Origin of the sequence: Roseovarius lutimaris (genome assembly GCF_900115165.1) — a bacterium.
Classification (GTDB): domain Bacteria; phylum Pseudomonadota; class Alphaproteobacteria; order Rhodobacterales; family Rhodobacteraceae; genus Roseovarius; species Roseovarius lutimaris.
Genome location: NZ_FOVP01000014.1, coordinates 1 through 57,352, shown reverse-complemented (window position 1 = coordinate 57,352; position 57,352 = coordinate 1). Strand labels below are relative to the sequence as shown.

Here is a 57,352-nt window from a genome sequence, read left to right as displayed (position 1 = left end):
CCGGCGCCTCGGCCAATACGGTGGCCAATACGGTCACCCAGGTGATCGAGCAGCAGATGACCGGCCTTGATGGCTTGCGCTATTTCTCATCAAGTTCCACCTCTTCGGGCAGCGCAGAGATCGTGCTGACCTTCGAGACCGGCACAGACGCCGATATCGCGCAGGTTCAGGTGCAAAACAAGCTTGGTCAGGCGACGCCGCTTTTGCCCGAGATTGTTCAGCGTCAGGGCATCACGGTCGAGAAATCCTCGGCCGGCTTTCTTATGGTGATTGGCCTTATTTCAACCGATAATTCCCGCGAACAGGTGGATTTGTCCGACTACCTTGTGTCCAACATTGTTGACGATCTTAGCCGTATTCAGGGCGTCGGCTCGGTCAATGTGTTCGGCGGGCAATATGCCATGCGGATCTGGCTTGACCCGTCCAAGCTTGCGGCGTTTGAGTTGACGCCGTCGGATGTGGTCACCGCCGTTTCGGCACAGAACGCCCAGATTTCAGCCGGCTCGTTCGGCACACGCCCAACGATTGAGGGGCAACAGCTTAACGCGACAATCACCGCGCAATCCCTTCTCAGCACGCCGCAGGATTTCCGCCAAATCGTCCTGCGCGCGGAAACCGATGGCGGGTTGGTGTTGCTTGACGATGTGGCGCGGGTTGAAATTGGCGCGGAAAACTATGCCACCGCGGCGCGGTTCAACAAGGACCCGGCCGCCGGGATGGCGATCACGCTGGCGCCGGGGTCAAACGCGCTTGATACCGCGCAAGAGATCAAATCGCGCATGGCCGAATTTTCCCGCTTCTTTCCCGAGGGCATCAAATACGTCATTCCCTATGACACCACGCCCTTTGTGACGATTTCAATCGAAGAGGTGGTGAAAACCCTGTTCGAGGCGATCGGCCTTGTGTTTCTGGTGATGTTCCTTTTCCTGCAAAACCTGCGCGCGACGCTTATCCCGACACTGGCGGTGCCGGTGGTCTTGCTCGGTACTTTCGGCGTGCTGGCGGCGGCGGGTTTTACCATCAACACGCTGACCATGCTGGCGATGGTGCTGGCGATTGGTCTGTTGGTGGATGACGCCATCGTCGTGGTCGAAAACGTCGAACGCATCATGGAGGAAGAAGGCCTTTCCCCGCGCGAGGCCACCCATAAATCCATGGGCCAGATCAGCGGTGCGTTGATCGGGATCGCGCTTGTCCTGTCGGCGGTGTTCGTACCGATGGCGTTCTTTCCCGGCTCGACTGGGGTAATTTATCAACAGTTTTCGATCACCATCGTTTCGGCCATGGCTCTGTCGGTACTGGTTGCTCTGACGCTGACGCCAGCGCTTTGCGCGTCCTTGCTCAAGCCCAAGGATCATGCGCCCAAACGCGGGCCGTTTGCCTGGTTCAACACCGGGTTTTCGACGCTGACCAATGGCTATACCGGCACGGTGCGCTGGTCTGTGCGCCGCCCGGTGCGGGTGTTCGTTATCTACCTCGCGATGACGATTGGCATGGTGTTTCTGTTCTTGCGCACGCCGACCGGGTTCTTGCCCGAAGAGGATCAGGGCATTCTCTTTACCCTGATCCAGACCCCTACAGGCGCCACCGCAGAGCGCACCCTTGAGGTCGTCAAACAGGTCGAAGACTATTACCTGACCGAAGAAACCGAGGTGGTGAATTCGCTCTTTGGGGTGGTCGGCTTCAGTTTTGCCGGCCGGGGCCAGAACATGGGCCTTGGCTTTGTGCAGCTCAAGGATTGGGATGAACGCACCGAACCCGGCCAGAGCGTGCAGGCGCTTGCCGGGCGGGCCTTTGGCGCCTTTAGCCAGATCAGCGATGCGATGGTTTTTCCGGTGGTGCCGCCCTCGGTGATCGAGCTTGGCAATGTCTCGGGCTTTGACTTTTACCTTCAGGCGCGTGGCGGTCAGAGCCACGACGACCTTTTGAACGCGCGCAATCAGCTTCTTGGGATGGCGGCGCAAAGCCCGATGATTGCCTCGGCGCGGCCCAACGGGCTTGAGGATGCGGCGCAGTTCAACCTTGATATCGACTGGCGTGAAGCCGGGGCAATGGGCCTTACCCCGACCGATGTGGGCGAGTTGCTGCGCATTGCCTGGGCCGGAAGCTATGTGAACGATTTCATTGATCAGGGCCGGATCAAGCGGGTTTACGTGCAAGGCGACGCCGAGGCGCGCGCGGTGCCCACCGATATCGACAAATGGCGGGTGCGCAATGCCAGCGGCGGCCTTGTGCCTTTCTCGAACTTTTCCGCGGGCCGCTGGGATTACGGCGCGCAGGGGCTTTACCGCTATAACGGTATCCCGTCGATGCAAATTCAGGGCTCGCCCGCGCCCGGCACCTCGACCGGCGATGCGATGGCCGAGATGGAGCGGTTGGTCGCCGAGCTTGGACCGGGCTATGACATTGCCTGGACCGGGTTGTCGCTCGAAGAGCGCGAATCGGGAAGCCAGGCACCGCTGCTTTATGCGCTCTCGCTGGCGGCGGTGTTCCTGTCGCTGGCCGCCCTTTACGAAAGCTGGTCGGTGCCCTTCGCGGTGATGCTGGCAATGCCGATCGGGGTGCTTGGCGCGCTTGCCGCCGCCTGGCTTGGCGGGTTTGACAACGGTGTTTTCTTTCAGGTCGGCCTGTTGACGGTGATCGGCCTTACCGGCAAGAACGCGATCCTGATCGTCGAATTTGCCCGTGATCGTTATGAACAGGGCGAGCGGGTGATCGACGCGGTGGTCGAGGCCGCCCGCCAGCGGTTCCGCCCGATCATCATGACCTCGATGGCCTTCTCGCTTGGGGTTCTGCCGCTGGTGCTTAGCTCTGGTGCGGGGTCGGGCGGGCGCAACGCCATTGGCTCGGGCGTGCTTGGCGGCACGATTTCGGCGACGGTGCTTGGGGTTGTGTTTGTGCCACTGTTCTTCATGATCGTGACCCGCCTTGTGCGGCGCGGCACGCGGCCAGACTAAAGCCCGCGTGCGAAGGGGGGCGGTATGATAATTTGAAATGTATCCTTTCAGATTTTATGAGTAAGCTGGCCCAACCCAAACAAACCGCGTTGTGCGCCTCATGTCCCGTCAATCCGCGTCCAAAGACCTAAGCCTAAAATCGCTCGAGCTGTTTCAGATCTGCGCCAGGAACGGATCGCTTCAGGCCGCGTCGCGGGAAAGCGGCCTCTCGGTCAGCACGGTTTCGCATCATCTGCGCAATCTGGAGGACAATCTGGGGGTCGAGCTGTTCAACCATGCCCGCAGGCCAATGGTGCTGACCCCCAAGGGCAGGGCCTTTCTGCGAAATATCGACGATGCGCTTTTTTCAATCCGCAAGGCCAGGGCCGAAGCCTCGGCCGGGAACCTGGCCGAGGCCAGCTATCTCAGGCTGGGCACGATCGAGGATTTCGACAGCGATATCATCCCCGAGCTGGCGGTCTATCTGTCCAGAACCATGCCGACCTGCGATTTCATGTATCAAACCGATTCCAGCCACGAGATTATCGAAATGCTGCGCAACCGGCAGCTTGATCTGGGGATCACGACAGAGCCGACCGAACGGCTCCGTGATCTTCAGGACCGGCCCTTGCTGCGCGATCCGTTCGTCGTGGTGCTTCCTGTGGCCAGCGAACACTCTCTGTCGGATGTGGTCGAGGGCCGCGCGAAACTGCCGTTCCTGCGGTTTTCGGGAAACCTGATGATCGCGCGCCAGATTGAATCGCAACTGCGCCGCATCGGCGTGTCTTCACCGCATAGATTTGAATGCAGCAACAATCAGACCCTGATGGCGATGGTGGCCGCCGGGGCCGGTTGGACCATCACCACCCCCTTGCTGTTTGCGCGCGCCAAACGGTTTCAGCCAAAGCTGCGGATGCACCGGTTTCCCGGCAAGACCTTTTCGCGCACTCTGGCGATTGTCTCGACGCCGGATTGTTCCAGATCGGTGATCGAGCTGGTCGACAGCAAGGTGCGCCGCCTGATCAGCGACCACGCCATCGCGCCGTTCCATCAAAGTACCCCCTGGCTCGTGGATAGCTTCAAGCTGCTGACATGACCGGGGGTCGCCGCTCGGCACGGCGCATCTGTGCCATAGGACTTCCTTCCATGCTTGGAAAAGATCGCACCAGCGGAAGGCGGGACCGAGCGCACAGGCTTTGCGCGGGACAGACAATTGTCGATGTCTAGCCCCCTATGTAAATCGTCAACATCCAGATCCCCATTCCCAGCATCACAAGGTTTTCTGTCAGCGAGATGAACCCAAGCGGAACGTTCGATCCACCACCGACACAGGCGCAGGTCAATTCGCGTTTGTCGATATAAACAGCCTTGATGACACTGACCGCGCCGATGGCGCCGATGAAGATGCCGACAGGGGCCACAAGCCAGATCAGCGCCGAGCCAGTGCCAATCAGGGCCATCATGCCGACGCCCGCGTACAGCTCGGCAAAGGGATAGGCGTAGCCATAGGGCACGTAGCGCTGCGCAAGCAGGTCATAACCGAGAAAGCCGTTCACGAAGCCCTCCACATCCTGTAATTTCTGTATTGCAAGCGCCACCATCGACGTGGCGAAAAACCATTTCAGCCAGGTCAGGACCGGAAACCCCTCATAGAGGTTCAGGACAATCGCGAGCGCCATCAGTGCAGTGCTGGTGAAAATCGCGATGACGGGCGTGTAGGTTGTATCGTCCTCGCCGAGCACCCGATAACCGAAATGCTTCTTTAGATCAGTGTGGCCACCAATCCGTTCACCGTCGATAAAGGCTTGAGGGGTTGTTTCAACGCCGTGTGACTTTTTAAAGGCTTCCACCTCATCGTCGGTTGTCAGCAGGTTATCATCAACCTCATAGCCCTTGCGCTGCAATATGGACAGCGACTTCAGGCCGAAAGGGCAAAGGTGTCCGGGCATCGCCATGCGATATAGGGCCGCTGTTTTTTCGGAACCCTTGCTCTTTTCGCGGGCGGTATCCGGGTCGTCGATCGGGCCAATTGCCGTCATTTTCCAAGTCTCCAGTAGCCTCGTTTGTGTTATTCGAACGAAGGCGTCCGTTCGGTTCCTGCGGGCGCGTCGCCGTTCGCTTCGATATCCGCGATGTACCGCTTCATTTCCGCGATCTCACCGCGCTGTGCCTCAATGATTGCATCCGCGAGTTCACGAACGCGCGGGTCGGAAATGTTTGCCCGTTCGCTTGTCAGGACGGCAATGGAATGGTGCGGGATCATCGCCTTCATCCACGCTACGTCTCCGACCGTGTCCTGTGATCGGACGAGGTAAATCCCGGCGGCAAAGGCGATAGCGGCACCGGTGAAAACAGCGATGTTGGTCTTTCGCTTTGAATACATGCCCAGCATGAAGGCGAGCATGATGATCGCCATCATCCCGCCCATGTAGAGCGCCATCCACATCCGCGTTTGCGAGAAGAAGACGTGATCCAGCGCGTAAGTGTTCAGATACATCAGGCCGTACATTGCGACCGTCGAGGTGCCGATCATGGCCAAGAAGCGGCCGTAGCCATTTCCTTTGCTGTCGTGATGCGCACCTTGGGGCGTCGTTGATGTGTCGCCTTGGTGTGCCATTGTCGATCTCCTTGTTGAAATCGTCCTGTTAACACAACCAGAAAGTCGGCCTTTGGTTCCTGAAAACGCGGTGCCGCCCCATGAGGGCCAACACGGAAAAACCGCTGGATCGTCTGCTCTGGCCCGGGCGGCAGGGGCCAGGTTCGGCGCGCTGACCGGTTGCTTGCGGGTGGCCTGAAGTCAGGATATTTGAGTGCGATATCGGATAGTGCAATGCCCTGGGCTGACCTGTTTCAGCTGTGTCATGTTGAAGTTGACCCTGTCCTGTGCATTTATGACGGCCTGAAGAGCCGACCTTTGTGAATTGCGCTGCATCCGGTAAAACAGGCATGCCCCGGCCGTTAACCGCGCCACGGCGAAAGGGGCTTTTCGGGTGCATACCCGATCCCGGTCAGTTAGGTCGCGGAAAAGGTCGGTTTGGCCGGGTGTCTGCCCTCATAGAATATTGAACTGCGCGCGTATTTGCCTGTCTTGCTCTGGTGTCAGGTAAGCGGGCCGGTGATCGCGCAGGATGGTCCTGGCCCGGTCACGGGCTCTGCTCCAGGCATCCTGCGCGCCGTTCTCGGCCCAGGTGCGCGGCGCGTCGCGATCCGCGAGCGAGGGATAGAAATAATCCCGCTCCATCGCGGCGTGCGTCTGCTGATTGCCCAGAAAATGCCCCGCTCCAAGCACCGCCTCGCAGACCGCGTCAAAGCCAAGGTTCTCTTCGGTCACTTCGATGCCGCGCAACGCACGATAGGTGTTCGAGTGCATTTCATCGTCCAGCACGAACCCCTCGAAGCTGGCGCCGAGCAGCGAGGCGGTCATGCCAGAGCTTTCATAGATCAGGTTGCCCCCGGCGAGGGCTGCGGCCAGCGAGGTGATGCCCTTTTCCATGCCGTATTGCGCGTCGACCGCCTTGGCATCGCTCATCGAGCAGGCCACGCCCGACGGCAGCCCCAGCCAGTTCGACAGTTGCGCCGAGGCCGCATTCAGCAAGGCGGTTTCGCCGCTTCCCCCCGAAAAAGAGCCGGTGCGCAGATCGACCACCAACGGCCAGTTGGAAAACACCATCGGAAAGCCGGGCTGGATCGCATGTACCATAACGAGGCTGGCGAGCGTTTCGGCCAGCGATTGGGCCAGAAACCCGGCCAGCGTCGCCGGAGCGGTGGCCCCGGCCTGTGCGGCGGTGATGCAGGACATCGGAATGTTGTGGTCGATGCAGGCGTAAACCACGTCAACCGCATCCTCGCCATAGCGCATCGGCGATATGACCGGGCTGATATGGGCCTTGAGGAAGGGGCGCCTTGAAAATTCACCCGGTCCCCCGGCGGCAATGTCCAGCATCCTGACGATGGGCGCCACATGCCCGGCCAGGGTAAAGGAGGTGGCGATCGGCTTGGTCGTGTTCTTCAGCAGGGCATAGACCGTGTTCACATCGAGATCGAAATTGTCCGGAACATCTGTGGCAACGCAGCAACGGGTGAACCAGCTGACATTGGCGAGCGTGTCCTGAAGCCGGGTGAAATCGTGCAGATCCGCCAGCGTCGAGGGCCGATAAAGGCCGCTTTCCATGTCCAGCGTTTGCACCGCCGCGCCGCCGGTGCCGAAATAAACCCGGTTGCCGCCGACCTCGATAGAGCGGTCCGGGTCGCGGCCATGCAGAACGAAGGTCTTGGCCGCCTGATCGACGGCGGCCTGCACCAGAGCGGGCGGAAACAACATCCGCCCGGCCCCGTTGTCCAGCGCACCGGCGGCAAGCAGGTCGGCGTGCAGACGGGGCGGCACCTCTGCCATGCCCAGCCTTTCCAGAAGATCGAGCGCCGTGCCGTGGATCCTTTGGATCTCGGCCTCGGTCAGCGGTTTATAGCTGCCGCCGATCTGTCCGGGCGGGCAGGGATCAAGCATCGGCCCGGCCGCGCGCAGCGCCATGCGCCCTTTTCGTCCGGTTCGTCTTATGCGCGTCGCCGTCATGTGGACCCCCGCCATTTTCCATTGGATTGAACCCGGATTGCGCGGCCAAAGGCAAAGCTTTCCGAGTTGATTTCAAAATATCGAAAATAGACTGCGATATTTTGCTGGATAGTGGAATCAGTTTTGCGTCGGCACCACCTTGCGCGTCTACTTTCGAAAACTTGTAACGGAGGCGCTCGCCATGAAATCGCGAACCAGGGTTGTTGTCATCGGCGGCGGTATTGCCGGTTGCTCGACTCTTTATCATCTCACGCAGGAAGGCTGGAGCGATGTCGTTCTGATCGAGCGGGACGAGCTGACCTCGGGCACCACCTGGCATTCTGCCGCTCAGGTGACGAATTTCGGCGCCAACCAGACGATGGTGGGCCTCAAAAGCCACTCGATCGCCCTCTACAAAAAGCTGCGCGATGACCCGGACTATCCGGTGGGATATCATCACGGCGATGGCGGCATCCGGCTTGCCAATACCGAGGCGCAGATGCAGGGCTATCGGCATTTTGCCTCGATGGCGCGCGGCATGGGCGTGACCTATGAGGTGATCGACGCCGAAGAATGCGCGCGCCGCCATCCGCTGATCTCGACCGAAAACCTCCTCGGTGGTCTCTGGGATGGCGAGGACGGCGATATCGACCCCGCGCAACTGTGTCAGGCGCTTGCCTTTCATGCGCGCAAGGCAGGGGCCGAAGTCTATCGCCAGACCACCGTCACCGGCTTGACGCAAAAGGCCGACGACACCTGGACCGTCGAGACGGACAAGGGCAGTATCGACGCCGATATCGTCGTCAATGCCTGCGGCTACCGTGTGAATGAGGTGGGCGCGATGATGGGGGTCCATCATCCCGTCGCATCCATGGAGCACCAGTATTTCGTAACCGAAGACATTCCGGCCATCACAGAGGCCGGTCACCGGATGCCGCTGCTGCGCTGTCCGATCTCCGACTACTATTCGCGCCAGGAAAAAAACGGCCTGCTGGTGGGCTTTTACGAACAGGATTGCAGGACCTGGGGGATGGACGGGATCAGCCCGAGTTTCTCCAACGATCTGTGCCCCGACGATCTGGACCGCGTGATGGATGTGCTGGAAGGCGCGTTCGAGCGGATGCCGGTGCTGGCCGAGGTCGGCATCAAGCGGGTTGTCAACGGTCCGATCACCTATACCATCGACGGCGCGCCTTTGGTTGGCCCGATCCCCGGCAAGCGCAACGCCTATTGCATCATCGGGCTGCGCGCGGGCCTTGGCGAGGGCGGCGGGCATGGCTGGCTCTTGGCGCAACAGATCGTGCAGGGCGAGGCCTGCTATGACACCTGGGTGATTGATCCGCGTCGCTTTACCGGCCACACCAATGTCGAGTTGACAGCACTCAAGGCGATTGAAGATTACCAGAACGAATTCCGTTTCCATTTCCCGCACGAGCATCGCCCGGCGGGCCGACCGGCCAAGACCACGCCGCTGACGCCGATCCTTGCCGCCGAAGGGGCGGAGTTTACCGTGGTGAACGGATGGGAGCGTGTGGATTACATCAAGCCTGATCCCGATTTTCACCCGACGCTGAGCTTTGATTTCGACGAGGCCTTTGATGTCGTCGCCGCCGAGGTGAAAAACGTGCAAGAGAATGTCGGCCTCTGCGAGGTCAACGGCTTTAACCGGTTCGAGATCACCGGCGCTGATCGGCATGCATTCCTCGATCGGATGTTCTGCGGTGCCGTGACAAAACGCGCGGGCCGCGTCGGGCTGGGCTATCTGCTAAACCATCACGGTATGGTCAAGGGCGAGGCGACGGTGGCCAACCTGCCCGCCAGCGACCGGGGGCCGGCGCGCGTCTGGTATGGCTCGGCGGCGGCGAGCGAATTTCATGATATGGATTGGTTGTCGGCGCATCTGCACGACGGCGAAGACGTCACGATCCGCAGCCTGACCAATGACCAGACGATCCTTGTGCTGGCTGGGCCCAAGGCGCGCGACGTGCTCTCGGCCTGTTCGCGCGGCGATTGGTCGCGTGAGGCCTTTCCCTGGCTCAGTGCGCGCGAATGTTTCATCGGCTTTGCCCCGGCAACCGTGCTTGGGGTCAGCTTCTCGGGCGAGCTGGCCTATGAGATTCACGTTCCCAATGCCTCGCTCTATGCCGCCTATCTGGCGTTGCGCAAGGCCGGTGAGGCGCATGGGCTAAAGCTGTTCGGGGCGCGCGCGGTTGACTCGATGCGGCTGGAAAAAGGCTTTTTGCACTGGAAGGCCGACCTTCTGACCGAATTCGACCCGTTCGAGACCGCGCTTGACCGCTTTGTGAAACCCGAGAAGGCGGATTTCATCGGCAAAGACGCGCTGCTGAAGCGTCAGGCCGAGGGCCCGCGCAAAAAGCTGGTGACGCTGAAGGTCGACGCGAGCCATGCTCCGGCCCATGGCGGTGCCTCACTGATGCAGGGCGACAGGGTGGTTGGCACCATAACCTCGGGCGATTGGGGGCATCGGGTCGGGCTTAACCTTGCTTATGCTTTTGTCGATCCAAAGTTCGCCGCGCCGGGCAGCACCATGCAGCTTGACCTCTACGGCGATCTTGTTGGTGCCGAGGTCATCGCGCCCTCGCCCTATGATCCCGATCATGGCCTGATGCGCGGGTGAACAACCTGCCAAAGCGTCACGGCAAAGCCATGATCTAGCGAAGGGCAAAGGCCAGAAGGACGAGGCAAAGGAGGATAGTCAAAACCCGGATCGCGAGAGAAACCCGCTGCCGCAAACCCATATGTCTGAACGGGTTAGTCATAATCGAAGCGCTCGGAGAGGATGCGATGTGACGGCGTGCCCTGCTTTATCAGGTGGTCTTCGGCGATATCCATCATGATCGCGGGGCCGCACATCACAAAGACCCAGTCCTTAAATTCATCCGCCGAGAAAAGGCGATCAATGAGAGCGGCATCTATGAAACCTGTTTCGCCTTGCCAGGTTTGCGTAGGTTCAGACAGCACATGGGTGACGTCCTCTGCGGCCAATTCCTCGCGATAGGCAATCTGCTCAGCGGTTCGATTGCCATAGATCACCCTGACTTTGCGCGGATCGCCCGTCAGGCGCATTTGCCGCAGAATGCCAAGCAGCGGCGCAAGGCCCACGCCACCCGCGATCAGAGCAACGCCCGGTTCGTTGCGATTATCGACAGACAGGCTGCCATAGGGGCCATCGAGATATGCCAGCGTTCCGGGCTTTATCTGGCCAATGGTGCGTGTGAAGTCGCCAAGTTCCTTGATCATGAAAGATACTGCCGGTCCGGCCGCCGGGGCCGAGCAAATAGAGAATGGGTTTTCCTTGATCGAAAACGCACTGTGGCCGACATTCAGCCAGACAAATTGCCCGGCCTTGTAATCAAGGCCCGGATGGCCCTCGGGCGTCACGGTCACTTGCCATTGCCGGGGTGTCAGCTGGGTCACAGAGGTAACTCGCCAGGCGCGCGTTCTGCCAAAAAGCGGCACAAGCAGGTAAACATAAAGCAGCGATCCAACCGCAAGACCGGTCATCGCCCCCCAAAGCCAGGTCATCGCGGGCTGTGATCCATAGCGCCCCGCATAGACGGTGTGATGCAACAAAAGCAGCGCGATCAAGAGCGCGCCGACACCATGTATCAGGCGCCAGGTCTCGTATTTATAATCCAGTTGCCTGCGCCCGATTGCCAGCAGAACAAGACTTGCAAGAAGCAATAGAGCGGCAATCCCGGTCGCAAGATCGGAAAAGTCAGTGGTGAGCGTCAGTTGGCGCGAGGGGTCCCAGGGGCGCTGACCACCGGACGGGGTGCCCTGGTAGAGAAACGGGTGCAGCAGAGCAAAACCCAATGCCACGCTTGCCATGACTTGATGAAACCGCATGGTCACATCCATGCCGACGCCCCGTGAAATACTCTTGAAGCGACCCGACAGGACAAATTCCATCAGGATCATCGAAAAGGCGAGAATGCCAAGACCCGAGGCAAGCTCCTGCCGGAATGGGCGTGGCGGCCCACCGATACCCCACGACAGGGCCAACGGCAGGGTGGCCGCCGTGAGATAACCCAAGATCAGAATGAGAGGTTTCATAGGCTATTTCTGATCCATCTTTTCTACCGATGCACTGCCGTGTTCCCTTGGGCGCTGTGACAAACTATAGTGGAATACGAGGCAGTAAACAGGAGAAAGCGATGCGCAGAGCCGTCATTGTCATGCTGGTGTCAGTTGTCATGGGGGCGGGGTTTGGCCCCCAACCTGCTACGGCTGCCTCGCTCGGACGCTACGAGGTTTTCGGCGTCGAAGGCGACGACATGTTGAAAATGCGAGGCGGGCCCGGGACCGGTTTCAGTGTGATTGTTGGCCTTCCGAATGGAACCGTCTTGCGGGTTCACAGCTGCGAGCAGACCGGTGGCACCCGCTGGTGTCGCGTCTCTCTGGATCGGGCGCGCGGGCTTAAAGGATATGTTTCCTGGGCATACCTGCGCAAGCTGTGACCTTGGGGTGACCCCGGCCCGAGATCATCTGAATGGGCCGCTGTTGACATGTATCAACACCGCCAACGTTGAAATCGCGCATCCTGTTCCAGAATGGGAAAAAGGATTGTAAAAAATGCTCAATGTCTCGAAACCATCACCCGACCGTATAGATATCGAGTTTTCAGGAGCGCTTGATGCAGACGCCATGCGCGCGGCGCTGGATCACCTGATCAAGAAATCAGAAGGCATCACCCACGGCAAGATGCTCTACAGGATTTTGGATTTCGAGATGCCGACGATGGGGGCGATCGCCGTTGAACTCCAGCATATGCCGAAACTGTTCAGCTTGATCGGCAGGTTCGACAAATGCGCGGTGCTGTCGGATACCGCATGGATCCGAACCGCCGCAGAGATCGAAGGGGCGATTATCCCCTCATTCGAGATCAAGAGCTTTGCGCTTGCAGATGCCAGGGATGCAGAAGCCTGGCTTGCCGACGATACCGAGGAAGACGACGGAAATTTCCCTGTCTGAAACGCTCGCTGCAAAGTCACAGGCCTACGCCCCCTGACTGAAGCCTGGCATTGGACAGGATCGCGCCCGGCCACAAGAAAAGACATCACCCAATTGCCACCCAAAAGCTTCAATTTATGAAGTAAGTATCGCATAAATAAGCTTATCCCGCTCTCTTTTTGTTGGGTCTTTCATGTGCTTCGATATATTTTATGAGCATAATCAATCAATTGATATGTCGCTGGTTGACCTTCCCGAAATAACAAACAACTTTTTCAATTGAAGGGAGTAGGTTGTGATGGGAGCATTGGCAGAAGTGAAATGAATCAAGACCGATCCATCCGGCGCAGACATTCTGAAAATCGGCGGCACATATCAAAGGCTTTTTGGCAAGTCCAAGTGGGAGCTGTCCGTTTAAGAGGCTATCGCCCTCGTAGAACGGGATGAATGGCGCTTTTTCATCGACGTCGATGATCAGGAAATCTTGCTCGAAGTTCTTGAAGAGCCCGATGGGACCAAGAAATTCAACTCTGACGGACCCCTTCAGACCCTCATGTGAGCAATGCAAGCCCCCTGCCGCTCCGGAAGGGAGCGCCTCTTGCAAAGGGCCATCCGCGCAACGCTCAGAACCTAAAGCCGATGCAGACAATGAAAACGCAAAACCGATGCAGACGATGATCGTCAGGATGCGTGCCTGACACCGGATCTGTCAAAACGACCGCGACGGGATGCGGCCAATGTTTGGGTTGCGCCCTCGTCTGCCAATGAAAGGACAGAAGAATGACCAACAAAAACCCTGACAAGGGTTACGTCGCAATCCTTGGCTGGAGCCTGAATGCCATTGACGCAGTCGATCGGTTCGACCGTCGCTATGTGGTCGTGTCTCCGCCTTGGGCGGAAGACTACTGCAAGCAGAACAACATTCCGTTCGTGCCCTGGGATTTTGACCGGTTGAACGAACGATCTCACGAGTTGGCGCACCGGCTGGAAGAAATGGGTGTCGATGTCGCCATCCCGATCTTTGAAGAAACCGTGGAATGGGCCGGTGCGATCAATGCGGTGCTTCTCAAGAACCCGCGCCTGCTTGGACAGGCGATGCTGTTCCGTGATAAATCGCTGATGAAGCGGCGCGCGCGCTTGGCGATCGTCAGGTGACGAAGCGACTTTTGCTGCAATATATTTCGGATCATATCGGGCTGACCGACGTTCTGGGGGTGCTGGTCACCGAGATCTGGCGCCTTCTGGAGCAGCGCTCGGTGCAGGTGATTGTGGCCAAGGACATGATCGCCCAGATCGCCATCGCCCTCAACGAAAAGGGCACCGAGCCGGGCAGCGAACGTCTCGGCGCGGAACGTCTGGTCAGTGCGCTGTTCGGCCCGACCGCCGCTTCGCTCGATGATCCGGGCATCGAGGTATATCTCGACCGGATCGTCCATTTCGACGAGGCTGCTCTGTCACGCGAGGCGATGGGTTTTGCCCGCGCCATGCACGATACAGGGCTGGTCTCGGATTATCATGTCGCCTTCCTGATCCGGGCGGTGGACTATAAGGATCGCCCACTGGTGCCCGAGGCGCTTGGGCTTGGATCGACGGGCCTTGATTGCTGGCGGCATTATCGCCGACTGATCGAAAACCTGATCCGCGCCGCGGTGACGCCCGCGACGCCGCAGGCCGTCTATGGGCTGGCGATGCTGCTTGAACGTGGCGTGCTGCACCATGCTCCGATGGTGCCGGTACTTGACCGCCAGATACACCAAAAGGTGCAGGGCCGCGCGCGCGAGCGTCTTGCGCTTGGATTTGGCGATGCGGTGCCGCCCGAGACCCATCTGCTTGCAGGGGTGTTGCAGGTCATCGGCCAGCCGCTTGGCGTTGGCCAGGGCGCCAATCCGACCTGTCAATCGGCGCGTGCCATCGCGATGTGGGCCTTGATCGAGCCCGACTATCTGTTGCACCTTGTCTCGCAGGCGTCCGAGTTCGATACTGTCCTGATGCAGTTCGACGGCAACCCGATCAACGCCGCCGAACAGCCTGCGGGCCTTGCCGGTTTTGGCCCGATCGACGCTGATCCGGTCTCTGTGTTGCTGGTGTCGCACCTCGACCGGGTCTATGCCGAAATGGGGCGGCTTTGCGCCGGGCGCGAGGGGGATCCGCATCGCTGGATCAACCCCCAGTTTCATGGCTGGTGGGTATTGCGCGACTGCGCGGTTGCCGTTGATGTGGCGACCGGCAATCTCGCAGATTACGACATCTTTCTTCGCCGCTTCTTTGCCACATACCATCCGCACCACAACGGTGATATCCCGGTGAGCCATCCACAGCCCGCCGGGATTGCGGTGACCGATCCGAACCAGCAGTTTGTCGGCTGGCACGCGATCGCGATCCTGCGCGTTGCGGAAGATCAGAACGGCAGGATGCGCGTGTATTTCTACAATCCAAACAATGACAGCGGTCAGGACTGGGGCGGCGGCGTCGTGGTCTCAACCAGCGGAAATGGCGAGCGCTATGGGGAAAGTTCGTTGGAATTCGAGAAATTCCTGTCACGGGTCTATCTCTTTCACGACAATCCCCTGCGCGGCCTTGACGCCCCCGAAGACATTCTCAACGCTGCGATCGCACCGGTTTACGAGCTTGCGACCGAGAGTTGGGCGTCAGACAGACTCCCGGATGGCGTCGCATCCCGGTTTGATCCTGAATAACGACGGCAAGAGATTGAGAGTAGTGTCGCGCGCCCAAGGGGGCAGGGTTGCAATGTCTGCGTGAAGTATGAGTGACGCCTCTGCCGCCAGGACCAGAGTGTGGGTCAGGTAAGTGCGGCGCAGGGCTTCGGCGGGAAAACGTCAAATCAAGCAGGGGTTTACCAAGAGAGGTCGCCAATGCCATTTTCGGATCGCCCTATAGCGGCCAGACCACGAGTATGGTTGGAACAGCAACGCAGACAACGATGGCCTCAAGTGGCAGGCCCATACGCCAGTAGTCGCCAAAACGATACCCGCCGGGGCCCAGTATGAGGGTGTTGTTCTTATGTCCGATAGGGGTAAGGAAGGCGCAGGATGCGGCCACCGCGACCGTCATGAGGTAGGTGTCGGGGTTTGTTCCGGTCGCCGATGCGATCGACATCGAGATCGGGGCCGCGATCAGCGTCGTTGCCACATTGTTCAGAAAATCCGACAGCGTCATCGTCACCACCATCAGCGCGACCAGCGACACCCATGCCGGATAGCCCTCGCTCAGGCTGACAATCTGGTTGGCGATCAGATCTGCGCCGCCGAAATGCTCAAACGCCTCGGCCAGAGGAATCAGGCTGGCAAGAAGAACGATGACTTTCCACTCCACCGAGGTATAAACCTCGCGCGCACCGACAAGGCCCAGCACGACATAGGCGATCACGGCACCGCTAAGCGCCACCGACAGAGGAATGACCTCGAACACCGCCAGGGCGACCGCAACCATGAACACGCCAATCGACAGTCCCGCCTTGCTGCGCTGGATAACTTCGGTTTGGCGACCTTCAAGCGATAGCACACCAAGCCATTCCGTGGCGGCTGCAACGCGGTCTGGCGGCCCAAGCAGCAGCAGGACATCGCCGGCCCGGATCGGAAGAAGGCGCACGCGATCCTGAAAGCTTTTTCCACCGCGCGCTACCCCGAGGAGCGTTACCGAGTGACGCTGCAAGAGGTTCAGGCTGCGCGCCGTTAGCCCGGCTATCCGCGCGCCGTCGGGCACGATGGCCTCCGAGAGGGTCAGGCCCGGCGCCACGACGCCGCCTTCGTGTTTTTCAGACCCGGCAAAATCAAGCCCTGCCTGGCCCATGAAGGCCTCGATCGCTTTGGGATCGCCTTCGACGACCAGAAAATCCCCGGCCCGCAACTCTTCGCGATGCGCCAGACCGCGGATTCGCTTGCCGCGGCGGATAAGACCAAGAATATGGACATCGGCATCGTTTGCCTTTGGGTAAAGATCGCCGACCACCATGCCGTCTTTGACGGCTTGCTCTGCGATGCGGAGTTCGGCCACATAGCGGCCTTTGCTGATCTCTCTTTCGGTGTCCAGCAACGAGGTTCGCGATGGCAATAACCGCCAGCCGACAAGCGAAACAAAGGCAATTCCGGCGATGGCCACGGCAATCCCGACAGGGGCAAAGTCAAACATCCTGAACGGCTCGCCCAAGGCGCCCTGGCGATATTCCGAGATCACGATGTTCGGCGGCGTCCCGATCAGCGTGATCATACCGCCAAGAATTGTCGCAAAAGAGAGCGGCATCAGGGTTTGCCCGGCGGCGCGCTTGGCTTTCTTGGCGGCCTCAAGATCAAGTGGCATCAAAAGCGCCAATGCGGCGACGTTGTTGATAATCGCCGACAAACCGGCCGCCAGAGCCGCGACAGCGGCAATATGCAGCGGAAGCGGGCGCTCGGGGTCGATGAGTCTGTCGGCAATAAGCTCGACGGCGCCGGAGGACGACAGCCCGCGACTGACAATCAGAACCAATGCAATGATGGCCACAGCCGAATGTCCGAACCCCGAAAAGACATCCTCGGTTGGCACAAGCCCAAGCGTGGCGGCGATGATCAAGGCGCCGAAGGCGACAAGGTCGTAGCGAATGCGGCCCCAGACAAGAAGCGCGAACACAGTCCCCAGCAGGACAAAAATTTGCGTCAATTCAGTCTGCATAGCAAAACCTTAGCGGGGTTTCGTGAAAGTGGAAATGCCGAGTTTCGCCATCAGAACACCCCCATGGCGAGACCGGCCGCCAGCGCCTGACCGATCTCGCGGCATTGCGCAAGCTCTTGCTCGGGGATGGTCTTGGGGGAAAGGATCGCTTCGGGGGTCTGGGCGTGGGTGCAGAGGATCAATGGCTCCTGAACCGCGCGCAGCCGCCAGCCCTGTGCGATGCGGGCAGTCTGGCGCGCGGCGCTTTCACCGTCGGACCCGGCGCAGATCATCTGAGCATAGGCGCGCCCCTCGATCCGGCCCAGAACCGGATAATAGCAGCGATCAAAGAAATCTTTCATGATCCCGGAGAGCGCGGCCAGGTTTTCCGGCGCGCAGAAGAGATACCCATCGGCGGCCAGAAGGTCATCCGGTCCGGCTTGATCGGCGGGTTTGAGGGATGTCCCGGCCTCATTGCGGGCGCCCTCAAAGGCGGCTTGCGCCATCTGCTGGCTGCCGCCGGTGCGCGAGTGATAGACAATGAGAAGCTGCGCCATGCGACGACGGTAGCGGCAGAACAGGCGGCTGACCATAGGCATTGACGCACCGGAGCGGCCAATACCTCAAAACGGCGCATTTCGTTTCAGGACCCGTTGGGCCGACGTTTCATCGCATCTGCCAGAGCGGCCCCCAATGTCCCCTGGCTCTTGGCTTCGGGCGGCCGCGCGGTTGCGGGTTTTGCCGCACGGGGCGATTTCGGCTTTTCCGCCTCGCGTCGACGCGGCGGCGGGCTGGCGTCGCTGTCCTTGCGCATGCTCAGGCCGATGCGTTTGCGCGGCACGTCGATTTCGGTGACCCGTACACGCACCACATCGCCGGCTTTCACCACCTCATGGGGGTCTTTGACAAAGCGATCCGCAAGCTGGCTGACATGCACCAACCCGTCCTGATGCACACCGATATCGACAAAGGCCCCGAAGGCCGCAACGTTGGTGACAGTGCCCTCGAGCGACATGCCGGGCCTGAGGTCGGTGATGCTGTCGATGCCCTCTGCAAAGGTGGCGGTCTTGAAGGTCGGGCGCGGGTCGCGGCCCGGCTTTTCAAGCTCGCTCAGGATGTCGCGCACGGTGGGCAAGCCAAAGCTGTCGTCGACAAATTGCTCTGCGCGCAGGCCTGCAAGCGCGCTGCTATCGCCCATGATCGCGCGGATATCGCGCCCACAGGCCTGCACGATCTTGCGCGCCACGCCATAGGCCTCGGGGTGAACCGAGGAGGCATCGAGCGGCTCTGTTCCTTCGGTGATCCGCAAGAACCCCGCGCATTGCTCAAACGCCTTTGGCCCAAGACCCGGCACCTTGAGCAGGGCCTTGCGACTGGCAAACGGACCATTGGCATCGCGGTGCGCCACAACGGCCTGCGCCAGCGACGGCCCAAGACCCGCGATATGCGCCAGGAGCGGTGCCGAGGCCATGTTGAGGTTAACCCCAACCGCGTTCACCGCATCCTCGACCACGGCGGCAAGCGATTGCGCCAGACGCCGCTGATCCACGTCATGCTGATACTGGCCGACACCGATGGCTTGCGGTTCGATTTTCACCAATTCGGCCAGCGGATCCTGCAAGCGCCGGGCAATCGACACCGCCCCGCGAAGCGACACGTCGACATCGGGAAACTCCTGCGAGGCCAGTTCGGACGCGGAATAGACCGAGGCCCCGGCCTCTGACACGATCACCGGGGTGGGGCGCGGGCTGCCTGCGGGCAGGCGCTTGATCACATCGGCCACCAATCGTTCGGATTCGCGGCTCGCCGTGCCATTGCCGATGGCGATCAGGGCGATGCCGTGTTTGGCGATCATCCCGGTCAGGGTGTGTTCTGCGCCGCGCACATCCATGCGGGGCTGGAACGGATAGATGGTTGCCGTATCCAAAAGCTTGCCGGTCTCATCCACGACGGCAATCTTACAGCCTGTCCTGATACCCGGATCAAGGCCCAATGTCGCGCGCGCACCGGCGGGCGCGGCCAGCAACAGATCGCGCAGGTTGCGGGCAAAAACGTCAATCGCGGCATCATGGGCGCGACGGCGCAAATCGGTCATCAGATCCATGAACATCGCCAGGCTAAGCTTGACGCTCCACGCCCAACGCGCGACCTCGCGCAGCCAGATGTCGCCCGGAGCTTCGCCGCGAATGCCAATCTCCGCGGTGACAATGCCAATCACGCGAGGCAGGCCGGTTTCCGGCTCTGGCGCGATATTGAGGGTCACGATCTCTTCTTTCGAAGCGCGCAGGATGGCCAGCGCCCGGTGTGACGGGATCGTTGCCCATTTTTCGCTATGGTCGAAATAGTCGGAAAACTTTGCGCCGATCTCTTCCTTGCCGGTGTTTACCTTGGCGGTGATCAGCGCCTCTTTCTGCATGACCTCGCGCAGACGGCCCAGCAAGCTGGCGTTTTCGCCCAAGGTTTCGACAAGAATATCGCGCGCGCCGTTCAGCGCATCCTTTGGGGTCGCCACCGCCTCGGTGACATAGGCCTGCGCCAGAACAACAGGATCGGCGTCGCGATCCGCAAGGATGGCACGCAACAGCGGCTCCAGCCCGTTTTCGCGGGCAATCATCGCCTTGGTGCGCCGCTTGGGTTTGAACGGAAGGTAAAGGTCTTCGAGCACCGATTTGGTATCGGCCCCGGCAATCGCACGGGCGAGCGCGTCGGTCAGCTTGCCCTGCGATGTGATCTCGGCGACGATGCTGGCGCGACGCTTCTCCAGATCGCGCAGATACTCCAGCCGCTCGGCCAGCTTGCGCAACTGCGTGTCGTCAAGCCCGCCGGTGACCTCTTTGCGATAGCGCGCGACAAAGGGCACCGTATCGCCGCCATCCAGCAAGGCGACCGTCGCCGTGACCTGCTCTGGGCGGGCGCCGATATCGGTGGCAATCGTGCGGGCAATGCGATCGGCGGCGGCAATCATGGCGGGCTCCTTCATGTGGTCGAAGGACCGTGATAGCGCCACATGGCAAGGCCGCCAAGCCCAGGGCGGTGAGAAAAGGCCGCCATTGCGAATTGCATGGGTCGCCATGGCCAATCGGATGCAATTTTGCCGCTGGGTTGAGGGCAGATCCGCCTTATGCTCTCAAAGCAGCGGCGCAACAGCGCGACAGGGTTAATCGGTGAATTTGGACACCTGCTAAGACGTGGTAGCATTGGGGCCGGAATGGCGGCTATCGTTTCCAAGAGCAGCGCGTGGAGGGGAACTGGATGGATAAACTCTCGGTCATGAACGCCTATTGCCGTATCGTCGAACGCGGCAGCTTTGCGCGGGCGGCGCAAGATCTGGGTGTCTCACCGGCACTGCTCAGCCGGGAAGTGAAGCTGCTTGAGGAAAGCCTCGGCTGCATGCTTTTGACCCGCAGCACGCGGTCGATGTCGCTGACCGATCAAGGTCGGCTTTATTACGAACAGGCGCAGGGCATCTTGCATGCGGTCAATCAGGTCGAGGATCGCATCCGCGACGGTGTCGGGGCGGTGCGCGGGCACCTCAGGGTGAACGCCTCAAGCTCTTTCGGGCAATTGGTGATCGCGCCGTTCCTGCCGGGGTTTCTCGAAGCCTACCCGGACCTGAGGTTGACGCTGTCCCTCGACGACCGGATCGTTGACATGGTCGAAGGCGGGTTCGATCTGTCCATTCGCATCTGCCCGGCAATGCCCGATTCCGCCCTCGTTGCGCGGCGGCTCGGAACAACGCGGCAACGGATATTTGCCGCTCCGGCCTATCTTGACCGCGCCGGGACGCCAAAACACCCGGATGACATCGCCTCTCACAAGATCGTCGGCTTTCTGCTGGCCGATCACCTGACGACCTGGAATGTTATCGGCCCCGATGGCCCCCGGAGCATTGATCTCAATCCTGCCGTCAAGGTCGGCAACAGCCTCGTGCTGCGCGATCTGCTAATCGCCGGGCATGGCATCGGAACCTTGCCGGATTTCGTCTCCAATGGACCGGAGCAGCGCGGCGAGCTTGTGCGCGTGCTTCCCGATCATGAGCTGCCCGCACCTGAAATCTTTGCGGTGACGGCCTCGCGCCTTGGCATGGATGCGCGTGTATCGGCCTTCCTTGAGCATCTGCGTGCGGCGCTGCGCCCCTGACATTCTTCACCCTACGTAAAGACTGTGTTGCAAGCGCGCCGGTTTTTCCGCACCGCTGCATCCCCCATCCTTTCGGTGACGCAACCAGCCCCCAGGAGGAACCCATGACCCGCATTCTCGTTCTCTATTATTCCAGCTATGGCCATGTCCGCGCGCTTGCCAGGGCCGAGGCCGACGGCGCAGCCAGCATTCCCGGCACCTCGGTCGACATTCGCCGCGTGCCCGAAACCGTGCCCGAGGCGGTGCGCAAAAGCGCCAATTTTGCCGAAGATCATACTCCTGTGGCAACGCCTGAGGATCTTGCGGCCTATGATGCCATCATCTTCGGCACGCCGACCCGCTTTGGCATGATGGCCGGACAGATGAAGCAGTTTCTCGATCAGGCCGGCGGTCTCTGGGCGCGAAATGCCCTGGTCGGGAAAGTCGCGGCGGTGTTCGCCTCGACCGGCTCGCAACACGGCGGCCATGAGGCGACCCTTCTGTCGAGCCATATTCCGCTGATGCATTTCGGAATGTTGATCGCGGGCCTGCCTTATACCTTTGCAGGTCAGACCAGCGCAGATGGCATCATCGGCGGCGCGCCCTATGGGGCCGGAACCATCGCCGGAGCCGACGGCGCGCTCCAGCCCACCGAGACAGATCTTGCCGGGGCCCGTTTTCAGGGCGCGCATGTGGCCGAAATCGCCGCGCGGCTCGCGGTGGCCCCCGCAGCACGCGAGGTTGCATAAAGCCGTCTGCCTCGGCCGTGGGACGCTCGGCTGGCATCGTGGTCATCCTGCTGACCTTGGCGCCAGATTCGTCGCAATCGGGATTTGCCGACGCGATGATGCGATCCCTGGCGGCACTGAAAGGCCTGTTGGCGCAGCCAACAGGCGAGGCTCAGGTTTCGGTTGGCACGGGCTGGCCGTCGGTGATTGCCGCAATGAACGCCGAAAATAGTTCGCCTTGCGTGTTTATGCGCAATTTGGAGTAAATGTTTCGACGGTGAATTCTGACGGTGCCAGAGGAAATTCCCAGCAGCTTTCCGATCGCATCCGCAGAATGGCCGCGAAGCGTGCGTTCGACAACCTCGCGTTCACGCGGTGTCAAAACGCCTTCTCCGATGCTTCTGAAGGCGTGTTCGACTTTCGCCTCAAGGATTGGCGCGCGGCTTTCAATGCCTTTCTCCGCATCAGTCCAGTTCCGGCGGCATGCAGCATCAACAATCGGCCTGATGCCATTCAGTGTCTTGATTTCGGCTTTGCTGAACCGTTTTATTCTTCGCATGAGCGACACCACGATGGAAAGGTTTTCCTGTACGTCGATCAGGTAGCCGACTTCTTCTGCCAACCCTGTCTGAGCATAGTAATTGCGGAAATATTCACCTTGATAGAATCGGTCCGGCGCGATTTCGCTAAGGCGCCATAACCCGGGTTCAACCCTGCCGGTGCTTGCCAGAAAAAAAGGATCGAGCAGATACGGGCCTTCAAGATATTCGTCCACATGCAGCCGTCTTCGGTCATCCGGAAAGTCGTTGAACAATGCCAGCGGACGGGATGCATTCAAATAGCCAAAGATCACAGTGTAATCGAAATCTACAATATTTTTCAGTGTTTTGGATAAAGACTTCGGGAACTCCGGCGTCTCAAGCGTCTCAATGAGACCTGCGACATCTTCGCTCCAGTCTTGTTTCATGGCGACACTTTCACTGACGGTTTTTGTGCCGTCTATTACAAAAAGCTGTCCGTCGTCATATAAAATGGGACATCAGAGCGGCTTGAGCATTGGAGGCTCTGGCTCGTTTGTGTGATTGATTATGCGGCTTGTTTCTGGTGTTGCAAGCGGCGTTGTCGGATAGTCTGTTTCTTGATCTTTTCCCTTTCTCTCAAAATGGCTTTGTCGCGACCGAAGTAGACATCGGCGGGCGCGGTATTCCGGCCCTTTTGGAGGTGGTCGGCATTGACGGTATTCAGTTGATCTATACCCCGTTTGCGGTGCTTGTGGGGATCGTCTATGGCTACTTGCCGCTGATGGTGTTTCCGATCTACGTGAGCCTTGACCGGTTTGATAAGCGCCTGCTTGAGGCGTCATCCGATCTTGGTGCGACGCCGCTCACAACATTCTTCAGGGTGACCCTGCCGATGTCGATTTCGGGAATGGCAACCGGCTGTATGCTGGTCTTCATTCTGCTCATGGGGGAATTCCTGATCCCGGCGCTGCTGGGGGGCGGCAAGGTGTTCTTTGTCGGCAATGCGCTGGTCGATCTGTTCCTTCAGTCGCGGAACTGGGCCTATGGATCGGCCGTCGCGGTGATGCTGATCGTGATCATGCTTGTGACCGTCACCCTCTACATGCGCCTTATCTCGCGGCTGAATACACAGCGCGATGACGCGCCATTGATGTGAGGCCGCCATGCGCATCTATACCCTCTTTGTCTACGTCTTTCTCAACACGCCAATCACGATCATCGCGCTGTTCAGCTTTAGCGCCGGGCGCAGCGCCAGCCAGCTCGAGGGATTTTCCGTCAAATGGTATGGCCGCGCCCTGAACAACCCCTTCGTGATGGACGCCCTCGGCAATAGCCTGTTTCTGGCCTTTGTCTCGGCCACGCTGGCCAGTATCCTCGGAACTCTGGCCGCTGTTGGTCTACTGGGCATTCGCGGACCGGCACGGGCGTTTTTCGACTTGATCATTTACATTGCCATCATGATCCCCGGCATCGTGATCGGCATTGCCACGCTGATCGCTCTGGTCACCGTGTTTGATGTTATCAACCCCTGGATGGCGGCGATCTGGCCCGAGGGCGGGCAGCAGCCCACCCTGGCGATGGGGCGGGGCTCGCTGATCGCGGCGCATACGATGTTCACGCTTGCGCTTGTCGTCATTATCGTCCGGGCACGTCTGTCCAGCCTTGACGGCGCCCTGAGCGAGGCCTCTGCCGATCTATATGCAACCCCGTTCGGCACCTTTCGCCAGATCACGCTGCCACTGATTGCGCCTGCGGTCCTGGCCGGATTCCTGCTCAGTTTCACCTTCAGCTTCGATGATTTCATCATCGCCTTCTTCGTTGCCGGGTCCGAGACGACATCGCCGATCTATATCTTTTCATCCATCCGTCGCGGGATCACGCCCGAGGTCAACGCCATTGGGACAATGGTGATGCTGGCGTCGCTGGTGCTGATGGTCATCGCCCAGCTCATCCTGCGCCGCGGCGACAAGCGCTGACGCCACATCATATTGGAGAGACCACGATGCTACTTGAAAACAAGGTTGCGTTTGTCACCGGCGCCGGCTCGGGCATTGGCGCGGCGGGGGCGCGGGCGATGGCGCGCGAAGGTGCGCAGGTCGTCGTCACCGATCGCGACAAAAGCGCGGCCGAGGCCATTGCCAGGGATATTCGCGTCGAAGGGTTTTGCGCCGAGGCCATGCAGGTCGATGTGACCGATGACAAGGCCCTTGTTGCCGCAATCACCGCGGTAACCCGGAAAACCGGCCGCCTCGATGTGTTGCACTGGCATGCCGGCATTCAGATAGAGGGCAATCTGGAACAGGTTGCCGTGGCGGATATGGATGCCTCCTAGGCGCTGAACGTGCGCGCGCATTTTCTGGCGGCGCAGGCCGCCGTTGCACCAATGCGTGCCCAGGGCGGCGGCAGCATCATCATTACCTGGTCGAATTCCGGCGTGCAGTACGACCGCTAAATAGTCGCATATGCGACGACCAAACACGCGGTCCTGGCCATGACGCGGCAAATGGCGGCGGATTACGCGAAAGAGAATATCCGGTTCAACGCGCTCTGCCCCGGCTTTATCGACACTCCGTTCAATCGCGGCTTCGAGGTTCAGATGGGGGGGCGGGAAAAGCTTGAAGAGCATATCGCCGGGGCGATTCCGATGGGGCGCTTTGGCACAGCTGAGGAAATCGCGGATGGCATCGTCTTCCTTGCCTCTGACCGGTCATCCTTCATGACAGGGCACGCGCTGCCGGATATCTTCAGTTCCGATCAGCTCAGCATCCGCAGATCTGACGCCTGAAAGGGGGCGATGGCATCGGCGGTCGCGAATTTATCGGTGATGATGGTTGTCACGCTGTCGATGGGGCAGATTTTCACACGGCTTTTCTGATTAAGCTTGGTGTGATCGACCAGCAGGATCGTCTCAACCGCCTGTCTTGTCATCGCGCGGGCGATTTCCGCTTCGTGCAGGTCGAACGAGAACGCCCCCTGCGTCGCCTCGACGGCAACCGGAGAGATAAAGGCCATGTCCACATTGAACCGCTGGATTTCCGACAGGGTAAGCTCGCCATAGGTGGCGGGCACGTCACTCATGACGCGACCGCCCAAAAGCAACAGATCAATGCGAGAGCCAGCCCCCTGAAGCGTGGCGGCAATCTCAAAGGAATTGGTGATCACGGTTACATCCGACAGCTTGGCCAGGGCCTGGGCGAAAATCGAGGTGGTGGTGCCGGCGTCCACGAAGATCGAACCGCCCGGCATGAGCAGCGAGGCCGCCTTGCGCGCGATATCACGCTTGGCGCGGGTTTGCGCGGTGCGGCGTTTTTCAAACGGCGCCTCGCCCCCCGACTGGCGCAGAACCGCGCCGCCATGCACCCGGTCCACCGCGCCGTCGCTTTCCAGATCGACGAGATCGCGCCGCACGGTTTCGCGGGAGACCCCCAGAACCTGCGCCAGATCGCCGGCTGAAATCTGCTGGTTCGCCTCCAGCATTGCCAGAATGCGGCGGTGTCGCTGTTTTGACCACATGCTATCCGACCGATCCGCTGCCTGTGCGATGGCCCAGATAGGCCAGCACCGCCTTCATGCCGAAAAGCGCCGCCACAACCACCGCCATCACGGCGCAGGAAAAGGCCGCGGCCTGCGATGTCAGCCCGGCATCGTCGAGCCGCATGATCGTGACGGCAGCCACCGAGAGATCAGGCGTCGTCAGAAACACCACAGCCGACAGCGTCACCATCGAGCGCATGAACAGAAAGAAAAACACCGAGATCAGCATTGGCGCAACAAAGGGCGCGATGATGTTGACCGCCACCCGCCCCAGACCCGCCCCAAGGCTGCTGGCGGCTTCTTCAAGTGCTTCGGGCAATTGGCGAAACCCTGTCATCACCGTCAGAAAGGCCTGTGTGTGATAATGATAGAAATTCACGATCCCGATCAGGGCCGCCGTGCCATAGAGCAGATAAAGCGGCGTGGCCGTGGAATTGAAGGTCAGGATATAGGCAAGGCCCAGAACCATCCCCGGCACGGCCGCCGGCATGGCCGCCAGCACCTGCAACGGCTGCACCAGAATCGCGGGCGCGCGCCGTAGCCCGACAGCGAGCAGAAACACCAGAAAGGTGCCGCCCGCCGCCGCCGCCAGCGATATCCATGTCGTGACCCACAGCGACGAATATCCGCCCGCGAGGGTGATGTTGTAATGCTTGAGGGTCAGGGACATATTGTAGGGCCAAAGGCGCACGAAACTGGCATAAAACACGATGGCGATCACCGACAGGACGGCCAGACAGATCAGTAGGCTGAGCCCCGCCATCGGCAGATCGCGCAGCGGCGCAAAGCTTGGTACAAATCGTTGCGCATTGGCGGGCTGGCGCCCCTGAAGCCGCATCGCGCGGCGTTCAATGGCATAGGCCGCAACGGTGGGCAGCAAGAGCATGATCCCCACGACGGCACCCATGTTGAAGTTGCGCTGTCCGATCACCTGTGCATAGATCTCGGTGGCCAGCACCGAATAATCGCCACCGATCACCGCGGCATTGCCGAAATCGGTGATGGTGATGATGAACACCACGAAGGCGGCATTCAGAATGCCAAAGCGCGCGGCAGGCAGAGTCAGATCGCGGAACTGAAGCAATGGCGAGGCCCCCATGACCTCGGCGGCCTCATAGGTTCGCGCATCCAGCAGAACCAGCGCCGCCCCGATGATCATGACCGCCTGCGGAAGGGCATAAAGCGTGTTGGCGATCAGCAGCCCCCAAAAGCCATAGATCTCCATCTCGATGCCGAAAATCTGGTTCACCAGACCGTTGCGCCCCAGCAGAAAGATCAACCCGAGCGCCTGCACAAGCGAGGGCGCAAGCAGCGGCAGGATAATCACCGCCCGGATCAGGCGCTTGCCGCGAAAGGCACAACGATAGAGGCCATGCGCGATGATGAAACCAAGGGTGACGCTGAGCAGGGTGGTTGCCCCGCCCATGACCATGGAATGGCGCGTTGCCCGCCAGAACCCGGAAGAGCCGAGCACCTCGGCATAATTCGACAGGCCATATGCGCCGTCAGCCGTGGTGATGGAGCGCAGAAAGACAATCGCCATCGGATATAGAAAGAACAGCACCAGCCCCAGGAGGGGAACGCCGACACAGATCAGCGCAAGGGCTTTGTCGCCATCAAAACGGGCGGATTTTGCGCCGCGCGAGGGGATGGGCCGGGGCAGGGTGGCCTGCGTCATGCCCCGGCTCCGGTCAGATCATCACGGACCCAGACACAGTGATCCGGCGCGATTGCGAGCGATAGCCGGTCACCGGGGCTAAACATGTCCACACCGTGGGTTTCCACCTGAAGCGGGCCAAGCGGGCTATCGAGGTCGAGCCGCTTGAGATTTCCAAGAAAGCTGATGTCCCGCACGGTGGCGGGGCCCTCTGCATCAGGCGTCAGGTCAATATGTTCGGGCCGGATACAGGCGATGTACTCTGCATCCGCGCCGTTTGGGCGGGTCTGCAACAACTTGGGCTGAACCCGGCGGATCACATCGGTTTCGATCAGATTGCTCGTACCCATGAAATCGGCCACGAATCGCGTGGCGGGCCGGTGATAGAGATCCTCGGGGGGGCCGGCCTGCACGACGGTTCCGTGGTTCATGCAGATGATCTTGTCGGCCAGTGCAAGCGCCTCTTCCTGATCGTGGGTCACCATCAGGGTGGGAATGCCAAGGCTGCGTTGCAGGTGCCGGATCTCGCCGCGCAGATCGGCGCGCACCTTGGCGTCGAGGGCCGAAAGCGGCTCGTCCAGCAGCAGGACGCGCGGGTCAACCGCAATGGCGCGGGCCAGGGCGATGCGCTGTTGCTGACCGCCCGACAGCTGCGCGGGAAACTTGTCGGCCAGGGTCGGCATCTTGATCAGGTCAAGCAACTCGCGGACCCGTGCCGCAATACGATCATTCGGGGCGCCGCGGATCTTGAGGCCATAGCCGATGTTCTCGGCCACGGTCATGTTGGGAAACAACGAATAGGATTGGAACACGATGCCAAAGCCACGCTTGCGCGCAGGCAGGTTCGATAGCGTTTCGCCCTCGACGCTGACCGTGCCCGCGTCGGTTTCGGTCAGCCCGGCGATGATCCGCAAAAGCGTGGTTTTGCCACAGCCCGACGGTCCCAGAAGGCAGACGAATTCGCCTTTCTCGATGCTGATCGAAACGTCATCGAGGGCGGTGAATTTTCCGAACGTCTTGGTTGCGTTCTCGACGCTAAGATACATCTGGGATCTTCCGGTGCTTGCAGGGGGCTTTGTGGTGATAACGTGACGGCGGATCACGCCGCCGTCACGGGGTAACCGGTCTTAGCGACCGAAGCGCTCGCGCCATTCGGCCTTGACCTCGACCTGTTGTTTGGCAGAGGCGTCGAAATCGACATCGGCCAGAACGGTGCCGATATCCGCAGGCAGCCCCGCCGCCTTGGCGGCTTCGGAGCCTTCAACGCCCGGCACGGTGACCAGGGCCTTATAGGCACCATAAAGCGCGATGGCCTCGTCCGACATGGTCCAGTCAAGGAACTTTTGCGCGTCCCCGACATTATCGGAGCTGGACAGAATGCCATTGGCCTCAAGCTCATAACCAACGCCGCCTTCGGGGAAGACCATGGCCAGCGGATAGCCTTCCTGAATCGATTGCATTGCCGTGAAGGCCAGCGAAATGCCAACCGTATATTCCCCAACACGGGCCGATTTGCACGGCTTGGACCCGGACGAGGTGTATTGCGCCATATTGGGGTCGACCGCCTCAAGCTGTGCCCAGCCGGCCTCTTTTCCCATGCTTTGCAGCACCGCGTTGACATGCAGATACCCCGTGCCCGACGAGTTGGGGTCAGGCATCAGCACTTCGCCCTTGAACCCCTCTTGTTCAAGGTCGGCCCAGCTTGTCGGCATGGGCAGGCCCTTTTCCTCAAGCCGGGGTTTGTTCACGCAAAACGCACCCATATAGCCGATGGGCGCATACCAGCGGTCATCGGAATCGCGGAAACGGTCGGGCAGCACCTCAACACCCGCAGGCGCATAGGGCGTCATCATCTCAAGTACGCGCGGGTCCATCATGGCCGTCACGGCCCAGCCCCAGATTACATCGGCCTGCGGGTTGCCGGCCTCGGCCAGAATGCGCGCACCAAGCTTGCCGGTGGACAGGCGCAGCACGTTCAGCTCTACATCCGGCAGGGCCTTTTGCGCCGCTTCGGTGTAGGCGGCCAGCTCTTCCTCTTCAAGCGCGGTATAGATCGTAAGCTCGCCGGCGGCGGCGGGCAGCGCCATGCCAAGCGCCAAAAGCGATGCGGTTAGTTTGAAAACAGTCATGGTCATCTCCTTGTTGTCGGGTGCCCACGGCGGTGGTGGGCGAGTAGCGGCCTTTGAGCCGTTCTTTTGGTCTCCACCCCCTCGGGCAGAGGAGGATCCACCTGCCGGGTTTTGTGGGTATTTGTGTAGTCTTGCATTTTTTTGGGTTTTGTCTATGGCTAATTGCATCCGGGCGCGACATTGGCGCATTGGGTCGTTCAAATGAGGGAAAACCATGCAAACCACACCAGCAGCCCTGAAAAACAAGGCACTTTGCGCATTTGCGCATGAGTTGGCGGATATTGCGCAGCCAATCGCGCTGCAGTATTTCCGCACCAAGCTGGATGTGTTGGAAAAGCAAGATTTGTCGCCCGTGACCATCGCGGACCGTTCTGTTGAGGCGGCGATGCGGGATCGAATCACGCAAATGCACCCCGATCACGGAATATATGGCGAGGAGCACGGCCAACACGGCCTGGATCGCAGGGATATCTGGGTGATCGACCCGATTGACGGCACGAAAAGCTTTGTCAGCGGCATGCCAACCTTCGGCACCCTGATCGCACATCTGCGCGATGGCGCGCCCGATCTGGGGGTGATCGCGATTCCGTTCACCGGCGAACGTTGGACCGGAATGGCGGGCGCGCCGAGCATGTTTGGCGATAGCCTCTGCAAAACAAGCGGCTGCACTTCGCTGTCCAAGGCCCGGCTTTATACCACATCGCCTGATATCTTCGACGCTGCCGGGCTTTGCCTGTTCGAGGCGCTGTCGGGCCGGGCGGCAATGCGCCGCTTTGGCGGCGATTGCTATGCCTATGGGCTATTGGCCTCGGGGCATGTGGATGCGGTGTTCGAGATGGATCTCCAGCCCTATGATTACATGGCGCTGGTGCCGGTGATCGAAGGCGCGGGCGGTGTGATAACCGATTGGCAGGGGCAGGCGCTGACGCTGGCCTCGGAGGGTCGGGTCATCGCCGCTGCGACCCCTGAACTGCACCGCGAGATGCTTGGGGTTCTGGCCTCTGGCGCGCTGGATAGCTGAATTTTGCCGCATGACGGCGGGGGATGATCCGTAAACAGGATACAGACCCCGATCAGGCCCATGTGATTGCGTAGAACGTTATCAAAAAGCGTGACCGTTTACCGGATGGGGGCCAAGAAAGGCGTTTCCAGGCGCGGCGATTTGATGTGCCGCGCCCGGATGGTTTCGTGGTGAATCAGGCCAGATCGAAACGATCGGCGTCCATGACCTTGGTCCAGGCAGCAACAAAATCGCGCACCATCTTTTCCTTGTTGTCGTCCTGGGCATAGACCTCTGCATAGGCCCGCAGGATCGAGTTTGACCCAAAGACCAGATCGGCGCGGGTGGCGGTCCATTTGACCTTGCCCGTGGCGCGGTCGCGCACCTCGTAGATACCGTTGTCAACGGGGTTCCAGGTGTTCGCCATATCGGTGAGGTTCACGAAGAAATCGTTGGTCAACGCGCCCTCATTGTCGGTGAAGACGCCGTGCTTGGTGCCGCCATGGTTGGTGCCCAGCATCCGCATTCCGCCAAGAAGAACCGTCATTTCATGCGCGCTGAGGCCCAACAACTGGCTCCGGTCGAGAAGCATTTCCTCGGCGGTGACGACATAGTCGTTCTTCATCCAGTTGCGGAAGCCATCCGCCAGCGGCTCGAGCACGTCAAAGCTGTCGGCGTCGGTCATCTCGGCGGTGGCATCGCCACGGCCCGGCGCGAAGGGCACCTCGATGTCAAAGCCCGCCGCCTTTGCAGCCTGTTCAACGCCAAGGTTACCGGCGAGAACGATCACATCCGCCACGCTGGCGCCGGTCTCGCCTGCGATGCCTTCAAGCACCGCCAGAACACGGGCCAGACGCTCGGGCTCGTTGCCTTCCCAGTCCTTTTGCGGGGCTAGACGGATACGCGCGCCATTGGCACCGCCGCGCAGGTCCGATCCGCGGAAGGTGCGGGCGCTGTCCCATGCGGTGGCAACCATATCAGCAAGCGACAGACCGCTTTCGGCGATCTTGGTCTTGACGGCAGCGACGTCATAGCCAGTGCTGCCAGCCGGGATCGGATCCTGCCAGATCAGGTCTTCCTGCGGAACATCGGGGCCGAAATAGTTCGACTTGGGGCCAAGGTCGCGATGCGTGAGCTTGAACCATGCGCGCCCAAAGCAATCGTCGAAATAGGCCTGATCGGCCATGAACTTTTCGCAGATCGCGCGATAGGTCGGGTCCATTTTCATTGCCATGTCGGCATCGGTCATCATCGGCATGACACGCTTGGACGGGTCGGTTGCATCAACCGGCATGTCCTCTTGCTTGATGCCGATGGGCTGCCATTGCTGTGCGCCTGCGGGCGATTTGGTCAGTTCCCAGTCATAGCCGAACAGAAGCTTGAAGTACCCCATGTCCCATTTGGTCGGATTGGTTGTCCACGCGCCCTCGATGCCCGAGGTCACCGCGTTGGTGGCCTTGCCGTCAAGGTTCGGGTTGACCCAGCCAAAGCCCTGGCTCTCGATCTCTGCGGCCTCGGGTTCGGCGCCAAGAGCATCGGCATCGCCATTGCCATGCGCCTTGCCGACAGTATGGCCACCACAGGTCAGGGCGGCGGTTTCCTCGTCGTTCATCGCCATGCGGGCAAAGGTCTCACGGACCTGACCGGCGGTCTTGAGCGGGTCGGGCTGACCGTTGACGCCCTCGGGGTTCACATAGATCAGGCCCATCTGCACGGCGGCCAGCGGGTTTTCCATCGTGGCCGGGTTCTCGACGCTCTCATAGCGGCTGTCGGAGGGGGCCAGCCATTCCTTTTCCGCGCCCCAGTAGGTGTCTTTCTCGGGGTGCCAGATATCCTCGCGGCCAAAAGAAAACCCAAAGGTTTTCAGGCCCATCGATTCATAGGCCATGGTGCCCGCAAGCAGGATAAGATCGGCCCAGCTTACCTTGTTGCCGTATTTTTTCTTGAGCGGCCAGAGGATGCGGCGCGCCTTGTCGAGGTTGCCGTTGTCGGGCCAGCTGTTGAGCGGGGCGAAGCGGAGGTTGCCGTGACCGCCGCCACCGCGACCATCGGCAAGACGGTAAGTCCCGGCAGAGTGCCACGCCATGCGGATCATCAACCCGCCGTAGTGGCCCCAATCGGCTGGCCACCAGTCCTGACTGTCGGTCATCAGCGCAGTCAGGTCTTTTTTCAGGGCCTCGACGTCGAGCTTTTTGAGTTCTTCGCGATAATCAAAATCAGCGCCCATGGGGTTGGTCTTGCTGTCATGCTGGTGCAGGATGTCAAGGTTCAGGGATTTGGGCCACCACTCCATGTTCGAGGCGTCGGTTGCGGTATTGCCGCCATGCATGACCGGGCATTTCCCGATATCGTTTCCGTCCATCTGTCTCTCCGATTCTGGCTTGGTTAATTGAATGTTGCTTGGAAAAGGGGGGGCGTATCTTCAAACACTTAGCATGATTTCCAGATGTCGCATGCCTGATAGGGCCGCACAGGTGGACCCTCTCCTCCCGATCAAGTCTGAGGATTACATATCAAATCCATACCATAGGTTTAAGTTACATTTTGTAATCGTAACGATAGCCTTGGGTTATTTCTATCGAGGCGCGGATCAGAGCCTGTCGAGCAAGGCGCGGGTCGGCCAGGCATCGGCAGGCAGGCCAAGGCGGGCCTGCATGTCGCGCACCGCCGCGCGGGTGCCCGCCCCCAGAATGCCGTCGATCTTGCCCACATCATAGCCGCGCCTGGCCAGCTTGCTCTGAAGCGCCTTCATCTGATCGCCCGACAGGCCCGGATCGGGGTTGCCCGGATCGAAGACCGGCGCACCGGCAAGACGGTTGGCGAAATAGGCGGCGGTCAGAACATAGGTAAAGCTTTGGTTCCATTCGAAATAAACGTCGAAATTGGGATAGGCGAGAAAGGCAGGCCCGCCCTTGCCTTGCGGCAGGATCACGCGGGCGGGCAGGGCGGCGCTGATCTTGCCATGACGCGGCCTTACCCCCATGCGCGCCCACTCTGCGCCGGGTTTGACCGTTTCAAGCCCGCTTTGCGACCAATCAAACCCGGCGGGCAAGGCGACCTCTTGCAGCCACGGCTCGCCCTTGCGCCAACCAAACCCGCTTAGCATCTTGGCCCCGGACAGAAGCGCATCGGCGGGCGAGGTCCTGAGGCGCACATGCCCATCGCCATCGCCATCGACCCCGTTTTCCAGAATGTCGCGCGGCAGCATCTGGACCATGCCGATTTCCCCGGCCCAGGCCCCAGTGGTGGTGGCCGGGTCGAAATCGCCATTCTCGTAAAGCTCAAGCGCCGCAAAAATCTGCGGGCGAAACAGTGCCGGACGGCGGCAATCATGCGCCAGCGTCACAAGCGCGTTCAGCGTGTTGAAGTCGCCCTGAAAGGCGCCATAGTCGGTCTCGAATGCCCAGAACGCCAGCAGGACACCGGCGTCGATGCCATAGCTGCGCGCGATCTGATCAAAGCTGGCCTTGTGGCGTTTGGCCATGGCGCGGCCCTTGTTAAGGCGGTTATTGCTGATCAGGCGGCGGGCGAAATCGGTAAAGGGAAGCTGAAACACGCCCTGACGGCGGTCGGCCTGCAAGACCTTGGGATCTTGGCGCGCGCTGGCGAAAAAGCGATCCACCGTGGCCGAGGCATGGCCTTTGGCCACGGCCTCTTGGCGCAACCCCTGAACGAAGGATTGAAATCCGCCGCCGCATTCGGCGCTTGCCATCGTTCCGCCTGCCAGCCAAAGCGCCAGCGCCGCTGTGATCCCTCGCATGTCCCGTGCCTTTCTGTTCGTCGGTTTAGTGAAACACCAGCGCCAGCAGAATCGCCAGCCCCAAGGCCCCCGCCCAGACCCGCCAGAGCGCGCGACAGGCGGCGTCCACCTCGGGCGCGCCGATGTCCTTGTGCCCGGTGCCGTTAACATAGGGAAAATCGGTCAGCACGCCATGATAGGTGCGCGGCCCCGCGAGGGCCACGCCAAGCGCGCGCGCCATCGCCGCCTCGGGCCAGCCGGCATTGGGAGAGCGGTGGCGCGGGGCCTCGGCCACAATCGCGGGCCAAGCGTACCAGATCGCGTGGCTCGCCACGATCAGCATCGCCGTCAGGCGCGCGGGGATAAGATTGAGCAGATCGTCAAACCGGGCCGCCGCCCAGCCGAAATCATGGTATTTATTGGTACGATAACCGATCATGCTGTCGGCGGTATTGGTGATTTTATAGAGCAAAATCCCGGGCAGACCTGCGATCAGAAACCAGAAAGCCGGCGCAATGACGCCGTCGCTCAGGTTCTCGGCGGCCGATTCGATCGCGCCGCGCGCCACGTCAGAGGGCTCCATCGCGGCGGTATCGCGCCCGACGATCTGCGCGACAGCGCGCCGGGCATCGCCACGCGACACCCGCAAAGCATCGCCCACAGCGGCCACATGATCAACCAGCGAGCGTTGTGCAAGAAGGATTGCGGCGACAAGAACCTCGACCACCGGCCCAAGCTCTTCCAGCAGCGTGCCAAGTGCCAAGGCGCCAAGGCCAAGCAGGATCATGGTGATAATCCCGCGCCTGCGCCGCGCCGGGCCCTGGTTGAGCCGCGCATCGCACCAGCCCACCGCGCGCCCCATCAGAACCGCCGGATGCGGCACGCGATCCCAGAGCCAGCGCGGCTCGCCCAGGGCCGCATCAAGCAGCATCGCCAGCACCAGCGTCATAGCGCACGCTCGATCTGCGCCCAGCCGTGTGGCGCAGGCAGGCCGAGGCGGATCAGGTCATCGGCATAGGGAAAGATGCGGCCAAGAATGCGGTGGCTGGCAAGCCGGTCCTGCCAGTGTCGGGCGTTGTCCACCCGGTATAGCCGGAACAACGCGGTGCCGCCGGTCACCTCGGCCCCCGCGCCCTGCATCAGCCGATCAAGCCGCGCGGCGTCGGTTGCAAGCCGGTCGCGGGTTGCCTCTGCCCAGGGGTGATCGCCAAGCGCGCGCGCGCCGATGGCAAGCGCCGGGCCAGAGACGGGCCAGGGGCCGAGCATCTCTTGCAGCTGCGCAATCAGCGGCGCGGGGCCGATGGCAAAGCCAAGGCGCAGCCCCGCCAGCCCCCAGAATTTCCCAAAGCTTTTCAGAACGATATGACCGGGCCGGATGGCATGGGCCACTAGCGAGCGCATCGGGGCAATGTCACAAAAGCTCTCGTCGATCACGGTGAGCGGCGCGCCAAGGTCGTCGGCGCCGTAAAAATGCCCTGTGGGGTTGTTGGGATGGACAATGACGCGGGCATCCGGGCAGGGGGGGATCTTGGCTGTGACGGTCCAGCCATGCGCGGCAAAGCCTGCGGCGTGTTCGTTATAGGTTGGCGCGGGGATATGGACCTGTCCTGCTTTGGCCAGTCCGGGCAGCCGCGCGATCAGGCTTGAGGCGCCAGGGGCGGCGAGAATTGCAGCATCGTCTGGCACCTGCCAAAAGCTGCGGGCGGCGCGGGTCAGGGCGTTTTGTGCGGCGCGGTCGGGCAGGGCGGTCCAGGCGCCTTGGTCGAGCGCTCCCACCGGATAGGGCAGAGGGTTGATCCCGGTCGAGAGATCAAGCCAGTCGTCGCGCGCCCCGCCATGTTGTGCAATCGCCGCGTCAAGCCCGCCGCCGTGATCGCGCAGCATGCCGGTTACTCCTCTGCGGTGTCGGGCAGGGGGGGGTGACGGGTGACGAAATGCCCCTTTACGCCCTGGGGCCATTGTTTGTAGGGCACTTGACCATTGGTGCTCTGGGCATGCAGGCAAGCGTAGTCGACGATCGCCTCAGCGGCCTCGGGCGTAGGATCGAATTTGCCAAGGGTATAGGCGAGCTTGCCCGCACCCTGCACCGCGACGTTGCAGCCATGAGAACAACCCATCAGGCAGGAGACGCGGCGCGTCCTGACCCCCTCGCGCGCTGCGGCGGCGGCCTCAATCAGGTCGGCCATGTCCTGACCGTGGGGGCGCGACTGGGTGGCCTCGTCCCAGTCGGGTGTCTTGCAGGTGTCGCAAATGGTGATCCAGCTTGTCATCGGGGGCTCGCTCGTTGTTTGGAATGGTTCAAGCGGAAATCCGCACAATCTGCAAGGGTTGCCTATGCGAAACCTGTGCGATCAGGCAGGCATTAACACTTTGTTAAGGTTTGAAGGCAAAGACATTAAGGAGGCAGCGGCTGGCAAGGGCCACATGCGTCGCACCACGTGAGGATATATGAACGTCTTGATCGTTGAAAGCTCGCCCGATCTGGGCCGCCTGTGGCAGAACCACATGCAGCGGCTTGGGATGGATGTCTATCTTTCAAACGATCAGGGCAGTGCGGTCAATGCCCTCAACACCCAGGCCTTTGATGTGATCATTCTGGATCTCGTGCTGGAGCGTGGCAGCGCCCTGGCGGTGGCCGATCTTGCCTGCTATCGCTATCCTGACTCGCAGGTGATTTTCGTGACGAACACCGGGTTTTTCTCGGATGGGTCGATCTTTGAGCTTAGCGTGAATGCGCGGGCCTTGCTGCAATCGGATACCCCGCCGGAGGATCTGGCGGCGATGGTCGAGCATTACGGGCGTACCGCCTGAGCGCGGCCAGGGTTTTCAAGACTTGAGCGCGCAGGGCGCGCAAGGTTATTCTTTGGTTCGGGGCTCTGCCCCGTCGCCCCGAGGGGCGACTCCCCGGGATATTTTTGGCCAGAAGAAAATGACCTCAATCCAGCCGGGTCACGATGTTCGAGCTGCGTTCCAGCGTGCGATGCACCGGGCATTTATCGGCGATTTCCAAAAGTTTTTCGCGCTGGGTTTCATCCAGATCGCCGCTTAACCGGATCACCCGTGTGAACGTGTCGGCCTGTGCGCCCGCGCGGCTGCGGGCGTCCTGGGCATGGACTTTGTCATGCGAGACATCGACGCTGACATGGGTGAGCGGCCAGCCTTTGCGCCGGGCATACATGCGGATGGTCATCGAGGTGCAGGCGCCAAGACCGGCAGCCAGAAAGCCATAGGGCGACATGCCGCGGTCGGTGCCGCCATAGGCCTCTGGTTCGTCCGCGAGCATATGATGATCGGGGCCGGAATTTATGTCTTGCAAGTAGCCGTCGGAATTGGCCTCGCTGACCCGCACGATGCCTTCAGGCGCGCCCGGCGGGGGCGCGGGGGGCAACAGATCAAGGTAGTGCATGACCCAGGCCGCAATCACCTGCGCGGCATATTCGGCATCCGCGGCATTGGTGATCAGGTGATCGGCATTGTCGAGGGTGACAAAGCTTTTGGGATGTTTTGCGGTCTTGAAGATTTCGGCGGCGTTTTCGATGCCGACGGTCGCATCGCGCGGGGCGTGCAACACCAGAAGGGCGCGGCCGAGGTGGGCTATATCCTGTTCCAGGGTTTCGGCCTTCACGTCATCGACAAAGCCCTTGCCGATGCGGATTTTGCGCCCGCCAAGAGTGACTTCGGCGACACCTTCGTCTTTGATCTTTTCAAGCGCATTGCCGAAGTTATGGGTGACGTGGTCGGGATCAAACGGCGCGCCTATGGTGACCACGGCGCGGGTGCTTTCGATCCGGCGGGCGGCGGCCAGAACGGCAGCGCCGCCAAGGCTATGGCCGACCAGAAGCTCCGGTGCCATGCCGCGATCAGACAACGCGCGGGCCGCCAGCTCAAGATCGTCGACATTGGAGGAAAACGAGGTGTTCTCGAATTCACCCTCAGAATGGCCAAGCCCGGTGAAATCGAACCGCAACACCGCAATGCCCGCCCCGGCAAGGCGCGCCGCGATCCGGCGCGCGGCGGGAATATCCTTGGAGCAGGTAAAGCAATGCGCAAACAGTGCCGTGGCCAGATGCGGACCCTCTGGCAGATCAAGCCGGGCGACAAGCTCGTGGCCGGCATGGCCAGTGAAAGTCAGGCGTTCAGTGGGCATGACATATCCTTTGATAGAGTTGACCAAGACTAGATGCGCAAGGCCTGTTCTGCCACCCCGGCGCGTGCTGTGTCACGCGAAGGTGAGCCGGGCAGGCCCGATACCATTAAAATTCGGCTTTTTGTTTAATGAAAAGACTCGGCGCTGGCCACGGATCATTAACCGCATCGGGCGATGATGTGCGGGAAGGCAGGTTATATGTGATATGGTCATGCGTGTGAAATCTCAGCGGGAAGTGCGCCTTTTTGCGGTGGCGGTATCGCTTGTCGTGCTTGTAAGCAGCATGCTGTTGCGGATGCTTATCTTGCCGCCCGATCTGGCGGCTGAAACGCTCTTGCCAGACTCGTTCGTGGCGGTGATGGTCTCTGCGCCGATTGCGTATTTCGTCGGACAGCGGATGCTTGAGGCTCATGAACTTGCCGCCAAGCTTGAGCATGCGGTTTCTCACGATCTTCTGACCGGGGTCTGCACACGTGCCCGTTTTCACGAACGGGCGGGTGAACTTGGCGGTGCCAGCTCTGTTGTGATCGTCGCCGATATTGACCATTTCAAGGGATTTAATGATCAATACGGTCATCACGCGGGGGATCTTGCGCTTCGGCAATTTGCCGCAATTCTTGCCGAGAACTGTCGGGCGGATGACATCGTGGCGCGGTTTGGAGGAGAGGAATTTGTCGTGCTGTTGCGCGACACCACGATCTCCGATGGCCTGGTCGCCGCGGAACGGCTTGGACGGCGCATTCGCCAGCAACCCGTCTTTGTCGATCAGCAGGCCCTTGGCCTGACGGCCAGTTTCGGAGTGGCGGTTCTGCCCCCCGGTGGTAATGCTGAAGCGGCCATTCAACAGGCTGACCGCGCGCTTTATCACGCCAAGCATGAAGGGCGCGACCGCGCCTATGTCTATGATCCCTCCCGCGATGCGGGCCCTTTGCCAATGAGCGACGCAGCCGAGTGATGCTGAGAGAAATCAAAATTTGTTATGTATTGCATATTATAAATTCGTTTTAAAAATGAATTTTCCAAGTCTATGTCTGGGGTGGCCGAGTGGCCTGGCTCAGATAAAAGGAAAGCTAATGCCCCAGGATATTTGCGTAGATCAGCGTGCGCCGGACCGGGTTTCCGGTGTGCCGACAGGATTCATCATGACCCTTGTCATTTTGGCGATTGCCGCTCTCGTGGTGACAGATCCAAGCCCCGATACTGCCGTGGCGCCCGCCGGTTCGACCGGTGTCGCGCTTGAAGACTGGCACGGCAATGTGATGCGGTCGCGATGAGCCGTGCGCCGGGGCGGGCGGATCAGGCCCGCCCCATCAGCGCATCATCGAAGGGATAGTGCGTGAGGTTTTCAAATCCGGTTTCGGTGATCAGAACCTGATCTTCGAGCTTGATCGAAAAATCACCGCCCTCGGGGCTTATCAGGGCCTCGACACAAAGCACCATGCCCGGCTCCAGCGCATAGTCAAACGCGCCGGGCACGGCCTTGTCGGGGTAGGCCACAAGCGGCCATTCATCGCAAAGCCCGACGCCATGCATCATGCAGCCGTATTTCAACGCCTGAAATTCGGGATCAAGCACATGACAGCGCGCGGTCAGCTCCGGGATGGTGATCCCGGGTTTGAGCAATTCCATGTTGCGCATGATGTGGTCATGCCCGTGCTGCATGGCATAGACCATATCGGCGGGGGGCGGGTGATCGCCGATCCACCAGCTACGGCTTATGTCGACACAAATGCCGTAACTGCCGACAAGATCGGTATCAAAGCTGACGATTTCATTGTTTTGCACGATCCGCCCGCCACATTCCTGAAACCAGGGGTTGGTGCGCGGCCCCGAGGTGAGCAGGCGGGTTTCAATCCATTCGCCACCGCGCCGAATGTTTTCGGCGTGCAAAACCGCCCAGATATCATCCTCGCTTGTCTGCCCTTGCGGGACAGCCTCGCGGGCGAAACGTTCCATCACGGCGACGGCGGTTTCACAGGCGTGGCTGGCACAGCGCATCGCCTTGATCTCATCAGCCCCCTTCACGGCGCGGGTCTTTTCGGTGAGTTCTTCGCCTTCCATGATCTCGAACCCCTGCGCTTCGAGGGCACGCAACCCGTGCAGCATGACCTTGTCGACCGCGAGACGCATGTTGCCTGGCGCGTGTTCGGCCAAAAGTGTGCGCACCTCATTGGCAAAGGTATCGGCGGCCACATCGAGCTTGTCGCCCCGATCAAAGTAAAACAGATCCGCGCCAGAGCGCTGTTCGCGCACCAGCGGATTGAAGGTGCTCAGGAAGGGCGAATTCTTGTAATCCCAAATCACCATATAGCCATCGGCGCAGAGCAGCACGGCGCGAAACGGGTTATGGGTGTTCCAGAGCTGCATGTTGGTGCTGTCGGTGGCATAGCGGATATTGAGCGGGTCAAACAGCAACACCCCGGCATAGCCGCGCGCCACAACCGACGCGGTCAGCCGTTCCCAGCGAAAGCGCCGCATTGCCTGAAGGTCAGGCAGATCAAGCCCCGCTGCGGCCCATTCGGAATAGGCAAGCTGTGTCGGGCCGATTTCGATCCGGTCGGCGTCATTCGGGGTGTTGTCGCCCAGGGTGGCGCCGCGGGTCGGGTCGATTTTGCGGGTGTCGCGGAAATGGGTGTTCATTGGCCTCTCCTTCAAGGCCAAGATTGGGAAGATCACCCATTTTCTGCGCGCCAGATTGCGACATGAATGACGGTCGCGTTTGACGCAAATCGCAAGACGGCGTGGCTCAGGCGCCGCGCACCGCGTCGATCATGCGTTGTACGTTGTCGGGATTGGCGTCCGGGGTGATGCCGTGTCCGAGGTTGAAGATATGCGGGCCGTTGCCAAAGGCCTTGACGATGCGTTTGGTCTCGCTCACCAGGGCGTCGCCGCCTGTGACCATATGCGACGAGGCAAGATTGCCCTGAACACAGCCGTCTTTCTGGACATGCTCGGCGGCCCATTCGGCGCTGACGGAATCATCAATCGCGACGCAATCGGCGCCGGTTTGCTTGTGAAAGCCGATGTATTTATCCCCGGCCTCGCGCGGAAAGGCGATGACCGGAATGCCGGGATGGCGGGCTTTGAGTTCCGAAATGATCCGCTTGGCAGGGGCGGTTGCGTATGTGTCGAAATCCGCGCCCTTGAGCGAACCGGCCCAGCTGTCGAACAGTTTGACGACTTCGGCGCCCGCGTCGATCTGGGCCGAGAGATATTCGATTGTGCCTTCGGTGATGCGATCCAACAGGCCCTCGAACACCGCCTTGTTCTGGTCCTTGAGCGCATGCGCCGGGCCCTGATCGGGGGTGCCGCGACCGGCGATCATATAGGTGGCGACGGTCCATGGCGCGCCTGCAAAGCCGATCAGGGTGGTTTCGCGCGGCAGGGCACCAGTGAGATTGCGCACGGTCTGATAGATCGGGTTGAGCGTCTCATGGATGTCAGCCACGGGTTTTAGCGCATCAAGGCCGCTCTGATCGGTGATGGTCGAAAGGCGCGGGCCTTCGCCGGTGACGAACCACAGGTCGGCGCCAAGCGCCTGAGGCAAGAGCAGGATATCGGCAAAGAGAATCGCCGCATCAAACCCGTAACGGCGGATCGGCTGAAGGGTGACTTCGGTCGCGAGATCGCTGTTATAGCACAGCGAAAGGAAATCGCCGGCCTCTGCGCGGGTGGCCTTGTATTCCGGCAGGTAACGCCCCGCCTGCCGCATCATCCAGATGGGGGGGACGGGCTGCGTTTCACCAGCCAGAGCCTTGAGGATTGTCTTGTCAGCGGCCATTGGGTTTCTCCGTTTTCCCGGTTGGTCACCTCCGGGGCACAAGATGTCAAGCACTCTGGCGCTTGTCAGTCAGGTTTCTCGCGTCTAAACCGTCGCCATGACACTTGATTTGCCCACCCCGACCAAACCCCTCAAAATTGGCACGCGCGGCTCGCCGTTGGCCCTGGCGCAGGCCCATGAAACGCGCAGCCGGTTGGCGGTAGCTTTTGATCTGCCCGAGGAAGCCTTTGAAATCATAGTGATTAAAACCACAGGCGACCGGGTAATTGACCGCCCTCTGAAAGAGATCGGCGGCAAGGGGCTGTTCACGCGTGAGATCGAGCAGGCGATGTTGATCGGCGAAATCGACATTGCGGTGCATTCGATGAAAGACATGCCGGTCCTGCAACCCGAGGGGCTTTTGCTGGATACCTATCTTCCGCGTGAAGATGTGCGTGATGCGCTTGTCTCGCCATCGGTGAAAAACCTAGCCGACCTGCCCGCCGGGGCAAAGGTCGGTACCTCGTCCTTGCGGCGCAAGGCGCAGGTTCTGGTCGCCTATCCACAGCTTGAAGTGGTCGAATTTCGCGGCAACGTGCAGACACGGTTGAAGAAACTGGAGGATGGCGTTGCGGCCTGTACCTTTTTGGCGATGGCCGGACTTAACCGGCTGGGCCGCCCTGAGGTGGCGCAATGCGCGATTGAGCCCGAGATCATGCTTCCGGCGGTGGCGCAGGGCGCGATCGGGATCGAGCGGCGCGCGGATGATACCGCCGCCGCCGAGATGCTGGCCGCGGTTCACCATACTGAAACCGGCGAGCGCCTTGCCGCCGAACGCGCCTTTCTGGCGGCGCTTGACGGGTCGTGTGAAACGCCGATTGCCGGTTTGGCGGAATTGTCGGGTGGCAACCTGCGCCTGCGCGGCGAGATCCTGCGCCCCGATGGCAGCGAGAGCCTGACCGATGAGGGCACAGCCCTGATCGAGGATGGTGCCAAGCTTGGCCACGAGATGGCGGCGCGGTTGTTGGCACGGGCGGGTGACGGGTTTTTCGACTGGCGCGCCTGAGGCTATTCCTCTGGCAATAGCTTGCCGGGGTTCATGATGTTGTTGGGGTCAAGTGCGGCCTTGATTGCACGCATCGCAGCGACCGCCGCCTTGTCCTTGTGGAGCGCCATGGCGGGCCGTTTCGACAGGCCGATCCCGTGTTCGGCGGAAAAACTTCCGCCAAGGGCGATCACCTCATCCTCGACTGCGCGCTGAATGGCGCGGTGCAGCGCCGGATCGCTGACCGAGGGAAAGCCCGCGTAATGCAGGTTGCCATCGCCAAGATGCGCCACGCCGGTATTGAAAATGCCGGGATCAATCGCCGTGCTGCGCGCCTCGATCCGTTCAAGCAAGGTTTGCATGCGGTCGGTTGCGACGGCGATATCGTTGTCGATCACCGGGCTGCGCATCCGCAAAACATGTGCCGAGGCTTCGCGCCGGGCCCATATTTCGGCACGCTGAGCGCTGTTTTGCGCGATCACCGCATCAAGCAGGGTGCCGTCTTCAAACAGTTTTGCAAGCACGGCCTCAAAATGCGCGGCAAGCGGCACGGTGCCGTCCGGGCCGGGGGCGGTATCGCGCGGGGCACGCGCGCCCAGCTCGACCAGAACGTTGACCTCGTGGCTGGCCTCAAACGGCGGGCGGGCCTCGGGAAAGCGGGCAAGATAGGCCTCGATAAAGCTGCGCGGCATGTATTCAAACGCCTCAACTGCGCCGCCGGTTTCATCCTGAAGCCGGTTCAACAAGGCAAGCGCTGCATTGACCGAAGGCACCGCAACCATCGCCGTGGCATAGGCGCGGGGTTTGGGCGCAAGTTTCAGAACGGCGGCGGTGATGATGCCAAGCGTACCCTCGGCACCGATCATCAGGTGGCGCAGATCATAGCCCGAGTTGTTCTTGTGCAATTCGCTCATCAGGTTCATCACCTCGCCACTTGGCAAAACCACCTCAAGCCCGAGGCAGAGATCGCGGGTATTGCCATAGCGCAGCACATTCGAGCCGCCCGCATTGGTCGAGAGCGCGCCGCCGATCATCGCAGAGCCGCGCGCGCCAAAGGTCAGCGGAAAGATCAGGTCATGTTCGGCGGTGGCGGCATGCAGGTTGGCGATGATCACACCGGCCTCGACAATGGCGATGCGGGCCTCGGGGCGAATCTCGCGGATCGCCGACATCCGGTCAAGCGACAGCATAAGCGCGCCCTCAGCCGAGGTGCCTTTGACAAGGTTGGTATTGCCCGAGACCGGCACGATGGCAAGGCCGTGGCGATTGGCCAGCCTGAGAATTGCCGCAACCTCGGCGGTATTGGCCGGGCGCAGAACCGCCATCGGGGTCCATTGTGCATTCCCCGTCCAGTCGCGCGCCCAGGGGGCGGCATCGGCCCCTGTCAGTACGTATTTGGGGCCGATGACCTGGCCCAGTTCGCTTAGCTGGTCGGTGTGGGGCTCGGTGCTCATGGGGCGGATCATGTGCCAATCGCGCGCGCCTCACAAGATGCGTTGTCCAAAAGGTATTTTTCGCCCTTGACGCACGGCGCGGGCTGGCATACCTACGCCCACGTTCTGGCGGAGTAGCTCAGTTGGTTAGAGCAGCGGAATCATAATCCGCGTGTCGGGGGTTCAAGTCCCTCCTCCGCTACCACCAAACACCCCACCTGCAAGGCCGGGTTTGTGACAAGCGCGCTCAGACGCCCCCGAACCTCAACGGGGCCCCCACCTTCCTCAGCGGGTGAGACAATAATCTCGGAAACAAGTTTTCGTAGCGCTGTCACTGAGGCGGTATTCGGGTTTATCTCCGGTGACTGCATCGATTGCATGAGATCATGAACTGCTTTGGCAAATCGCTCAGGGCTCGCGGTGTCGAACTTGATCTCAGGCGCATTGGTCTCCAACGCTTCCAGCCTCGCCTCTGCTTCACGCAAGGCGGCCTTCGCCTTCGTCAACTTGTCTTCGCCGTCGACACCGTCGAGGATACCTCTCTCGAAGAGCCCAAGCCGCCTTTCAAACAAGTTTCGAGCTTCTGCACATGAACGCTCTAACTTCGAGCGATCTGGCTTGGGTGCCGCCGAAAGTTCACGTCGTTTTGCATCGTAGGCTTCGATATACTCTTTAAGATATTAAGATATGTTGGGTGCATCAGGTGTTCCGTGAGGCTTGAGAAAATTGTGGCCTCGATTTTGTCGAGCCGAAACTTGCCGTTATTGCCGCATGAGCCACTTTCTCTATGTGTCGAACAACGAATGCGGATATCCTCAGCCAGATACCAAACCATCGCGACGTCGGTTGGGTTTTGCAGCAGCCATTCGTGCTTGCGCTTGAGGCGCCCGCGCCGGGCATATCGAGCCGCCTCCTTCTTCAGTTTATTTCTGAGCTTCTTTTTCTCTCCCGTGAGTACAGGAAATTTGGCGATCTGACGAAGGAGCATACCGGTGCTCGTCTCATTCTGACCATTATCGTACTGGCGCTTGACCCAGCATTGTACGGACTTCGACGAAATTTCGACAGGCATGTCATTGTCGATGCAGACCTTGCTGAGGCCGCGCAGGACATACTCGATACTGCGGAATTGAGACTGTGCGGGCGGGTCGACGTCGTCCATATCAATCATCCCAAACCCAGCTTTATGGGCTTGCCGTTCCCAGCGGCGTCAATTCGACCACCGGGATCGCCGGGCTGACGCGTGGCGGCGGGTTCGGCTGGATCACCCGAAAGCATGGCATGACCAAAGACAGTCTTCTGGCTGCGGATGTCGTGACTGCTGATGGCAATATCCTTTATGCCAGTGCAGTCGATCATTCCGACCTCTTCTGGGCGATCCGGGGCGGCGGGGGTAGACGCCGCATGTGTTTTACTGCTCGTCAGGGCATGTCTATGCCCCCCAACCGACCGCAATTTCCGAAGACGCCGCCACAGAACCGGTGTCGCTTTATGGGCGTACAAAATGGATGGCCGAGTTCGCCGCAAAGGATATTTGCGCCGCGCATGACATCCCTCTGTGCATTGGTCGGGTCTTTTCAATCCATGATCCGGCCCAGACCGGCCCCTATCTGCGACCAAATATTGCAAAGCGGCTTGCCCAAGAGAATCTGAGCCAACCTTTCGAGTTGCCTGGAGCCGACAGCATTCGTGACTTTCTGACGGCAGAACAGGCGGCCCGGATAATTGTGCGCCTTGCCCCACGCATGCTTGCTATCGGATATGTCGGTGCTGGCGCTGACAGACCTATCGGGGGCGCCGGACTTGTCAGGATTGTTATACCTGCATTCAGCCGCGCCACCAGATGTCCGGCATGACGACATCGGCATTGCCGGGAACGTTGGCACAATCCTGCGGGTGAGGCAGGGATACCGCCGCATCGGTGGCGACATGCTCCAGACGGTCGCGGCGTAAATAGCTCACCTCAAACAGGGGGGGCACCTCCACGCCTTTGCATTCTGCAAGGCCATAAAAGTTATTGGCATGGACATGGACGATTGCAAACTGGCTGTGAATCTTGCGGAAAAGCGCCTTGACAAGAGGTAGACCATGGCGTTCGAAAATCCGTTCCATTTCGTGAAATTCAATCACCATCATTCGGAACTTGCTCAGCAATTCGACCGAGCTTTCGATCAGCACATCAAATTCGGCACCCTCGATATCCATTTGCAGCACAAGATCATCACCGGGTTGATCACCGAGTTTCTGGGTGACCCAACTGTTAAGCGTCATGAAGGTCTCGTCATCATAGGCGCCGAGAAACTTTTTATCAAATTCAAACAGCGGGTTACTCATCGGAGGGTTATCGACACTGGCATCAGCCATGAAGGATTTTACGCCGTAATCACGTGCAAGTTGCTCTTCAAAATCTGCTGTGACCGATACGCCAGGTGAAAAGCAATGGCTAATCCCGTCAAAATCATCCGGCATCATATAGCCACCATCGCCATCGCCGCCGATACGCGTCAGACGCGCTGCGACATAGGCGGCGCGAAACTCGTTGATCAACTCTTCAATCGCAGGGCGAGCGACCGCTTTTTGCAGGATGTAGCCGTTTTTCAACAGCCTCCGTCTTCCGAATTTCTTAAGGGACATGTTATCTCCTGTTCAGTCGCCTTCAGCTTGAGAAACCATCCCGAATACACACCCTATCCGACATTCTCCGAATGAAACGCCGTTCTTATCAAGTTGTCTATCAAATTCAGTCCGGGAAAGTCTGTTAGGCTCGATGGTTCGTCATACCTGTACACTGTGCTTCACTTGAGCTCATTACATTGGATTGCCTGCACCGCACAGTGAAACCGCAGCCAAGACGCTTTTCCGTGCAGACTGTGACAGCCTCAAAAGAAGGCCGATTATTCCTCAGATCGACTTCAGAAATTCAGCAGACCGGCGAATATGTACTTGCAAGGCATCGGCGGCTTTGCGTGTCGGCGCATCGTAATTATTTAGGTTTATCAAAACGTTGACCACCTTATCCGCATAGCTGACTGCGGTTTGTTCGCTTGGTACGGCGTTGCCATGGTCTAGCAGGTCCGACATCTTCATGCCTGCCGTATGGACCAGTGGCTTATGCGCCATCACGCCGTCGATTATTATTCCAGACCCCCGATTTCTGTAGGCCTGATCATTATAGGGCAGCAACAGGACATCTACGGATTCAAGCACCCGTTGAAAGGCTTGGGAATCAAGGTCAGCCGGTAGAAACCTGACCGAAAAACCTTTCGTCCAGAAACCAAACCGCGCACCACAACAGAGTGCAAACTGATACCGCAGTGATCGAAGGCGCTTTCGCGTTTTGGGTTTCTGCATGACAAATTCAACACTCAGCCCAGGCGCATCACGGGCGCATTTCACTCTGAGCTGCCTGATGATATCCGGAATAAGATCCCCACCTTTTTCCTTGCGAGGTCCACCAAGATAACCAACACGCAGGGGGCGTGCCGTGCCCTTGTCAGAGCCCAAGCCATTATCGGCATGCGTTGCGCGCAAGAGAGTGACAGGAAGCAACAAACAGTCTTCGCTTGGCATGTCGTAGCAAGACAGCAAGTGATCTGCCAGGTAAGAGGTCTCGGTGACAAGCACGACTTGTTTATCGGCTATGGCCGTCCGCAATCTTTTATATTCGCTTTCCTCAAGACCTTGTATGTGGTGCTCTGTCAGAAAACGCAGATAGAAAACCACCCCGTCAGGAAGCTCATCAAGCAGTGCAAGGCAAATGCGAACGTCGTGGACGTGAGTCGTCGGAATCAACACAGATGGAGGTTGCTTATCCGCGCACTCAATGATCAGCTCTTTAAGCTTTTGCGTGTCGTGCCGGACCGACCATTGCGGGCGCTTTTTATGATCCCGGCGCGTCGAAAGAACTGCTTTGACTGAAATTCCGCTCAAAGAGCCTTGCTCATAGTCCACCCCGGTGACGTAAAGTCTGTTTGAGTCCGGGGCGAGTGCTTCAATCGCTCGCGGTATGGTATGCTCATGCCCATTCGTGACACCCAGGTACTTCTCGACTACAATCATCCGTTACCATCCCGCCATTGGCGCGCAATTCGCACGACTTTGCCATCCTTTGTGAGCGAAGGGTGTCGCGACCTGTTCATGACTTGATTTTAACGTGATGGTCAATGCCGCCGGTGGTCACGGTATGCGGCGGCATCGCATGACGGTTATACCGGGCGGCTTTGCAACAATAAGAGGGGGCATCCATCCTGCCTGTTTGCGCGCGACGCAACAAAGCCTTCTTTGCCGCATTTGACAACGAGCTCTGATATGATCATTGGAAGGCATAAAGCCATTGACCAATAAAGCAGAGAACAACGCCTTGTTGCCCTCGGCTCTGAAACGGAACGATATGACTGAATATTTCAAAGCCTTCAAGCTTCTGACCAGGTATGAGCGTCGGCGCGGAGTGCTGATGCTTGGGGTGGTCATCATTGTCGCGCTGTTCGAGGCAATTGCGGTTGTCTCGATTGTGCCTTTCCTGAAGGCGAGCGCCGATCGTGGGATAATTGAGACCAACACCCTCATGAAGATGGCATATGACCGGTTTGGTTTCAGTTCAGCCAATGACTTTCTGATGTTTTTGGGGCTTGGGTCTTTCGTTCTGCTTGTCACGGCGGCGGTCGTTCGTATTTGGGGGAAATACGTCTTAACAATCTATGCGCAGACACTCCGGTCTTCGATAGAAACCCGGCTTCTGGAAATTTATCTGCGGCAGCCTTACGAATTTCATCTCAACCGCCATTCCGGTGACCTAACCAATTCTATCCTGTCTGAGGTTGACCTATTGATCCGCAACGTCTTTCAACCAATCGCTGATATGGTTGGCCGCGGAGTCACGCTCATACTTCTTGTCACGATCCTTCTGATCTACAATCCGTGGATCGCGCTTTCTGCGATGGTTGTTCTGGGTGGGTCCTATCTGGTTATCTACCGGATCGTTTTCCGCTTTATAACCCGGATCGGGCATGCACGTGCAATCGCTAACCGTGCTCGCTTTGAAAATGCCATTGAGGCCATCGGCGGGATCAAGGTGATACGGCTTTTGGGGCGGGAACGGATGTATCTGGACCGGTTCAGGCAGCCATCACGCGACATGTCGCGCTATTTTGCGCTGGATCTCGTGCTTGGGCAGGTGCCGAAATACCTGATCGAAGCCATCACCTTCGGGAGTGTCCTTGTGCTGAGCGTCGTGCTGCTTCGTTCCGCGCAACCGGGAGAGGCGGGTACTATCTTGCCTGCCCTCGGGCTTTACGCCTTTGCCGGAGCGCGCATCCTGCCAGCCATTCAACAGATTTATCGTTCGGCGACACAGATGCGGTTTGGTGCGCCGGGCCTTGGCGTTATCCTTGCCGATATGTCGGATCGTAGCAAGCTGGTGACCCTTCCCGAGGGGGCGGTTGAGCCTTTACCTTTCCGTGACAACATAGGTCTGCGCTCGCTCTCCTATGAGTATCCGGGCAGCAGCAATGCAGGCATATCCGATGTCACACTTGATATTCCCTTTGGCAGTTCTGTCGGCATTGTCGGCACGACCGGCGCGGGTAAGACAACCCTTGTTGATCTCATTCTGGGGTTGCTGGTGCCGAGTTCGGGCCATATCGAGGTAGACGGCCAACCTCTGAGCGCCGACACCCTGCGCCGCTGGCAGGCTAATGTCGGTTATGTCCCGCAAGACATCTTTTTGAGCGATGACACCATATCGGGCAATATCGCACTCGGACTTGCGCCAGAGGACATTGATCCCGAACGTGTCCGCGAATGCGCCCGCATGGCACAGATCGACCGCTTTATTGATGAGGAGTTGCCCGATGGCTATGACACCCAGGTTGGTGAGCGCGGCGTGCGCCTGTCGGGGGGGCAAAAACAGCGGATAGGTATTGCGCGCGCGCTTTACCATGACCCTGAAGTCATCGTCTTTGACGAGGCGACAAGCGCGCTTGACAACCTGACAGAGCGTGATGTGATGGCCGCTGTCGGTGCGCTTCAGAGCACCAAGACGATCATCATCATCGCGCATCGTCTGACCACGGTTCAGATGTGCGATCAGATCATGCTTTTGGACAAGGGCCGGAAAATCGCTCAGGGAAGTTTCAAGGATCTGAGTGAGAATAATCCGACGTTTACACAGATGTTATCGGCACGATAAAGCAGACGTCGCAGCACTCTATATTTAACGGCCAGCGACGCCAAGCGCAAGCGGTGAGGTGAGAACGCCGGTTGTGCAATTTCAAATCGGCGCGCGTAAGGCGGCCAATCCGAGTGTGGAACTTTGAGGAACGGCATATGAACTTTTTGCGTCGCCTGAAACGGCCCGGCCCGGGAAGCCATGCTGTTGAGCAAGAATTCCGCGTCGCGAAGATCACACCGCAAAACCCGCGTGAAAGATATCTCTCCGTCGTCTGCATCGCCCGAAACGAGGGGCGGTATTTCCGTGAATGGATCGAATTTCACCGCCTTGTCGGCGTCGAGCACTTTGCGGTCTATGACAACAGTTCAGACGACGGCACCTGCGAAATCCTCGAGCCCTACAGGGCTGCGGGCCTGGTCGATATCATCCCCTGGCCGCATTTTGCCCCGGATTACGACACCCAGGCCATGGCCTATAACCACGCGCTTAGCCATTTTGGCCCCAAGACACGGTGGATGGCATTTTTTGATCTCGACGAGTTTCTCTTTTCACCCTCGGGCGCTGCGGTCAGCGACATACTGCGCGACTATGAGGATCTGCCGGCGCTTTGCGTCTATTGGGCGATGTTCGGCACATCCGGGCACACAGCACCTGTGGATGGCACCCTGGTCGAGAATTTCACACAGCGCGCACCCTTTCCTGAGGGGGCCGTGAAAGACCCGGTCCTTGCCAACTATAAATCCATAGTGCAGCCTCATCTGGTCCTCAGGAACCGGGGCGCGCATAATTTCATTGTCGATGCAGATGGCAGCAGTGGTTTCGATGAAACCCGATCCAAGATCTGGCGCAAGGCACCGCGCAAGGTTACGGCGGAGCGGCTCCGGATCAATCACTATTACACCAAGTCCCTGGCCGAATGGCAGACGCGTTTTGGCAAGACCGAAGGGCCGGGCACCGCATCGCGCGATGCCTTCCTGCGTGCGGCCTTTGAAGCGGTTGAAGCTGCGGCCGTTGAGGATCGCGCCATCCAACATTATCTGCCTGCGTTAAAAGCCGCGCTCGGCGGGGATTGAGAAAACGCTAGGCGTCAATAGACAGAAAGGTCAAAGTCACATAGCACGAACCAAAAACAGAAACGCGCAGTAGTGACCCGGCGCAGGAGATTGTAAGATGTGTGGTATCGTTGGCCTTTTTAATCCTGTGTCACTCGCGTCTGATGCCCCGGATGCGCTTGCTCGTATGAGCGACACCATCGCCCATCGTGGCCCCGATGCAAAAGGAACATGGTTCGATCTTGAACGCGGTATCGGTCTTGCGCATCGCCGTCTGGCCATTATCGACCTGAGCGAGACCGGCGTGCAGCCGATGCACTCGGCCAGCGGGCGTTTTACCATCACGTTCAACGGCGAAATCTACAACTACGGTGCGCTTCGCAAGACGCTTGAGGATGAAAACCACGCCCCCGAGTGGCGCGGCAGTTCTGACACCGAGGTCTTGCTGGCCGCTATCGAGGTCTGGGGCCTTGAGGCGACGCTAAAGCGCGTGCGCGGCATGTTCGCCCTCGGCCTCTGGGACCGCAAAAACGATACGCTATCGCTTGCTCGCGATCCGGCCGGAGAAAAGCCGCTTTACGTTGGCCGTCTCGGTCACACTGTTCTGTTCGGCTCGGAACTGAAGGCCCTGACCGCGCATCCCGAATGGCGCGGTGATATCGACCGTGACGCCATCGCAGAGTGCATCCGAAAGGGCCAGATTGGCGCGCCGCGCACCCTCTGGCAGAATGTGCGCAAGGTGATCCCCGGCACGATCCTGACGCTATCGCATGAGCAATCTGATCCGACAACAGCACCCGAGACCAGCTTTTGGGATGCCTTCGCCGAGGCCGCAGCGGCGCGACGCGACCGTTTCATGGGAAGCCCCGAAGAGGCTGTGACCCGGCTTGACGAGCTCTTGCGCGAGGTGGTCTCGCTTCAGATGGCGGCGGATGTCCCGCTCGGCGCTTTCCTGTCGGGGGGCATCGATTCCTCTACAATCGCGGCGGTGATGCAGGCGGTCTCGGATCGCCCGGTCCAGAGTTTCGCGCTTGGCTTTCATGAAAAGGACGCCAACGAGGCCGAATTCGCCAAGGCAATTGCAACCCATCTCGGCCTTGATCATCACGAGATATACCTCTCGGGCGAGGATGCGCGCGACCTTGTGGTCGATATGCCGTCGATCTACGACGAACCCTTCACCGATAGTTCGCAGATCGCAACCTATCTAGTGTCCCGTTTTGCGCGGGAAACGGTAACAGTGGCCCTGTCCGGCGATGCCGGTGACGAGCTTTTTGGCGGCTACAATCGTTATTTCAAGGCGCAGCGGCTTTGGGATGGAACCACAACCGGCCGCATCAAGCGCGGCGCCGAATGTGCTGCATTGATGGCGCTTGACCGCGCGATCCTGTTGCCCGCCGAGCGGTTGGGTGTCACCGAGATATTGGGGCGCAATGTAACGGCGACCCGGCTTCAGCTCGACCGTCGCTGCGCGACCTTGTCGGCAGCGACGCCGATCAGCGGCTATGAGGCAAGCTTTACCGGGTTGGACGCCACGCATTTGCTGGTGCCGGGGGCCGCGCCCGCGCATGAGCCGCTGCTTGCGCAGATCGCGGGCGAAGCGGGTTGGTCTGTGCTCGAACAGACAAGCTTTCTTGATATGGCGCGGTATCTGCCGGATGATATTCTGGTCAAGGTCGATCGCGCCGCGATGGCCGTAAGCCTTGAGACGCGCATTCCGATGCTCGATCCTGAGATCATGCGCTTTGCCTATTCTCTTCCCGACAAGATCAAGCTTATGGGCGGCGAGAGCAAAGGCGTTCTGCGCGGCGTGCTTGAACGCTATGTGCCGCGCCCGCTCTGGGATCGGCCCAAGATGGGGTTTGGCGTGCCGACGGCGGCCTGGCTTCGCGGCCCGCTGTTCGAGCTTGCCTCGGACCTCTTTAGCCGCGACACGCTGCGCAGCACCGGCATCCTTGACGAGGATCGCGTCATCGCGATCTGGGAAGAGTTCCAGAAGAACCCAAGCCTCCGGCCAAAAATCGTCTGGACCTTGTTCGTAACACAGCTTTTCCTCGTCAAGGCAAACGCCGGATAATGCGGTGACGGTTTTCGTTTGAAAAACCGACTGCCCCATCCCCGGATTTAGCGGATGTAGGGGCTTTCTGTGATTGCCGCGTTTATGGCGGGTCGTACCAACGACTGGTGATCGTGACTCGCCGGGGCTTGTGAGCATCTGCGCGCCATGTTTCAGGGGATCGGCGCCGAGCATCAGGGGTGAGGGGCGCAAACGCCCGGTTTATGAGCGGGCGTAAACATCCTCATAGCGGATGATATCATCCTCGCCGAGATAGGCGCCGGTCTGCACCTCGATCAGAACCATCGGCACTTTGCCCGGATTTTCCATCCGGTGCACCGCGCCAAGCGGGATATAGACCGACTGGCCCTCGGTGATCAGGCGCACATCGTCATCCACGGTCACCTTTGCGGTGCCCTCGACCACGATCCAGTGTTCGGACCGGTGATGATGGCTTTGCAGGCTCAGGCTGGCCTTTGGGTTGACCAGAATGCGTTTGACCTGAAACCGGCCACGGATCGCCAGGGTCTCGAACCAGCCCCAGGGGCGGTGATCCTTGGGAAGCACCTCGGCCTGCGCCGCGCCTTTGTCTTTCAGGGCGGTCACGACCTTTTTCACGTCCTGCGCGCGCCCCTTATGGGCCACGAGCACCGCATCGGGCATGGCGATGGCGATGATATTCTCAAGGCCAAGCCCGACGATCTCCTGTGATGAGCTCTCAGAGCGCAAAAGAACGTCGCGACATTCAATCGCCGTCGCATTGGCAGAGGTCACAACCCCGTTCTCATCCGGGTCCTGTTCTTCCCAGACCGCGTCCCAACCGCCAAGATCCGACCAGTCCTTGGAAAACGGCACGGCGACAAGATTGTCGGCCTTTTCCATCACCGCATAGTCAATCGAGATGTCTTGGCATTCGCCCCAGGCCGGAGGATCAAGCCGCCAGAACCCAAGATCGGCCTTGCCGTTTTCAACCGCCCGCGTGACCGGGTCGAGCAGGCCCGGCGCATGCGCCTCAAAGGCCGCAATCATGTCTTTTGCCCGGAACAGGAATATCCCCGCATTCCAGAGGTAATTCCCGGCCTCAAGCATGCTGCGCGCCGTGTCGGAATCCGGCTTTTCGACAAAGCGCTTCAGCGCGACAGGATCGCCGTTGGACGCCGCGTTCAGCTCAAGATAGCCATAGCCCGTGGCCGGTCGGTTGGGGGTGATCCCAAAGGTGACGATCTTGCCCGCTTCGATCTCTGACAGCCCTTTGGCGACAGCCGCATGAAAGGCCTCTGTGTCGGGAATGACGTGATCCGAAGGCGCAATCAGCAAGACGGCCTCGGGATCGGTCTTGCGGGCGAAAATACTGGCGGCAAGCACCGCCGGGGCGGTGTTGCGCCCCTCGGGCTCGATCAGGACGGGACCGGGGTCAATGCCGACCGATTGAAGCTGTTCGCCGACAATGAACCTGAAATCCGATGTGGTCAGCGTCATATGCGGCGTAAACGTCAGGGTCGGGGATGTCGACAACCGCTTGGCGCTTTGCTGAAACAGGGTTTCGCTGCCGATCAGGTTCGAGAACTGCTTGGGATAGGATTTTCTGGACAGCGGCCAAAGGCGTGTCCCGCTGCCCCCTGCAAGAAGAACCGGAACAATTGCTGTCATCATACCATCCTGTTTTCTTGGGCAGAGTCCGTGAACCAGGCATAGGATCGCTCAAGCCCCTCGCGCAGGTCAACCTTATAGGTCCAGCCCATCGCCGCAAGCCGTGACACATCCATAAGCTTGCGCGGCGCGCCGTCGGGCTTGGTCGCATCAAAGGCAAGTCGGCCGGTAAAGCCGACAACCTCGCTTATGGTTTCGGCCAATTCGCGGATCGTGACATCGGTGCCGGTGCCGACGTTGATATGGCTCAGCATCGGATCGGTATTGGCGCGATAGGTGGCCGGGTCAAGATTGGCGACAAACAGGCTCGCCTCGGCCATATCCTCGACATAGAGGAATTCGCGCATCGGCGTGCCGCTTCCCCAGACAACGACCTCGCTGTCGCCGCGCTCTTTGGCCTCGTGAAAACGACGCAGAAGGGCAGGCACGACATGGCTGTTTTCGGGATGGAAGTTATCGCCTGGGCCATAGAGGTTCGTCGGCATGACCGAGCGGTAATCGGTGCCATATTGCCGGTTATAGCTCTCACAAAGCTTGATACCGGCGATTTTGGCAATGGCATAGGGCTCGTTTGTCGGCTCAAGAACGCCGGTCAAAAGCGCGTCTTCGCGCATCGGCTGGGGCGCGTGTTTGGGGTAGATGCAGGACGAGCCCAGAAACAAAAGCTTCTCGACCCCGGCGCGAAAGGCCTGATGGATGACATTGGCCTCAATCATCAGGTTTTGGTAAATGAACTCGGCCGGAAAGGTGTTGTTGGCATGGATACCCCCGACCTTGGCCGCCGCAAGGATGACCTCATCGGGTTTCTGCGCCTGCATGAAGTCGGCAACCGCAGCCTGATTGCTCAGGTCAAGCTGGTCGTGGCTGCGGGTCACGATCTCTGCCTCGGGGCGCGTGGCCTTGAGCTGGCGCAGGATCGCGCCGCCGACCATGCCGCGATGCCCTGCAAGATAGATCTTCATCGGTCTCAACCCTCGGTCGAAACAGGCAGGTCCAGCCCGTGTTCCTTGAGCAGCCGATAACGGCGCGCGGCCTTGAGATCGTCGGCGACCATCTCGACACACATCTCCTGCGCGGTGATTTCGGGCGTCCAGCCAAGCTTGGCCTTGGCCTTGGCCGGATCGCCAAGCAGGGTTTCCACCTCGGCAGGGCGGAAATAGCGCGGATCAATCCGTAGAATTGTCTGGCCGGGTTTGATTTCTGGCGCATCATCGCCGGTGACGGTTTCGACGATCCCGACCTCATTCACGCCGCTGCCCTCAAACCGCAGGGTGATCCCCAATTCGCGCGCCGACCAGATAATGAAGTCACGCACCGAATATTGCTTGCCGGTGGCGATCACGAAATCGTCCGGCTCGTCCTGTTGCAGCATCATCCACTGCATGCGGACATAATCCTTGGCATGGCCCCAGTCGCGCAGCGCGTCGATATTGCCCATGTAAAGACAGTCCTCGATGCCCTGCGCGATATTGGCCAGCCCGCGGGTGATCTTGCGGGTCACGAAGGT

Annotated in this window: 47 protein-coding genes, 1 tRNA gene and 3 pseudogenes (1 of these 51 cut by a window edge); 23 read left to right on the top strand and 28 right to left on the bottom strand. The window is 59.8% G+C overall.

The window, feature by feature from the left end:
• A protein-coding gene (locus BMZ91_RS13010; protein ID WP_092839564.1) for an efflux RND transporter permease subunit crosses the window boundary here: on the top strand, positions 1-2,957 show its 3' portion. 148 nt of this gene lie to the left of the window's left edge; only the last 2,957 of its 3,105 coding nucleotides appear in the window; the start codon falls outside the window, past its left edge; the stop codon is at positions 2,955-2,957.
• 100 nt (positions 2,958-3,057) lie between these two features.
• A complete protein-coding gene (locus BMZ91_RS13005; protein ID WP_092839561.1) occupies positions 3,058-4,032 on the top strand; it encodes a LysR family transcriptional regulator in 975 nt (324 codons plus the stop codon).
• Between the two features lie 127 nt (positions 4,033-4,159).
• Here BMZ91_RS13005 and BMZ91_RS13000 read toward each other — a convergent pair whose 3' ends face one another.
• From BMZ91_RS13000 to BMZ91_RS12990, 3 genes are all read right to left on the bottom strand, one after another.
• The gene (locus BMZ91_RS13000; protein ID WP_245736371.1) at positions 4,160-4,975 is read right to left on the bottom strand and encodes a MauE/DoxX family redox-associated membrane protein; all 816 of its coding nucleotides are present in this window, start codon (positions 4,973-4,975) and stop codon (positions 4,160-4,162) included.
• A gap of 29 nt (positions 4,976-5,004) precedes the next feature.
• Positions 5,005-5,553: a DUF305 domain-containing protein gene (locus BMZ91_RS12995; protein ID WP_245736370.1), complete on the bottom strand. Its 549-nt coding sequence runs from the start codon at positions 5,551-5,553 to the stop codon at positions 5,005-5,007.
• Between the two features lie 435 nt (positions 5,554-5,988).
• The gene (locus BMZ91_RS12990; RefSeq protein WP_092839795.1) at positions 5,989-7,506 is read right to left on the bottom strand and encodes a trimethylamine methyltransferase family protein; all 1,518 of its coding nucleotides are present in this window, start codon (positions 7,504-7,506) and stop codon (positions 5,989-5,991) included.
• Positions 7,507-7,687: 181 nt separating this feature from the next.
• On the opposite strand from BMZ91_RS12990, the gene BMZ91_RS12985 reads away from it, so the two are divergent.
• Positions 7,688-10,123: a GcvT family protein gene (locus tag BMZ91_RS12985; RefSeq protein WP_092839558.1), complete on the top strand. Its 2,436-nt coding sequence runs from the start codon at positions 7,688-7,690 to the stop codon at positions 10,121-10,123.
• A 134-nt stretch (positions 10,124-10,257) separates the two neighbouring features.
• Here the strand turns inward: BMZ91_RS12985 and BMZ91_RS12980 are convergent, their stop codons facing one another.
• Positions 10,258-11,562, bottom strand: coding sequence for a ferredoxin reductase family protein (locus BMZ91_RS12980; protein ID WP_092839555.1), 1,305 nt, complete (start codon positions 11,560-11,562; stop codon positions 10,258-10,260).
• A gap of 101 nt (positions 11,563-11,663) precedes the next feature.
• Here BMZ91_RS12980 and BMZ91_RS12975 point away from each other — a divergent pair, with 101 nt between their 5' ends.
• Entirely contained in the window at positions 11,664-11,966 is a 303-nt protein-coding gene (locus BMZ91_RS12975) for an SH3 domain-containing protein (RefSeq protein ID WP_092839792.1), read from the top strand.
• A 115-nt stretch (positions 11,967-12,081) separates the two neighbouring features.
• The gene (locus BMZ91_RS12970; protein WP_092839552.1) at positions 12,082-12,480 is read left to right on the top strand and encodes a SpoIIAA family protein; all 399 of its coding nucleotides are present in this window, start codon (positions 12,082-12,084) and stop codon (positions 12,478-12,480) included.
• 205 nt (positions 12,481-12,685) lie between these two features.
• Here BMZ91_RS12970 and BMZ91_RS12965 read toward each other — a convergent pair whose 3' ends face one another.
• Positions 12,686-13,063: a hypothetical protein gene (locus tag BMZ91_RS12965; RefSeq protein ID WP_092839549.1), complete on the bottom strand. Its 378-nt coding sequence runs from the start codon at positions 13,061-13,063 to the stop codon at positions 12,686-12,688.
• A gap of 176 nt (positions 13,064-13,239) precedes the next feature.
• Here BMZ91_RS12965 and BMZ91_RS12960 point away from each other — a divergent pair, with 176 nt between their 5' ends.
• Together BMZ91_RS12960 and BMZ91_RS12955 are read left to right on the top strand one after the other, a co-directional pair.
• The gene (locus tag BMZ91_RS12960) at positions 13,240-13,614 is read left to right on the top strand and encodes a hypothetical protein (protein WP_245736369.1); all 375 of its coding nucleotides are present in this window, start codon (positions 13,240-13,242) and stop codon (positions 13,612-13,614) included.
• Positions 13,611-15,155, top strand: a complete 1,545-nt coding sequence (locus tag BMZ91_RS12955; protein WP_245736368.1) for a hypothetical protein — start codon at positions 13,611-13,613, stop codon at positions 15,153-15,155. The genes BMZ91_RS12960 and BMZ91_RS12955 overlap by 4 nt, the downstream gene beginning before the upstream one ends.
• 196 nt (positions 15,156-15,351) lie before the next feature.
• Here BMZ91_RS12955 and BMZ91_RS12950 read toward each other — a convergent pair whose 3' ends face one another.
• The 3 genes from BMZ91_RS12950 to BMZ91_RS12940 all read right to left on the bottom strand — a co-directional run bounded on the left by BMZ91_RS12950 (position 15,352) and on the right by BMZ91_RS12940 (position 20,071).
• On the bottom strand, positions 15,352-17,127 hold the full coding sequence (locus tag BMZ91_RS12950; RefSeq protein WP_092839546.1) for an SLC13 family permease: 1,776 nt from the start codon (positions 17,125-17,127) through the stop codon (positions 15,352-15,354).
• 50 nt (positions 17,128-17,177) lie between these two features.
• The gene (locus BMZ91_RS12945) at positions 17,178-17,663 is read right to left on the bottom strand and encodes a flavodoxin family protein (protein ID WP_092839789.1); all 486 of its coding nucleotides are present in this window, start codon (positions 17,661-17,663) and stop codon (positions 17,178-17,180) included.
• A gap of 86 nt (positions 17,664-17,749) precedes the next feature.
• Positions 17,750-20,071, bottom strand: a complete 2,322-nt coding sequence (locus tag BMZ91_RS12940; protein WP_092839786.1) for a Tex family protein — start codon at positions 20,069-20,071, stop codon at positions 17,750-17,752.
• Positions 20,072-20,358: 287 nt separating this feature from the next.
• Between BMZ91_RS12940 and BMZ91_RS12935 the strand changes: the two genes are divergently transcribed.
• Together BMZ91_RS12935 and wrbA are read left to right on the top strand one after the other, a co-directional pair.
• Positions 20,359-21,246, top strand: a complete 888-nt coding sequence (locus BMZ91_RS12935; RefSeq protein ID WP_092839543.1) for a LysR family transcriptional regulator — start codon at positions 20,359-20,361, stop codon at positions 21,244-21,246.
• Between the two features lie 104 nt (positions 21,247-21,350).
• Positions 21,351-21,974, top strand: coding sequence for an NAD(P)H:quinone oxidoreductase (gene wrbA / locus BMZ91_RS12930; RefSeq protein ID WP_092839540.1), 624 nt, complete (start codon positions 21,351-21,353; stop codon positions 21,972-21,974).
• Between the two features lie 151 nt (positions 21,975-22,125).
• On the opposite strand, the gene BMZ91_RS12925 is transcribed toward wrbA, so the two are convergent.
• Entirely contained in the window at positions 22,126-22,920 is a 795-nt protein-coding gene (locus BMZ91_RS12925) for a LuxR C-terminal-related transcriptional regulator (RefSeq protein ID WP_092839537.1), read from the bottom strand.
• A gap of 221 nt (positions 22,921-23,141) precedes the next feature.
• Here BMZ91_RS12925 and BMZ91_RS12920 point away from each other — a divergent pair.
• The 3 genes and pseudogenes from BMZ91_RS12920 to BMZ91_RS12910 all read left to right on the top strand — a co-directional run.
• Positions 23,142-23,630 (top strand): annotated as a pseudogene (locus tag BMZ91_RS12920) (ABC transporter permease); the annotation flags it as partial.
• A 7-nt stretch (positions 23,631-23,637) separates the two neighbouring features.
• Complete coding sequence (locus tag BMZ91_RS12915; protein WP_092839534.1) at positions 23,638-24,450, top strand: ABC transporter permease; 813 nt, start codon at positions 23,638-23,640, stop codon at positions 24,448-24,450.
• Between the two features lie 26 nt (positions 24,451-24,476).
• Positions 24,477-25,259, top strand: a pseudogene (locus tag BMZ91_RS12910) (SDR family NAD(P)-dependent oxidoreductase).
• On the opposite strand, the gene BMZ91_RS12905 reads toward BMZ91_RS12910, so the two are convergent.
• The 4 genes from BMZ91_RS12905 to BMZ91_RS12890 form a co-directional block, all read right to left on the bottom strand.
• Entirely contained in the window at positions 25,229-25,987 is a 759-nt protein-coding gene (locus BMZ91_RS12905) for a DeoR/GlpR family DNA-binding transcription regulator (RefSeq protein ID WP_092839531.1), read from the bottom strand. The pseudogene BMZ91_RS12910 and the gene BMZ91_RS12905 sit on opposite strands and share 31 nt — an antisense overlap.
• A gap of 1 nt (position 25,988) precedes the next feature.
• Positions 25,989-27,686: an ABC transporter permease subunit gene (locus BMZ91_RS12900; RefSeq protein WP_092839528.1), complete on the bottom strand. Its 1,698-nt coding sequence runs from the start codon at positions 27,684-27,686 to the stop codon at positions 25,989-25,991.
• Positions 27,683-28,711, bottom strand: coding sequence for an ABC transporter ATP-binding protein (locus BMZ91_RS12895; protein WP_092839525.1), 1,029 nt, complete (start codon positions 28,709-28,711; stop codon positions 27,683-27,685). Before BMZ91_RS12895 ends, BMZ91_RS12900 begins: the two co-directional genes overlap by 4 nt.
• Positions 28,712-28,792: 81 nt before the next feature.
• The gene (locus BMZ91_RS12890; protein WP_218145667.1) at positions 28,793-29,794 is read right to left on the bottom strand and encodes an ABC transporter substrate-binding protein; all 1,002 of its coding nucleotides are present in this window, start codon (positions 29,792-29,794) and stop codon (positions 28,793-28,795) included.
• A 214-nt stretch (positions 29,795-30,008) separates the two neighbouring features.
• On the opposite strand from BMZ91_RS12890, the gene hisN reads away from it, so the two are divergent.
• Positions 30,009-30,815, top strand: a complete 807-nt coding sequence (gene hisN, locus BMZ91_RS12885) for a histidinol-phosphatase (RefSeq protein WP_092839519.1) — start codon at positions 30,009-30,011, stop codon at positions 30,813-30,815.
• Positions 30,816-30,990: 175 nt separating this feature from the next.
• Here hisN and katG read toward each other — a convergent pair whose 3' ends face one another.
• From katG to BMZ91_RS12860, 5 genes are all read right to left on the bottom strand, one after another.
• Complete coding sequence (gene katG, locus BMZ91_RS12880; protein WP_092839516.1) at positions 30,991-33,156, bottom strand: catalase/peroxidase HPI; 2,166 nt, start codon at positions 33,154-33,156, stop codon at positions 30,991-30,993.
• A 228-nt stretch (positions 33,157-33,384) separates the two neighbouring features.
• Entirely contained in the window at positions 33,385-34,554 is a 1,170-nt protein-coding gene (locus tag BMZ91_RS12875) for a lytic murein transglycosylase (RefSeq protein ID WP_092839514.1), read from the bottom strand.
• 25 nt (positions 34,555-34,579) lie between these two features.
• Complete coding sequence (gene cbiB, locus BMZ91_RS12870; RefSeq protein WP_092839511.1) at positions 34,580-35,482, bottom strand: adenosylcobinamide-phosphate synthase CbiB; 903 nt, start codon at positions 35,480-35,482, stop codon at positions 34,580-34,582.
• Positions 35,479-36,417 (bottom strand): threonine-phosphate decarboxylase, encoded by a 939-nt coding sequence (locus BMZ91_RS12865; RefSeq protein ID WP_092839508.1) that lies wholly within the window; start codon positions 36,415-36,417, stop codon positions 35,479-35,481. The genes cbiB and BMZ91_RS12865 overlap by 4 nt, the downstream gene beginning before the upstream one ends.
• Before the next feature lie 5 nt (positions 36,418-36,422).
• Positions 36,423-36,803, bottom strand: coding sequence for a DUF1636 family protein (locus BMZ91_RS12860; protein ID WP_092839505.1), 381 nt, complete (start codon positions 36,801-36,803; stop codon positions 36,423-36,425).
• Between the two features lie 178 nt (positions 36,804-36,981).
• On the opposite strand from BMZ91_RS12860, the gene BMZ91_RS12855 reads away from it, so the two are divergent.
• Positions 36,982-37,344, top strand: a complete 363-nt coding sequence (locus BMZ91_RS12855; protein ID WP_092839502.1) for a response regulator — start codon at positions 36,982-36,984, stop codon at positions 37,342-37,344.
• A 124-nt stretch (positions 37,345-37,468) separates the two neighbouring features.
• On the opposite strand, the gene BMZ91_RS12850 is transcribed toward BMZ91_RS12855, so the two are convergent.
• Positions 37,469-38,680, bottom strand: a complete 1,212-nt coding sequence (locus BMZ91_RS12850) for a bifunctional alpha/beta hydrolase/OsmC family protein (RefSeq protein WP_092839499.1) — start codon at positions 38,678-38,680, stop codon at positions 37,469-37,471.
• A gap of 211 nt (positions 38,681-38,891) precedes the next feature.
• On the opposite strand from BMZ91_RS12850, the gene BMZ91_RS12845 reads away from it, so the two are divergent.
• Positions 38,892-39,635, top strand: coding sequence for a GGDEF domain-containing protein (locus tag BMZ91_RS12845; protein WP_245736367.1), 744 nt, complete (start codon positions 38,892-38,894; stop codon positions 39,633-39,635).
• A 118-nt stretch (positions 39,636-39,753) separates the two neighbouring features.
• Entirely contained in the window at positions 39,754-39,954 is a 201-nt protein-coding gene (locus tag BMZ91_RS12840; protein ID WP_092839493.1) for a hypothetical protein, read from the top strand.
• A gap of 22 nt (positions 39,955-39,976) precedes the next feature.
• Here the strand turns inward: BMZ91_RS12840 and dddP are convergent, their stop codons facing one another.
• Both dddP and hemE read right to left on the bottom strand, forming a co-directional pair.
• Positions 39,977-41,320 (bottom strand): dimethylsulfonioproprionate lyase DddP, encoded by a 1,344-nt coding sequence (gene dddP, locus BMZ91_RS12835; RefSeq protein ID WP_092839490.1) that lies wholly within the window; start codon positions 41,318-41,320, stop codon positions 39,977-39,979.
• Between the two features lie 106 nt (positions 41,321-41,426).
• Positions 41,427-42,461, bottom strand: a complete 1,035-nt coding sequence (gene hemE, locus BMZ91_RS12830) for a uroporphyrinogen decarboxylase (protein WP_092839487.1) — start codon at positions 42,459-42,461, stop codon at positions 41,427-41,429.
• Positions 42,462-42,558: 97 nt separating this feature from the next.
• Here hemE and hemC point away from each other — a divergent pair, with 97 nt between their 5' ends.
• Positions 42,559-43,506: a hydroxymethylbilane synthase gene (gene hemC / locus BMZ91_RS12825; protein ID WP_092839484.1), complete on the top strand. Its 948-nt coding sequence runs from the start codon at positions 42,559-42,561 to the stop codon at positions 43,504-43,506.
• A 2-nt stretch (positions 43,507-43,508) separates the two neighbouring features.
• On the opposite strand, the gene BMZ91_RS12820 is transcribed toward hemC, so the two are convergent.
• The gene (locus BMZ91_RS12820; RefSeq protein WP_092839783.1) at positions 43,509-44,939 is read right to left on the bottom strand and encodes an FAD-binding oxidoreductase; all 1,431 of its coding nucleotides are present in this window, start codon (positions 44,937-44,939) and stop codon (positions 43,509-43,511) included.
• Between the two features lie 107 nt (positions 44,940-45,046).
• Between BMZ91_RS12820 and BMZ91_RS12815 the strand changes: the two genes are divergently transcribed.
• Positions 45,047-45,123: transfer RNA gene (locus BMZ91_RS12815), tRNA-Met, on the top strand.
• A gap of 393 nt (positions 45,124-45,516) precedes the next feature.
• On the opposite strand, the gene BMZ91_RS12805 is transcribed toward BMZ91_RS12815, so the two are convergent.
• Positions 45,517-46,080, bottom strand: coding sequence for a hypothetical protein (locus tag BMZ91_RS12805; protein WP_143076350.1), 564 nt, complete (start codon positions 46,078-46,080; stop codon positions 45,517-45,519).
• On the opposite strand from BMZ91_RS12805, the pseudogene BMZ91_RS21805 reads away from it, so the two are divergent.
• Both BMZ91_RS21805 and BMZ91_RS12795 read left to right on the top strand, forming a co-directional pair.
• Positions 46,056-46,196: pseudogene (locus tag BMZ91_RS21805) on the top strand (hypothetical protein); the annotation flags it as partial. The gene BMZ91_RS12805 and the pseudogene BMZ91_RS21805 sit on opposite strands and share 25 nt — an antisense overlap.
• Before the next feature lie 128 nt (positions 46,197-46,324).
• The gene (locus tag BMZ91_RS12795) at positions 46,325-46,774 is read left to right on the top strand and encodes an NAD-dependent epimerase/dehydratase family protein (RefSeq protein WP_092839477.1); all 450 of its coding nucleotides are present in this window, start codon (positions 46,325-46,327) and stop codon (positions 46,772-46,774) included.
• Here BMZ91_RS12795 and BMZ91_RS12790 read toward each other — a convergent pair.
• Positions 46,746-47,552, bottom strand: a complete 807-nt coding sequence (locus BMZ91_RS12790; RefSeq protein ID WP_092839474.1) for an FkbM family methyltransferase — start codon at positions 47,550-47,552, stop codon at positions 46,746-46,748. The two genes, BMZ91_RS12795 and BMZ91_RS12790, sit on opposite strands and share 29 nt — an antisense overlap.
• A 267-nt stretch (positions 47,553-47,819) precedes the next feature.
• Positions 47,820-48,977, bottom strand: a complete 1,158-nt coding sequence (locus BMZ91_RS12785) for a glycosyltransferase family protein (RefSeq protein WP_092839471.1) — start codon at positions 48,975-48,977, stop codon at positions 47,820-47,822.
• 274 nt (positions 48,978-49,251) lie between these two features.
• On the opposite strand from BMZ91_RS12785, the gene BMZ91_RS12780 reads away from it, so the two are divergent.
• The 3 genes from BMZ91_RS12780 (at position 49,252) to asnB (ending at position 54,216) form a co-directional block, all read left to right on the top strand.
• A complete protein-coding gene (locus tag BMZ91_RS12780) occupies positions 49,252-51,105 on the top strand; it encodes an ABC transporter ATP-binding protein (protein WP_218145666.1) in 1,854 nt (617 codons plus the stop codon).
• Between the two features lie 137 nt (positions 51,106-51,242).
• Positions 51,243-52,160, top strand: coding sequence for a glycosyltransferase family 92 protein (locus BMZ91_RS12775; protein WP_143076349.1), 918 nt, complete (start codon positions 51,243-51,245; stop codon positions 52,158-52,160).
• A 97-nt stretch (positions 52,161-52,257) separates the two neighbouring features.
• The gene (asnB, locus tag BMZ91_RS12770; protein WP_092839463.1) at positions 52,258-54,216 is read left to right on the top strand and encodes an asparagine synthase (glutamine-hydrolyzing); all 1,959 of its coding nucleotides are present in this window, start codon (positions 52,258-52,260) and stop codon (positions 54,214-54,216) included.
• Positions 54,217-54,417: 201 nt separating this feature from the next.
• On the opposite strand, the gene BMZ91_RS12765 is transcribed toward asnB, so the two are convergent.
• From BMZ91_RS12765 to BMZ91_RS12755, 3 genes are all read right to left on the bottom strand, one after another.
• Entirely contained in the window at positions 54,418-55,845 is a 1,428-nt protein-coding gene (locus BMZ91_RS12765) for a mannose-1-phosphate guanylyltransferase/mannose-6-phosphate isomerase (protein ID WP_092839780.1), read from the bottom strand.
• Complete coding sequence (gene fcl / locus BMZ91_RS12760) at positions 55,845-56,807, bottom strand: GDP-L-fucose synthase (RefSeq protein WP_092839460.1); 963 nt, start codon at positions 56,805-56,807, stop codon at positions 55,845-55,847. Before fcl ends, BMZ91_RS12765 begins: the two co-directional genes overlap by 1 nt.
• 5 nt (positions 56,808-56,812) lie before the next feature.
• A partial coding sequence (locus BMZ91_RS12755; RefSeq protein WP_143076347.1) for a GDP-mannose 4,6-dehydratase occupies positions 56,813-57,352 on the bottom strand: 540 nt, incomplete at its 5' end.

Excerpts from the sequence above, each read along its gene's own strand:
- BMZ91_RS13005 (WP_092839561.1), top strand. The coding sequence starts at position 3,058 with ATGTCCCGTCAATCCGCGTCCAAAGACCTAAGCCTAAAATCGCTCGAG.
- BMZ91_RS13000 (WP_245736371.1), bottom strand. The coding sequence starts at position 4,975 with ATGACGGCAATTGGCCCGATCGACGACCCGGATACCGCCCGCGAAAAG.
- BMZ91_RS12995 (WP_245736370.1), bottom strand. The coding sequence starts at position 5,553 with ATGGCACACCAAGGCGACACATCAACGACGCCCCAAGGTGCGCATCAC.
- BMZ91_RS12990 (WP_092839795.1), bottom strand. The coding sequence starts at position 7,506 with ATGACGGCGACGCGCATAAGACGAACCGGACGAAAAGGGCGCATGGCG.
- BMZ91_RS12985 (WP_092839558.1), top strand. The coding sequence starts at position 7,688 with ATGAAATCGCGAACCAGGGTTGTTGTCATCGGCGGCGGTATTGCCGGT.
- BMZ91_RS12980 (WP_092839555.1), bottom strand. The coding sequence starts at position 11,562 with ATGAAACCTCTCATTCTGATCTTGGGTTATCTCACGGCGGCCACCCTG.
- BMZ91_RS12975 (WP_092839792.1), top strand. The coding sequence starts at position 11,664 with ATGCGCAGAGCCGTCATTGTCATGCTGGTGTCAGTTGTCATGGGGGCG.
- BMZ91_RS12970 (WP_092839552.1), top strand. The coding sequence starts at position 12,082 with ATGCTCAATGTCTCGAAACCATCACCCGACCGTATAGATATCGAGTTT.
- BMZ91_RS12960 (WP_245736369.1), top strand. The coding sequence starts at position 13,240 with ATGACCAACAAAAACCCTGACAAGGGTTACGTCGCAATCCTTGGCTGG.
- BMZ91_RS12950 (WP_092839546.1), bottom strand. The coding sequence starts at position 17,127 with ATGCAGACTGAATTGACGCAAATTTTTGTCCTGCTGGGGACTGTGTTC.
- BMZ91_RS12945 (WP_092839789.1), bottom strand. The coding sequence starts at position 17,663 with ATGGCGCAGCTTCTCATTGTCTATCACTCGCGCACCGGCGGCAGCCAG.
- BMZ91_RS12940 (WP_092839786.1), bottom strand. The coding sequence starts at position 20,071 with ATGATTGCCGCCGCCGATCGCATTGCCCGCACGATTGCCACCGATATC.
- BMZ91_RS12935 (WP_092839543.1), top strand. The coding sequence starts at position 20,359 with ATGGATAAACTCTCGGTCATGAACGCCTATTGCCGTATCGTCGAACGC.
- wrbA (WP_092839540.1), top strand. The coding sequence starts at position 21,351 with ATGACCCGCATTCTCGTTCTCTATTATTCCAGCTATGGCCATGTCCGC.
- BMZ91_RS12925 (WP_092839537.1), bottom strand. The coding sequence starts at position 22,920 with ATGAAACAAGACTGGAGCGAAGATGTCGCAGGTCTCATTGAGACGCTT.
- BMZ91_RS12915 (WP_092839534.1), top strand. The coding sequence starts at position 23,638 with ATGCGCATCTATACCCTCTTTGTCTACGTCTTTCTCAACACGCCAATC.
- BMZ91_RS12905 (WP_092839531.1), bottom strand. The coding sequence starts at position 25,987 with ATGTGGTCAAAACAGCGACACCGCCGCATTCTGGCAATGCTGGAGGCG.
- BMZ91_RS12900 (WP_092839528.1), bottom strand. The coding sequence starts at position 27,686 with ATGACGCAGGCCACCCTGCCCCGGCCCATCCCCTCGCGCGGCGCAAAA.
- BMZ91_RS12895 (WP_092839525.1), bottom strand. The coding sequence starts at position 28,711 with ATGTATCTTAGCGTCGAGAACGCAACCAAGACGTTCGGAAAATTCACC.
- BMZ91_RS12890 (WP_218145667.1), bottom strand. The coding sequence starts at position 29,794 with ATGACTGTTTTCAAACTAACCGCATCGCTTTTGGCGCTTGGCATGGCG.
- hisN (WP_092839519.1), top strand. The coding sequence starts at position 30,009 with ATGCAAACCACACCAGCAGCCCTGAAAAACAAGGCACTTTGCGCATTT.
- katG (WP_092839516.1), bottom strand. The coding sequence starts at position 33,156 with ATGGACGGAAACGATATCGGGAAATGCCCGGTCATGCATGGCGGCAAT.
- BMZ91_RS12875 (WP_092839514.1), bottom strand. The coding sequence starts at position 34,554 with ATGCGAGGGATCACAGCGGCGCTGGCGCTTTGGCTGGCAGGCGGAACG.
- cbiB (WP_092839511.1), bottom strand. The coding sequence starts at position 35,482 with ATGACGCTGGTGCTGGCGATGCTGCTTGATGCGGCCCTGGGCGAGCCG.
- BMZ91_RS12865 (WP_092839508.1), bottom strand. The coding sequence starts at position 36,417 with ATGCTGCGCGATCACGGCGGCGGGCTTGACGCGGCGATTGCACAACAT.
- BMZ91_RS12860 (WP_092839505.1), bottom strand. The coding sequence starts at position 36,803 with ATGACAAGCTGGATCACCATTTGCGACACCTGCAAGACACCCGACTGG.
- BMZ91_RS12855 (WP_092839502.1), top strand. The coding sequence starts at position 36,982 with ATGAACGTCTTGATCGTTGAAAGCTCGCCCGATCTGGGCCGCCTGTGG.
- BMZ91_RS12850 (WP_092839499.1), bottom strand. The coding sequence starts at position 38,680 with ATGCCCACTGAACGCCTGACTTTCACTGGCCATGCCGGCCACGAGCTT.
- BMZ91_RS12845 (WP_245736367.1), top strand. The coding sequence starts at position 38,892 with ATGCGTGTGAAATCTCAGCGGGAAGTGCGCCTTTTTGCGGTGGCGGTA.
- BMZ91_RS12840 (WP_092839493.1), top strand. The coding sequence starts at position 39,754 with ATGCCCCAGGATATTTGCGTAGATCAGCGTGCGCCGGACCGGGTTTCC.
- dddP (WP_092839490.1), bottom strand. The coding sequence starts at position 41,320 with ATGAACACCCATTTCCGCGACACCCGCAAAATCGACCCGACCCGCGGC.
- hemE (WP_092839487.1), bottom strand. The coding sequence starts at position 42,461 with ATGGCCGCTGACAAGACAATCCTCAAGGCTCTGGCTGGTGAAACGCAG.
- hemC (WP_092839484.1), top strand. The coding sequence starts at position 42,559 with ATGACACTTGATTTGCCCACCCCGACCAAACCCCTCAAAATTGGCACG.
- BMZ91_RS12820 (WP_092839783.1), bottom strand. The coding sequence starts at position 44,939 with ATGAGCACCGAGCCCCACACCGACCAGCTAAGCGAACTGGGCCAGGTC.
- BMZ91_RS12805 (WP_143076350.1), bottom strand. The coding sequence starts at position 46,080 with ATGGACGACGTCGACCCGCCCGCACAGTCTCAATTCCGCAGTATCGAG.
- BMZ91_RS12790 (WP_092839474.1), bottom strand. The coding sequence starts at position 47,552 with ATGTCCCTTAAGAAATTCGGAAGACGGAGGCTGTTGAAAAACGGCTAC.
- BMZ91_RS12785 (WP_092839471.1), bottom strand. The coding sequence starts at position 48,977 with ATGATTGTAGTCGAGAAGTACCTGGGTGTCACGAATGGGCATGAGCAT.
- BMZ91_RS12775 (WP_143076349.1), top strand. The coding sequence starts at position 51,243 with ATGAACTTTTTGCGTCGCCTGAAACGGCCCGGCCCGGGAAGCCATGCT.
- asnB (WP_092839463.1), top strand. The coding sequence starts at position 52,258 with ATGTGTGGTATCGTTGGCCTTTTTAATCCTGTGTCACTCGCGTCTGAT.
- BMZ91_RS12765 (WP_092839780.1), bottom strand. The coding sequence starts at position 55,845 with ATGACAGCAATTGTTCCGGTTCTTCTTGCAGGGGGCAGCGGGACACGC.
- fcl (WP_092839460.1), bottom strand. The coding sequence starts at position 56,807 with ATGAAGATCTATCTTGCAGGGCATCGCGGCATGGTCGGCGGCGCGATC.